Source organism: Pseudomonas sp. 8AS (assembly GCF_902506505.1).
Taxonomy (GTDB): domain Bacteria; phylum Pseudomonadota; class Gammaproteobacteria; order Pseudomonadales; family Pseudomonadaceae; genus Aquipseudomonas.
This window is the reverse complement of the sequence record NZ_LR733406.1, coordinates 1,817,788-1,874,905: the sequence shown is the minus strand read 5'-3', so window position 1 is coordinate 1,874,905 and position 57,118 is coordinate 1,817,788. Positions and strand designations below refer to the sequence as shown.

47 protein-coding genes, 1 tRNA gene, 1 pseudogene and 2 riboswitches (1 of these 51 cut by a window edge) are annotated in these 57,118 nt (G+C 66.0%); of the genes and pseudogenes, 27 read left to right on the top strand and 22 right to left on the bottom strand.

The features are described from left to right. Positions 1 to 414 carry the 5' portion of a hypothetical protein gene (locus tag GV001_RS08765; protein WP_160079249.1) on the bottom strand. Its footprint begins 99 nt before the window's first position, so the window shows 414 of its 513 coding nt (coding positions 1-414); it begins with the start codon at positions 412 to 414; its stop codon lies beyond the left edge, outside the window. A gap of 308 nt (positions 415 to 722) precedes the next feature. Next, positions 723 to 837, top strand: a riboswitch (guanidine-I (ykkC/yxkD leader). Positions 838 to 893: 56 nt separating this feature from the next. Between GV001_RS08765 and GV001_RS08760 the strand changes: the two genes are divergently transcribed. The 15 genes from GV001_RS08760 to GV001_RS08690 all read left to right on the top strand — a co-directional run bounded on the left by GV001_RS08760 (position 894) and on the right by GV001_RS08690 (position 18,278). After that, complete coding sequence (locus tag GV001_RS08760) at positions 894 to 1,970, top strand: putative urea ABC transporter substrate-binding protein (RefSeq protein WP_160079248.1); 1,077 nt, start codon at positions 894 to 896, stop codon at positions 1,968 to 1,970. 238 nt (positions 1,971 to 2,208) lie between these two features. Further along, positions 2,209 to 2,322, top strand: a riboswitch (guanidine-I (ykkC/yxkD leader). Positions 2,323 to 2,393: 71 nt separating this feature from the next. Continuing rightward, positions 2,394 to 3,461, top strand: a complete 1,068-nt coding sequence (locus GV001_RS08755) for a putative urea ABC transporter substrate-binding protein (RefSeq protein WP_160079247.1) — start codon at positions 2,394 to 2,396, stop codon at positions 3,459 to 3,461. Positions 3,462 to 3,552: 91 nt separating this feature from the next. After that, entirely contained in the window at positions 3,553 to 4,368 is an 816-nt protein-coding gene (locus GV001_RS08750) for an ABC transporter permease (RefSeq protein WP_160079246.1), read from the top strand. Continuing rightward, positions 4,365 to 5,159: an ABC transporter ATP-binding protein gene (locus tag GV001_RS08745; protein WP_160079245.1), complete on the top strand. Its 795-nt coding sequence runs from the start codon at positions 4,365 to 4,367 to the stop codon at positions 5,157 to 5,159. Before GV001_RS08750 ends, GV001_RS08745 begins: the two co-directional genes overlap by 4 nt. Before the next feature lie 10 nt (positions 5,160 to 5,169). Beyond that, positions 5,170 to 5,898, top strand: coding sequence for an urea amidolyase associated protein UAAP1 (locus GV001_RS08740; protein WP_160079244.1), 729 nt, complete (start codon positions 5,170 to 5,172; stop codon positions 5,896 to 5,898). 11 nt (positions 5,899 to 5,909) lie between these two features. Next, on the top strand, positions 5,910 to 6,545 hold the full coding sequence (locus tag GV001_RS08735; RefSeq protein ID WP_160079243.1) for an urea amidolyase associated protein UAAP2: 636 nt from the start codon (positions 5,910 to 5,912) through the stop codon (positions 6,543 to 6,545). 248 nt (positions 6,546 to 6,793) lie between these two features. Beyond that, positions 6,794 to 10,393, top strand: coding sequence for an urea carboxylase (gene uca, locus GV001_RS08730; RefSeq protein ID WP_160079242.1), 3,600 nt, complete (start codon positions 6,794 to 6,796; stop codon positions 10,391 to 10,393). Positions 10,394 to 10,534: 141 nt separating this feature from the next. After that, a complete protein-coding gene (atzF, locus tag GV001_RS08725; protein ID WP_160079241.1) occupies positions 10,535 to 12,340 on the top strand; it encodes an allophanate hydrolase in 1,806 nt (601 codons plus the stop codon). 123 nt (positions 12,341 to 12,463) lie between these two features. Further along, positions 12,464 to 13,531 carry a DUF2157 domain-containing protein gene (locus GV001_RS08720; protein WP_160079240.1) on the top strand — a complete coding sequence of 356 codons (1,068 nt, stop codon included), beginning with the start codon at positions 12,464 to 12,466 and terminating at the stop codon, positions 13,529 to 13,531. Further along, positions 13,528 to 14,352 (top strand): DUF4824 family protein, encoded by an 825-nt coding sequence (locus GV001_RS08715; protein WP_160079239.1) that lies wholly within the window; start codon positions 13,528 to 13,530, stop codon positions 14,350 to 14,352. The genes GV001_RS08720 and GV001_RS08715 overlap by 4 nt, the downstream gene beginning before the upstream one ends. 70 nt (positions 14,353 to 14,422) lie before the next feature. Next, entirely contained in the window at positions 14,423 to 15,907 is a 1,485-nt protein-coding gene (locus GV001_RS08710) for a sensor domain-containing diguanylate cyclase (protein ID WP_160079238.1), read from the top strand. Next, positions 15,904 to 16,113, top strand: a complete 210-nt coding sequence (locus GV001_RS08705; protein WP_160079237.1) for a cysteine-rich CWC family protein — start codon at positions 15,904 to 15,906, stop codon at positions 16,111 to 16,113. Before GV001_RS08710 ends, GV001_RS08705 begins: the two co-directional genes overlap by 4 nt. 3 nt (positions 16,114 to 16,116) lie before the next feature. Next, on the top strand, positions 16,117 to 16,809 hold the full coding sequence (locus GV001_RS08700; RefSeq protein WP_160079236.1) for a pseudouridine synthase: 693 nt from the start codon (positions 16,117 to 16,119) through the stop codon (positions 16,807 to 16,809). Between the two features lie 379 nt (positions 16,810 to 17,188). Next, positions 17,189 to 18,070 carry an alpha/beta fold hydrolase gene (locus GV001_RS08695; protein WP_160079235.1) on the top strand — a complete coding sequence of 294 codons (882 nt, stop codon included), beginning with the start codon at positions 17,189 to 17,191 and terminating at the stop codon, positions 18,068 to 18,070. Positions 18,071 to 18,204: 134 nt separating this feature from the next. Continuing rightward, positions 18,205 to 18,278 (top strand) — tRNA-Gly (locus tag GV001_RS08690). 686 nt (positions 18,279 to 18,964) lie between these two features. Here the strand turns inward: GV001_RS08690 and GV001_RS08685 are convergent. From GV001_RS08685 to fadD2, 7 genes are all read right to left on the bottom strand, one after another. Then, on the bottom strand, positions 18,965 to 20,425 hold the full coding sequence (locus GV001_RS08685) for a sodium-dependent transporter (RefSeq protein WP_160079234.1): 1,461 nt from the start codon (positions 20,423 to 20,425) through the stop codon (positions 18,965 to 18,967). A gap of 82 nt (positions 20,426 to 20,507) precedes the next feature. Continuing rightward, complete coding sequence (maiA, locus tag GV001_RS08680) at positions 20,508 to 21,158, bottom strand: maleylacetoacetate isomerase (RefSeq protein WP_160079233.1); 651 nt, start codon at positions 21,156 to 21,158, stop codon at positions 20,508 to 20,510. Positions 21,159 to 21,248: 90 nt separating this feature from the next. After that, on the bottom strand, positions 21,249 to 22,232 hold the full coding sequence (locus GV001_RS08675; RefSeq protein ID WP_160079232.1) for a fumarylacetoacetate hydrolase family protein: 984 nt from the start codon (positions 22,230 to 22,232) through the stop codon (positions 21,249 to 21,251). Then, positions 22,232 to 23,371 (bottom strand): homogentisate 1,2-dioxygenase, encoded by a 1,140-nt coding sequence (locus GV001_RS08670; RefSeq protein WP_160079231.1) that lies wholly within the window; start codon positions 23,369 to 23,371, stop codon positions 22,232 to 22,234. The genes GV001_RS08675 and GV001_RS08670 overlap by 1 nt, the downstream gene beginning before the upstream one ends. 196 nt (positions 23,372 to 23,567) lie before the next feature. Then, on the bottom strand, positions 23,568 to 24,650 hold the full coding sequence (gene hppD, locus GV001_RS08665) for a 4-hydroxyphenylpyruvate dioxygenase (RefSeq protein ID WP_160079230.1): 1,083 nt from the start codon (positions 24,648 to 24,650) through the stop codon (positions 23,568 to 23,570). Positions 24,651 to 25,102: 452 nt separating this feature from the next. Beyond that, complete coding sequence (fadD1, locus tag GV001_RS08660) at positions 25,103 to 26,794, bottom strand: long-chain-fatty-acid--CoA ligase FadD1 (protein ID WP_160079229.1); 1,692 nt, start codon at positions 26,792 to 26,794, stop codon at positions 25,103 to 25,105. A gap of 238 nt (positions 26,795 to 27,032) precedes the next feature. After that, entirely contained in the window at positions 27,033 to 28,715 is a 1,683-nt protein-coding gene (fadD2, locus tag GV001_RS08655) for a long-chain-fatty-acid--CoA ligase FadD2 (RefSeq protein WP_160079228.1), read from the bottom strand. 196 nt (positions 28,716 to 28,911) lie between these two features. Here fadD2 and GV001_RS08650 point away from each other — a divergent pair, with 196 nt between their 5' ends. The 3 genes from GV001_RS08650 to GV001_RS08640 all read left to right on the top strand — a co-directional run bounded on the left by GV001_RS08650 (position 28,912) and on the right by GV001_RS08640 (position 31,140). Next, entirely contained in the window at positions 28,912 to 29,646 is a 735-nt protein-coding gene (locus GV001_RS08650) for a transporter substrate-binding domain-containing protein (RefSeq protein WP_160079227.1), read from the top strand. A 67-nt stretch (positions 29,647 to 29,713) separates the two neighbouring features. Next, complete coding sequence (locus GV001_RS08645) at positions 29,714 to 30,673, top strand: alpha/beta hydrolase (RefSeq protein ID WP_160079226.1); 960 nt, start codon at positions 29,714 to 29,716, stop codon at positions 30,671 to 30,673. Beyond that, a complete protein-coding gene (locus tag GV001_RS08640) occupies positions 30,670 to 31,140 on the top strand; it encodes a MaoC family dehydratase (RefSeq protein ID WP_160079225.1) in 471 nt (156 codons plus the stop codon). The genes GV001_RS08645 and GV001_RS08640 overlap by 4 nt, the downstream gene beginning before the upstream one ends. 52 nt (positions 31,141 to 31,192) lie before the next feature. Here the strand turns inward: GV001_RS08640 and GV001_RS08635 are convergent. The 5 genes and pseudogenes from GV001_RS08635 to GV001_RS08625 form a co-directional block, all read right to left on the bottom strand. Beyond that, a pseudogene (locus GV001_RS08635) lies at positions 31,193 to 31,375 on the bottom strand (FUSC family protein); the annotation flags it as partial. A 154-nt stretch (positions 31,376 to 31,529) separates the two neighbouring features. After that, entirely contained in the window at positions 31,530 to 31,649 is a 120-nt protein-coding gene (ccoM, locus tag GV001_RS20250; protein WP_305984780.1) for a cytochrome c oxidase subunit CcoM, read from the bottom strand. Positions 31,650 to 31,815: 166 nt separating this feature from the next. After that, the gene (locus GV001_RS20005; RefSeq protein WP_178091813.1) at positions 31,816 to 31,977 is read right to left on the bottom strand and encodes a hypothetical protein; all 162 of its coding nucleotides are present in this window, start codon (positions 31,975 to 31,977) and stop codon (positions 31,816 to 31,818) included. Then, positions 31,974 to 32,576: an alpha-ketoglutarate-dependent dioxygenase AlkB gene (locus tag GV001_RS08630; protein WP_160079224.1), complete on the bottom strand. Its 603-nt coding sequence runs from the start codon at positions 32,574 to 32,576 to the stop codon at positions 31,974 to 31,976. Before GV001_RS08630 ends, GV001_RS20005 begins: the two co-directional genes overlap by 4 nt. A gap of 33 nt (positions 32,577 to 32,609) precedes the next feature. Further along, on the bottom strand, positions 32,610 to 32,915 hold the full coding sequence (locus tag GV001_RS08625; RefSeq protein WP_160079223.1) for an aspartate-semialdehyde dehydrogenase: 306 nt from the start codon (positions 32,913 to 32,915) through the stop codon (positions 32,610 to 32,612). A gap of 197 nt (positions 32,916 to 33,112) precedes the next feature. On the opposite strand from GV001_RS08625, the gene rapA reads away from it, so the two are divergent. Then, positions 33,113 to 35,956 (top strand): RNA polymerase-associated protein RapA, encoded by a 2,844-nt coding sequence (gene rapA / locus GV001_RS08620; RefSeq protein ID WP_256664890.1) that lies wholly within the window; start codon positions 33,113 to 33,115, stop codon positions 35,954 to 35,956. 164 nt (positions 35,957 to 36,120) lie between these two features. Here rapA and GV001_RS08615 read toward each other — a convergent pair whose 3' ends face one another. Then, complete coding sequence (locus tag GV001_RS08615) at positions 36,121 to 36,930, bottom strand: SDR family oxidoreductase (RefSeq protein ID WP_160079221.1); 810 nt, start codon at positions 36,928 to 36,930, stop codon at positions 36,121 to 36,123. Positions 36,931 to 37,225: 295 nt separating this feature from the next. Continuing rightward, positions 37,226 to 37,594 (bottom strand): DUF2784 domain-containing protein, encoded by a 369-nt coding sequence (locus tag GV001_RS08610; protein ID WP_160079220.1) that lies wholly within the window; start codon positions 37,592 to 37,594, stop codon positions 37,226 to 37,228. 316 nt (positions 37,595 to 37,910) lie between these two features. On the opposite strand from GV001_RS08610, the gene bfr reads away from it, so the two are divergent. Further along, complete coding sequence (gene bfr / locus GV001_RS08605) at positions 37,911 to 38,381, top strand: bacterioferritin (protein ID WP_160079219.1); 471 nt, start codon at positions 37,911 to 37,913, stop codon at positions 38,379 to 38,381. A gap of 56 nt (positions 38,382 to 38,437) precedes the next feature. Here the strand turns inward: bfr and grxD are convergent, their stop codons facing one another. The 3 genes from grxD to GV001_RS08590 form a co-directional block, all read right to left on the bottom strand. Beyond that, entirely contained in the window at positions 38,438 to 38,767 is a 330-nt protein-coding gene (gene grxD, locus GV001_RS08600; RefSeq protein ID WP_160079218.1) for a Grx4 family monothiol glutaredoxin, read from the bottom strand. Positions 38,768 to 38,906: 139 nt separating this feature from the next. Next, the gene (locus GV001_RS08595; RefSeq protein WP_160079217.1) at positions 38,907 to 41,015 is read right to left on the bottom strand and encodes a molybdopterin oxidoreductase family protein; all 2,109 of its coding nucleotides are present in this window, start codon (positions 41,013 to 41,015) and stop codon (positions 38,907 to 38,909) included. A gap of 184 nt (positions 41,016 to 41,199) precedes the next feature. Then, positions 41,200 to 41,631 carry a hypothetical protein gene (locus tag GV001_RS08590; protein ID WP_160079216.1) on the bottom strand — a complete coding sequence of 144 codons (432 nt, stop codon included), beginning with the start codon at positions 41,629 to 41,631 and terminating at the stop codon, positions 41,200 to 41,202. A 323-nt stretch (positions 41,632 to 41,954) separates the two neighbouring features. On the opposite strand from GV001_RS08590, the gene argF reads away from it, so the two are divergent. Both argF and GV001_RS08580 read left to right on the top strand, forming a co-directional pair. Beyond that, entirely contained in the window at positions 41,955 to 42,875 is a 921-nt protein-coding gene (gene argF / locus GV001_RS08585) for an ornithine carbamoyltransferase (RefSeq protein WP_160079215.1), read from the top strand. Then, positions 42,872 to 43,978 carry an ABC transporter ATP-binding protein gene (locus tag GV001_RS08580; protein WP_160079214.1) on the top strand — a complete coding sequence of 369 codons (1,107 nt, stop codon included), beginning with the start codon at positions 42,872 to 42,874 and terminating at the stop codon, positions 43,976 to 43,978. Before argF ends, GV001_RS08580 begins: the two co-directional genes overlap by 4 nt. A 129-nt stretch (positions 43,979 to 44,107) precedes the next feature. On the opposite strand, the gene GV001_RS08575 is transcribed toward GV001_RS08580, so the two are convergent. Beyond that, entirely contained in the window at positions 44,108 to 44,887 is a 780-nt protein-coding gene (locus GV001_RS08575) for a PhzF family phenazine biosynthesis protein (protein WP_160079213.1), read from the bottom strand. Positions 44,888 to 45,224: 337 nt separating this feature from the next. Between GV001_RS08575 and GV001_RS08570 the strand changes: the two genes are divergently transcribed. Continuing rightward, entirely contained in the window at positions 45,225 to 46,472 is a 1,248-nt protein-coding gene (locus tag GV001_RS08570; protein ID WP_160079212.1) for an alginate export family protein, read from the top strand. Positions 46,473 to 46,546: 74 nt separating this feature from the next. Continuing rightward, on the top strand, positions 46,547 to 47,344 hold the full coding sequence (locus tag GV001_RS08565; RefSeq protein ID WP_160079211.1) for a type IV pili methyl-accepting chemotaxis transducer N-terminal domain-containing protein: 798 nt from the start codon (positions 46,547 to 46,549) through the stop codon (positions 47,342 to 47,344). A 16-nt stretch (positions 47,345 to 47,360) separates the two neighbouring features. On the opposite strand, the gene GV001_RS08560 is transcribed toward GV001_RS08565, so the two are convergent. The 3 genes from GV001_RS08560 to GV001_RS08550 form a co-directional block, all read right to left on the bottom strand. Next, positions 47,361 to 49,811 carry an EAL domain-containing protein gene (locus GV001_RS08560; RefSeq protein WP_160079210.1) on the bottom strand — a complete coding sequence of 817 codons (2,451 nt, stop codon included), beginning with the start codon at positions 49,809 to 49,811 and terminating at the stop codon, positions 47,361 to 47,363. Positions 49,812 to 50,083: 272 nt separating this feature from the next. Continuing rightward, positions 50,084 to 50,566 (bottom strand): DUF934 domain-containing protein, encoded by a 483-nt coding sequence (locus tag GV001_RS08555; protein ID WP_160079209.1) that lies wholly within the window; start codon positions 50,564 to 50,566, stop codon positions 50,084 to 50,086. Then, positions 50,563 to 52,230, bottom strand: coding sequence for a nitrite/sulfite reductase (locus tag GV001_RS08550; RefSeq protein WP_160079208.1), 1,668 nt, complete (start codon positions 52,228 to 52,230; stop codon positions 50,563 to 50,565). Before GV001_RS08550 ends, GV001_RS08555 begins: the two co-directional genes overlap by 4 nt. Positions 52,231 to 52,539: 309 nt before the next feature. Here GV001_RS08550 and GV001_RS08545 point away from each other — a divergent pair, with 309 nt between their 5' ends. The 3 genes from GV001_RS08545 (at position 52,540) to mapR (ending at position 57,068) form a co-directional block, all read left to right on the top strand. Continuing rightward, positions 52,540 to 54,024 (top strand): diguanylate cyclase, encoded by a 1,485-nt coding sequence (locus GV001_RS08545; RefSeq protein WP_160079207.1) that lies wholly within the window; start codon positions 52,540 to 52,542, stop codon positions 54,022 to 54,024. Positions 54,025 to 54,180: 156 nt separating this feature from the next. Further along, entirely contained in the window at positions 54,181 to 55,596 is a 1,416-nt protein-coding gene (gene ccoG / locus GV001_RS08540) for a cytochrome c oxidase accessory protein CcoG (protein WP_160079206.1), read from the top strand. Between the two features lie 62 nt (positions 55,597 to 55,658). After that, positions 55,659 to 57,068 (top strand): GntR family transcriptional regulator MpaR, encoded by a 1,410-nt coding sequence (gene mapR, locus GV001_RS08535; RefSeq protein WP_160079205.1) that lies wholly within the window; start codon positions 55,659 to 55,661, stop codon positions 57,066 to 57,068. The last annotated feature ends 50 nt before the right edge of the window (positions 57,069 to 57,118 follow it).

Below are 57,118 nucleotides of genomic sequence, written 5' to 3'. Positions count from 1 at the left end.
GCGGTCGCTCGGCCGCAGCCAGGAGCCCTGGCGTCGCTCATCCTTGCCCTCGCGACGATCCCAGCCATAGCGCGGCTGCTCGCTGTGCCGACGCTGCTCGTGGTAGCGCGGCTGCTCGCCATAACGCTGCCGCTCACCGGAGCGATGGCGGTCGTTGCGCCAGTCATAACGGCCGTCATAACCGGGGGCATAGTGGGAGTGGCGGCGCTCCTGGTAGCGGTCATGGTGGCCGCTGTAACGCCGGTCATCGTCGTAATAGCGGTAGACCCGATAGCTCGGGTACGTCTCGTAGTACTGCACGTGGTAACCGCTGTAGGGGGCGTACTGACGGTAGTGGGGGCGGTCATCGCCATAGGCGACGCAACCGCCGAGACTCAAGCCGAGAACTGCACACAAGACTGCTCGAATGAACATGGGCGGCCTCCTTCGACCGCTGGGATGGTGCCGACGAATATCGGCGCCCGGGATCACTCCCACAGCCTTTGACCCTTGCCCCCCGAATGAAGTGCCGAGCCGGCCCCGCGCATAAGTTGTATCGGCGCATTACCGGTGCACCGGCACGGCGCAAACGGCTCGCTGTTGGTGCAAAGGCGCATGCTAGAGTGCTCCGTACCTGCCGCGCAGGCCGCGCAATGGCGCCCGAACAGGCGCTTTGGCACGCCATTCGCTAGGCAGGGCGGACACAGGATTGCCGCCACGCGCAATCGCACCAGCACATCATCGCAATGGTCGACTAGGGTTCCGGCTTGCCCGCTCCGCAACGAGACGGGCAAGCGACTGGTCCGAGAGTGGACAACCTCGGCAGAGGTCACACGGCGGGACAAAAGCCCGGGAGAACGCGCAGCGCTTGGCTGCCGCCATCCTGTGCCCGTTTCTTCTGCCCGAGGTCAACCATGCCCTGTCGTTCCCTGTTCGCCCGTCTGCTTCCCGCCTGCCTGCTGGCCCTGCTGTTTGTGCAAGCGCCCGGCGCCAGCGCGGAAACACCCAAGTTCAAGGTCTGCTGGTCGATCTACGCCGGCTGGATGCTCTGGGGGCAGATGGCCGAACAGGGCATCATCGACAAGTGGGCGAAGAAGTACGGCATCCAGATCGAGGTCGAGCAGGTACCGGACTACGTCGCCTCCATCGAGCAATACACCGCCGGCGACTACGCCGCCTGCGCCATGACCAATATGGACGCCCTGACCATCCCGGCCGCTGCCGGGGTCGACTCCACCGCACTGATCGTCGGCGACTTTTCCGCCGGCGCCGACGGCATCCTGATCCGCGGCGCGGATCGCGACATCAAGGACCTCAAGGGCAAGACCATCCTGCTGGTGGAAAACTCGGTATCCCACTACCTGCTCGGCCGCGCACTGGAATGGGCGCACCTGGACGAGAGCGAGGTGAAGATCGAGAACGTCTCGGACAAGGACCTGGCCCAGGCCTGGCGCAGCGGCAAGGGTGATGCGCTGGTGACCTGGAACCCGATCCTCGCCGACCTGCGCCAGGACGGCGACAGCACCCTGGTGTTCAGCTCGCACCATATCCCCGGGGAAATCCTCGACCTGCTGGTGATCAACAGCGCCACCCTCGCCGCCCACCCGGAACTGGGCAAGGCACTGACCGGCGCCTGGTACGAAGGCATGCGCCTGATGGGCATGCCGACCGCCGAAGGCAAGGCCGCCCGCACGCAGATGGCAACCGCCGCCGGCACCACCCTGGAAGACTTCGAGCTGCAACTGAAGACCATCCGCTCCTTCTATGCGCCGCGCTCGGCCTATGCCTTCGCCAGCAGCGAGAAGATGCCCCTGCTGATGCAGCGCGTGGCCGGCTTCGCCGATGCGCACCAGCTACTCGGCAACCAGGGCAACGGCCTGCAGCAGCTGGGCATTTCCTTCAGCGGCAACCGCGTGCTGGGCAACCCGGCGCAGATCAAGCTGCGTTTCGACCCCAGCTATATGCAGCAGGCCGCCGAAGCCAAGCTTTAACGCTTTTGTAGCGTGCGGACTTATCCGCACCTGGCGACAAGGGGTTGCGCGCATGATCAGGCACAACCCATGCACCAACAACGAACACCGCGCACCAGCATGGCACAACCACTCACCCCAGCCGCAACCAGGCTCACAGCGCAAAGCCCCAGGCCAAGGGGTTTGCTTCAGCTGGCACGATGTTCGCTTTAGCTCAAACATGCAGAAGCACCCCGCAAGGGGCGCGGCACGACAATTTGCAATGGCTGACTAGGGTTCCGGCTCGCCGTTCTCCACAGAGTGCGGCAAGTGACTGGTCCGAGAGTTGGCGACCTCGTTCGGGGTTACACGGCGGGATAAAAGCCCGGGAGAACGCGCCACCTGGTCAGCCAGGCACGTGCCGCGCCGCTCCTGCCCGCATTCCCTGGAACTGGAGGTCTACCCATGCGCAAGTCCCTGCTGTCCTCGCTGATCGCTACCGGCCTGTCCGCCGCCCTGAGTTTCCCCGCCCTCGCCGCCCCGAAGACCGATTTCAGCGTCTGCTGGACCATCTATGCCGGCTGGATGCCGTGGGAATACGGGCAGGCCGAAGGCATCGTCGCCAAGTGGGCGAAGAAGTACGACATCAGCATCGATGTGGTGCAGCTCAATGACTACGTCGAGTCGATCAACCAGTACAGTGCCGGCCAGTTCGACGGCTGCACCATGACCAACATGGATGCCCTGACCATCCCGGCGGCCGGCGGCGTGGACAGCACCGCGCTGATCATCGGCGACTTCTCCAACGGCAACGACGGCATCGTGCTCAAGGGCGAGAAGAAGACCCTCGGCGACCTCAAGGGCCAGGACGTCAACCTGGTGGAACTGTCCGTCTCCCACTACCTGCTGGCCCGCGGCCTGGAGCGCGCCGGCCTGGCGGAGAAAGACCTCAAGGTGGTCAACACTTCCGACGCCGACCTGGTCGCCGCCTTCGCCACCGATGACGTCACCGCGGTCGCCACCTGGAACCCGCTGCTGGCCGAAATCGAAGCCACCCCGAGCGTGACCAAGGTGTTCGACTCCAGCCAGATCCCCGGCGAGATCATCGACCTGATGGTGGTCAACAGCGACACCCTGAAAGACAACCCGGCCCTTGGCAAAGCCCTGACCGGCGCCTGGTACGAAATCATGGCCACCATGAGCGCCAGCACCCCGGCCGGCATCGCTGCGCGCGAGCATATGGCCAAGGCCTCCGGCACCGACCTGGCCGGCTACGACGCGCAACTGGCGGCGACCAAGATGTTCTACAGCGCCAAGGATGCCGTGGCCTTCGCCAACAGCCCGAAACTGCCGGCGACCATGAGCAAGGTGGCCGCGTTCTCCTTCAGCCACGGCCTGCTCGGTGAAGGCGCGCAAAGCGCCGAAGCGGTCGGCATGAGCTTCGCCAAGGGCATCACCACCGGCGACAAGGGCAACGTCAAGCTGCGCTTCGATCCTGCGTACATGCAGATGGCGGCCGACGGCACGCTCTGAGGTGCCTGATCGTTCCCACGCTCCGCGTGGGAACGCAGCCCGAGACGCTGCGCGTCTCAGCCTTGTGGACGCGGCAACCTTGAGGAGCGCCATGCGCCTGATCAACCGACACCCGGACCGCGGCGGTCGCCTGCTGCTGATCCTGTTGCCCTTCGCCCTGCTGCTGTTCGCCTACTTCATGGGCTCGGCCGCGCGGCTGACGGACAACCCCAACGACAAGCTGCTGCCCAGCGCCAGCCAGATGGTCAGTGCCATCGACCGCCTGGCCTTTACCGAGGACAAGCGCAGCGGCGAGTACCTGTTCTGGCAGGACAGCGCCGCCAGCCTGTCGCGCCTCGGCATGGGCATCGCCATCGCGGCCCTGGCCGGCCTGTGCCTGGGGATAGCCGCCGGCATACTGCCGCTGTTCCGCGCGCCGCTGTCACCACTGCTGACCGTGCTGTCGATGGTGCCGCCGCTGGCGATACTGCCGATCCTGTTTATCGTCTTCGGCCTGGGCGAGCTGTCCAAGGTGATGCTGATCGTTATCGGCATCACCCCGGTGCTGGCCCGTGATCTGGAGCAGCGCGCCCGCGAGATTCCGGCGGAAATCCTGATCAAGGCGCAGACCCTCGGCGCCAGCACCTGGACGCTGATCCTGCGCGTGGTACTGCCGCAACTGCTGCCGCGCCTGCTGATCGCCCTGCGCCTGGTGCTCGGCTCGGCCTGGCTGTTCCTGATCGCCGCCGAGGCCATCGCCAGTACCGACGGCCTCGGCTACCGAATTTTCCTCGTGCGCCGTTACATGGCCATGGACGTGATCCTGCCGTACGTGGTGTGGATCACCCTGCTCGCCTGGCTGATGGACCTGGGCCTGCGCCAGACCACCCGGCTGCTCTTCCCCTGGTATGAAGGAGCAAAAGCATGAGCGCCTTCATCGAAGTCAAAAACGTCTGGCAGGAGTACGGTGACCAGGTCGTACTTGAGCACTTGAACCTCAGCATCAACGAAGGCGAGTTCTGCACCCTGGTTGGCGCCTCCGGCTGCGGCAAGTCGACCTTCCTGCGCCTGCTGCTGGGCCAGGAACGGCCGAGCAAGGGTGAAATTCTGTTGGCCGGCCAACCGCTGCCCGGCGAGCCGGATAGCAGCCGCGGCGTGGTATTCCAGCGCTACTCGGTGTTCCCGCACCTGTCGGTGCTGGACAACGTGGCCATCGGCCTGGAGCTGCCACGCTCGCCACTGCTCGGCCGCCTGTTCGGCGCCGCCAAGCGCGACGCCCGCGCCCAGGCCGAAGCCATTCTGCGCAAGGTCGGCCTCGGCCATGCCCTGGACAAGTACCCCAGCGCGCTGTCCGGCGGCATGCAGCAACGTCTGGCCATCGCCCAGGCGCTGATCATGAAACCGCGCGTGCTGCTGCTCGACGAGCCCTTCGGCGCGCTGGACCCGGGCATCCGCAAGGACATGCACGCCCTGCTGCTGGAGCTGTGGCACGAGACCGGACTGACCGTGTTTATGGTCACCCATGATCTGAGTGAGGGTTTCAGCCTCGGCACCCGCCTGCTGGTGTTCGACAAGCCCCGCATCGATCCGCATGCGCCGAACGCCTTCGGCGCGCGCATCACCTACGACATCCCCCTGAACAGCGACCGCCGCGCCCAGCGCGCCGCCGTCGCGGCGTTGCCGGCGCACATCACCGGCGACCTGCAACCGGCCCTGTAAGGAGCATCCCATGACCGCTGCACTCACCCTGCGCCCCACGCTGTACGAGGAACTCGTGCCCGGTGGCGGCCACACCTCCTTCGTCCTCAAGCGCGGCCAGCTGCTGCGCATTACCGATATCGAAGGTGGAGCCAACGTCAGCCTGCTGCTGCTCAATGCCCACGAGAAGAGCGAACGCCTGAACCTGCCGGACACCCTCAAGTGCCAACACACCGCCAGGCTCACCGCCGGCCACTGCCTGTACTCGGATATGGGCAGAATCCTCGCAGCCATCACCGCCGATACCTGCGGCTGGCATGACAGCATTGGCGGCCTGCTCAACGCGGCGGAAGTGGCCGAGAAGTACGGCGCCGGGCGCTATCAGGAGCTGCGCAACGGCTTCTTCCGCAATGGCATGGACAACCTGCTGGTGGAACTGGGCAAGTGGGACCTTGGCCTCGCGGACCTGCTGATGAACCTCAACCTGTTCAGCAAGGTCACGGTCGATAGCGACGGCTGCTTCCACTTCGAAGCCGGCAACTCCAAAGCCGGCGACTACCTCGAGCTCTATGCGCCGATGGACTGCCTGGTGGTGCTCACCGCCCTGCAGCACCCCATGGACCCGAATCCTGCGTACGCGCCCAAGCCGGTGCAGCTCAGCTGGCAGCAGGTGCAGAGCGATGGCATCAGCGTGCTCTGCCGCACCTCGCGCCCGGAAAACGGCCGCGGCTTCCACAACACCGAACGGCTTTACCTGTAAGGAGCGGCGCCATGAGCCTGATCGAAAGCACCCTGCACCCCGAAGCCGCCGTGTTCCGCCAGGTGATCCCGGCCGGCGAGCCCTACCTGTTCGAGGTCAAGGCCGGGCAGACCCTGCGCCTGCTCGACCTGGAAGGCAACCAGGCGGTCGACACCCTGTTCTTCAGCGCGAAGAATCCGCGCGAGCGCTACGACCCGCAGCGCACCCTGCGCAAGCAGAACAGCCTGTACCTGACCACCGGCACCGTGCTCTGGTCCAACCTGGGCAACCCGCTGCTGACCATCACCTTTGATACCTGCGGCCGTCACGACACCCTCGGCGGCGCCTGCGCCCAGGAGAGCAACACCGTTCGGTATGCCTTAGAGAAGCGCTATATGCACAGCTGCCGCGACAACTTCCTGCGCGGCGCGCTGCACGACGGCCGGCTGAGCAAGCGCGACCTCGGCGCCAACATCAACTTTTTCATGAACGTGCCGGTCACCCCGGAAGGCGGCCTGACCTTCGAGGACGGCCTCTCGGCCCCGGGCAAGTACGTCGAGCTGGTCGCACATATGGACGTCATCGTGCTGATCTCCAACTGCCCGCAGCTAAACAACCCGTGCAACGCCTACAACCCGACCCCGGCCGAGGTGCTGGTATGGGACTGAAGCAACTTCGCGAATGGCTGTTCCGGCTGTGCCAGAGCCGCTCGGGCCAGTGCCTGGAGCAAAAGGACCAGCCGGACGCAAAACGTAGGATGGGTTGAGCTTGCGATACCCATCGGCGCACTTGATGGGTATCGCTTCGCTCAACCCATCCTACGACGTCGCATAACACCGCATTTCCCACCCCGGACGACCGTGGTGCAGACCGAATAGCGGCGGGACGGCCCGCCAACCCTTTCGAGGGCAAGCAGATGTTCGACAAACTCCTGATCGCCAACCGCGGTGCCATCGCCTGCCGCATCCTGCGCACCCTGCGTCAGCTCGACGTCAAGGGCGTGGCCGTCTACTCCGAGGCCGATGCCGCCAGCCTGCATATCCAGCAGGCCGATGAAGCGCACAGCCTCGGCGAAGGCCCGGCGGCCAACACCTACCTGGTGGTCGACAAGATTCTGCAGATCGCCAAACGCAGCGGCGCACAAGCCATCCACCCCGGCTACGGCTTCCTCTCCGAAAACGCCGCTTTCGCCGAGGCCTGTGAGGCCGCCGGTATTGCCTTTGTCGGCCCCACGCCCGAGCAGCTGCGCGTTTTCGGCCTCAAGCACACCGCCAGGGCACTGGCGAAACAGCATGGCGTGCCGATGCTGGAAGGCACCGAGCTGCTGGAAAACCTCGACGCCGCGCTCAGGGCCGGCGAGGCCGTCGGCTACCCGGTGATGCTGAAAAGCACCGCCGGCGGTGGCGGCATCGGCATGCGCGTGTGCAACAGCGCCGCCGAGCTGAGCGATGCCTTCGAGGCGGTCAAGCGCCTGGGTCAGAACAACTTCAGCGACAGCGGCGTCTTTATTGAGAAGTACATCCAGCGTGCTCGCCACCTGGAAGTGCAAGTGTTCGGCGACGGTAATGGTGACGTGCTTGCCCTCGGCGTGCGCGACTGCTCGGTGCAACGCCGCAACCAGAAGGTGCTGGAAGAAACCCCAGCGCCCAACCTGCCGGCCGGCATGGCCGACGAGCTGTGTGCGGCGGCGATCAAGCTGGCCAAGGCCGTGAATTACCGCAGCGCCGGCACCGTGGAATTCGTCTACGACAGCGAGGCCGAGCGCTTCTACTTCCTGGAGGTCAACACCCGTCTGCAGGTCGAGCACGGCGTCACCGAGCAGGTGTGGGGCGTGGACCTGGTGCGCTGGATGATCGAACTGGCGGCCGGCGACCTGCCGCCGCTGAGCCAGCTGGCGAAAAACCTAAAGCCCAGCGGCCACGCCATCCAGGCGCGCCTGTACGCCGAAGACCCGGGCCGCGACTTCCAGCCCAGCCCCGGCCTGCTCACGGCTGTGGACTTCCCCAAGGCCGATGGCAAAAGCCTGCGCATCGACACCTGGGTCGAAGCCGGCTGCGAGATTCCGCCCTACTTCGACCCGATGGTCGCCAAGCTCATCACCTGGAAACCAACCCGCGAGCAGGCCAGCGCCGCGCTGAGTCAGGCCCTGGCCGATACCCTGCTGTACGGCGTGGAGACCAACCGCCAGTACCTGCGCCAGATCATCAGTGACGCGCCCTTCGCCGAAGGCAATCCCTGGACCCGCTGCCTGGAAGGCCTGACCTACCAGGCGCATACCTTCGAGGTACTGTCCGCCGGCACCCAGACCACGGTGCAGGACTTCCCCGGCCGCCTCGGCTACTGGGCCGTCGGCGTGCCGCCGTCCGGGCCGATGGACGACCGCGCCCTGCGCCTGGGCAATCGCCTGCTGGGTAATGACGAAGGCGCCGCCGGCCTGGAAATCACCATGAGCGGCCCCGCCCTGCGCTTCAACACCGATGCAGTGGTGGCGGTGACCGGCGCGGAAATCCCCGTCATGCTCGATAGTGTTGCGCAGCCGATAAATACCGCCCTGCTGATCAAGGCCGGCAGCACCCTCAGCCTCGGCACCATCGCCGGTTCAGGCGCGCGCTCATATCTGACTCTGCGCGGCGGCCTGCAGGTACCCGAATACCTGGGCAGCAAAAGCACCTTCACCCTCGGCCAGTTCGGCGGCCACGGCGGCCGCGCCCTGCGTGCCGGTGACGTGCTGCATATCCCGGTTCTGAGCGACAAGGACAGCGGCGCGCAGTTGCCGGCAGCACTGTGTACTGCTCTGCCCGCCGTGCGCGAGCTGCGGGTGATCTACGGCCCGCACGGCGCACCGGAATACTTCACCCCGGCCTATATCGACACCTTCCTTGCCACCGACTGGGAAGTGCACTTCAATTCCAGCCGCACCGGCGTGCGCCTGATCGGTCCGAAACCGGAGTGGGTGCGCGACAGCGGCGGCGAAGCCGGCCTGCACCCCTCCAACATCCACGACAACCCCTATGCCATCGGCGCGGTGGACTTTACCGGCGATATGCCGGTGATCCTCGGCCCGGACGGCCCGAGCCTGGGTGGCTTTGTCTGCCCGGTGACCATCATCGAGGCCGACCTGTGGCAGCTCGGCCAACTCAAGGCCGGCGACAAGGTGCGCTTCGTGCCGGTGAATATCGACACCGCCCGCCAGCTGGCCAGGGCCCGTCAGGCGGAAGTGGCCGGGTTGCAAGCCGTACCCGTCGACTGGCAGCCGATCCCGCTGGAGCCGCCAGTAGTGCTGGATATCGGCAGCCTCGACAAGCGCCTGGTCGCCCGCCTCTCCGGCGATACCCACCTGCTGCTGGAAATCGGCCAGCCGGAACTGGACCTCGTCCTGCGTTTCCGCGGCCACGCGCTGATGCAGGCACTGGAAGCCAAGCAGCTGGATGGCGTCATCGACCTGACCCCGGGTATTCGCTCGCTGCAGGTGCACTACCAACCAGAAACCCTATCGCTGGCGCGCCTGCTGGCGGCGGTAATTGGCGAGTGGGATGCGGTGTGCAACGCCACCGACCTGCGCGTGCCGTCGCGCATCGTCCACCTGCCGCTGTCCTGGGACGACCCGGCCTGCCAACTGGCGATCGAAAAGTACATGACCACGGTGCGCAAGGACGCACCCTGGTGCCCGAGCAACCTGGAATTTATCCGCCGCATCAACGACCTGCCCAACCTGGATGAGGTCTATCGCACGGTGTTCGATGCCAGCTACCTGGTCATGGGCCTGGGCGACGTCTACCTCGGTGCGCCGGTGGCCACACCGCTGGACCCGCGCCACCGCCTGGTCACCACCAAGTACAACCCGGCGCGCACCTGGACCGCCGAGAACTCGGTGGGCATCGGCGGCGCCTACATGTGCGTGTACGGCATGGAAGGCCCCGGCGGCTACCAGTTCGTCGGCCGCACCCTGCAGATGTGGAACCGCTACCGCGAAGTCACCGCCTTCCACGGCAAGCCCTGGCTGCTGCGCTTCTTCGACCAGATCCGCTTCTACCCGGTGGGGGCCGAAGAGCTGCAGCAGATCCGCCGCGACTTCCCGCTCGGCCGCTTCGAGCTGCGCATCGAAGACAGCGAACTGGCCCTGGCCGACTATCAGGACTTCCTGGCCGAGGAAGCCGAGGGCATCGACGCCTTCCGCAGCCAGCAGCGCGCGGCGTTTTCCGCCGAACGCCAGCGCTGGATCAACTCCGGCCAGGCGCACTTCGAGGTCGAGGAAGTCGGCCCGGATATGGGCGAAAACAGCCCGCTCGGTGCCGGCCAGCACGGTATCGACAGCCATATCGCCGGCAACCTCTGGCAGGTGCAGGTCGAGGCCGGCAGCGCGGTGAAAGCCGGCGATGTGCTGGTGATCCTCGAGTCGATGAAGATGGAAATCCCCCTCACCGCCCCGCGTGATGGCGTGGTGCGTGAAGTTCGCGTGCAGCCCGGATCCCCGGTGCGCGCCGGGCAGCGCGTGGTGGTGCTCGAAGAAGTCTGAGGCAGGTTCATCCGTAGGGTGGGTTAGGCCGCAGGCCGTGACCCACCAACCGGCTGCGAGGCCGGCCCATGTGAAATACCCCGGTATCGATGGTGGGTTACGCCGCGTTGCGGCTAACCCACCCTACAAAGGAAGCCGACCATGCAACACGAATTCGATCTGCGCCTCGGCGCCCTGAAAGCCGCCTACACCAGCGGCAGCCTGACCCCGCGCCAGCTTATTCTCGCCCTGCGCGAACAAGCCGCTGCGCTCAACCCGGAGTTCCATCTGTTTATCCACTTGTTGAGCCTGGCCGAACTGGAGCCCTACCTGGCTGCGCTGGACGGCAAGTCAACCGCCGAGCTGCCGCTGTTCGGCGTGCCCTTCGCCATCAAGGACAATATCGACCTGGCCGGCGTGCCGACCACCGCTGCCTGCCCGGCCTTCGCCTATGTGCCCGAGACCAGCGCCACTCTGGTCGCCCAGCTGATTGCCCTCGGCGCCGTGCCCATGGGCAAGACCAACCTCGACCAGTTCGCCACCGGCCTCAACGGCACCCGCTCGCCCTATGGCGAATGCCGCAACAGCCTGCACCCGGCCTACCCGTCCGGCGGCTCCAGCGCCGGCTCGGCCCTGGCCGTGGCGCTCGGCGTGGCCAGCTTCGCCCTCGGCACCGACACCGCAGGCAGCGGCCGCGTGCCGGCCGCGCTGAACAATCTGGTTGGCCTCAAGGCGACCAAGGGCCTGATTTCCACCGCTGGCGTGGTTCCGGCCTGCCGCACGCTGGACTGCGTCACCTATTTCACCGCCACCGCGGCCGAGGCCAGCCAGTTGCTGGCGCTGACCGCCAGGTTGGATGCGCGTGACGAATACAGCCGCGCCAACCCGCTGTGGAACGATGCCAGCGCCTTCGGCAAACCCCGCGCGGGCTTTCGCTTCGGCGTACCTACGCAGCTGGAATTTCTCGGCTGCGCGGAAAGCCCGGCGCTGTTCGCCCGCACCATCGAACAACTGAAAGCCCTGGGCGGCGAAGCGGTGGAAATCGACTTCGCGCCCTTCCTCGAAGCCGCGCGCCTGCTCTATGAAGGCCCCTGGGTCGCCGAGCGCTACAGCGTCGCCAGCGCACTGATCGAGCAGCAGCCGGACGCCGTGCTGCCGGTGATCAAGGCCGTGCTGGAGAAAGCGCCCAGCGTCAGCGGCGTCGATACCTTCCGCGCCCAGTACCGCCTGCAGGCGCTCAAGGCCACCTGCGACCGCATCCTCGCCGAGGTCGATTGCGTGCTGACCCCGGCCTACCCACGCCCAGTGACCCTGGACGAACTGCACGCCGAACCGGTCAAGCGCAATTCGGACCTGGGCTACTACACCAACTTCATGAACATGCTCGACTACGCCGCCGTCGCGGTGCCGGCCGGGTTCATGCAAAACGGCCTGCCGTGGGGCGTGACGCTGTTCGGCCGCGCCTTCACCGACCAGTACCTGCTCGGCCTGGCCGACGGCCTGCAGCGCCAGCATGGTCTGCCGCTGTCCGGTGAACGCAGCCTAAACGCGCAAGTACCGGCCACAGTCGCCCGCAACGACCGTGCCCGCGTGGTGGTGTGCGGCGCGCACCTGGACGGCCTGCCGCTGAACTGGCAGCTCAGGCAGCGCGGCGGCCGCCTGCTGCAGGCCACCCAGAGTTCACCGGACTACCGGCTGTACGCCCTGGCCGGCGGCCCGGTGCAGCGCCCTGGCATGGTGCGGGTCGCCGAAGGCGGCGTGGCCATTGCCGTGGAAGTCTGGGAACTGCCGAGCGCCGAGCTGGGCTCGTTCCTCACCGGCATCCCCGCGCCGCTGGGCCTGGGCAAGGTGCAGCTGGCCGACGGCAGCTGGGAGACCGGCTTTATCTGCGAGCCCTACGGCCTGGCCGGCGCGGTCGACATCAGCCACTTCGGCGGCTGGAAGGCCTATCTGCAGAACCAGGCCTGAGGCTGACTCATGCGTTCTGCGTAGGGTATGCCGGGCAGCTGGCGGGGCCTGCGCTTCGGGTTTAGAGTGCTGACATTGAGGGAGTCGCCCGCTTGCCGGGGCACAGCACGCACAGGGAACCGTATGCCGTCACTCACCCGCGATCAGGCCCAGCACCGCGCCGACGATATCCAGGCGTTCTACCGCGAGGTGGAGCGCCTGCACGAGGAGCAGGCGCTGGCGCTCGGCGACCAGCAGCTGCAGCGCCTGCAACTGCATCACCAGGACTTGCTGGCGCAGTACCGCAGCAGTTTCGACATCGACCACACGCGGCAGAGCAAGCGCCTGTCGCTGAGCATGCGCATCGTCTCGCTGCTCGGCGCCCTGGCCTTGGCCGCCAGCCTGCTGTTCTTCTTCTACCAGTTCTGGGGGCTGTTCAGCGAGGCGGCGCAGGTCGCCATCCTGATCGGCTTCTCCCTCGGCAGCCTGCTGCTGACCTTCGCCATCCGCCGGCGCGACCCGTCCGGCTATTTCAGCAAGCTGGCCGCCCTGCTCGCCTTCGCCTGTTTCGTGCTGAACATCAGCATGCTCGGGCAGATCTTCAATATCACCCCCTCGGACAAGGCCCTGCTGCCCTGGGCCGCCCTCGCCCTGCTGCTGGCCTACGGCTGCAACGCGCGCCTGCTGCTGGTCGCCGGCCTGGCCTGCCTGCTGGCCTATAGCGGCACGCGGCTGTGCGCATGGAGCGGGTTGTTCTGGCTGGAAGCGGGCGAGCATCCGGAAAACTTCCTGCCCGGCGGGCTGCTGGCGTTCCTCCTGCCGCTGTTCGTCAGCCAGGCACGCTTCAGCGGTTTCGCCGCCACCTACCGGATCATGGGGCTGCTCGCCCTGTTCGTGCCCATGCTGGTGCTGGCCAACTGGGGGCATGGCAGCTACCTGCCGTTCTCCGCCGCCAGCATCGAGAACGGCTACCAGCTGCTCGGCTTTGTCGCCTCGGCCCTGGCCATCTGGCTCGGCACCCGCCGCGACTGGACGGACGTGGCGCTGACCGGCCAGCTGTTCTTCATCGTCTTTCTCGGCATCAAGATGGTCGACTGGTGGTGGGACGTGCTGCCCAAGTACCTGTTCTTCCTCCTGCTCGGCCTGGTTGCCGTGCTGACCCTGCTGGTCCTCGGGCGCTTGCGCCGCAGCCACAAGGAGGCCCGCGCATGATCACGCTCACCCCCCGGCACGGCCTGCTGGCCGGCCTCGCCCTGATCCTGCTGAGCAATGCCGTGGCCCTGGCCGGCGTCTGGTACAACCGCCAGGGCCAGGCGGAAAGCAGCCTGCTGCTCTCCGAGCGCGAGCTGCTGCGCGACCACGAGGGGCCCAGCCGGGAAAACAGCGGCCTGGCCCTGCGCCTGGACTGGCGCAGCCCAAGCCCGGCCGCCCCCAGCAACCGCTACGAACGCCGCCCCCTGCAGCAGGAGCAACTGCTGGCCCTGGGCTTCGCCCCGCTCGACGAACGCGACCCCGACTACCGGCAGCGCCATGGCAAGCGCCAGGTGCTGGTGGTACTGGAGCTCGATGGCCCGGCCTACCAGGCCGAACTGCGGCGCGCGGAGGCCGAGTTGCAGCAGGCCAGCCAGGCACTCGCCCAGCTACCGGACGATGAACAACTGCAGATTCGCGAGAAACTGGCGCGCGAGGACCTCGCCAGCGAACGCCAGCACGCCAGCCGCCTGTTCGCCATCGATGTCGGCCTGGATGCCGCCAGCCTGCGCCAGCGCTATCCGGACCGCAGCCGCTACGCCCTGGTCCCCGGCACGGTGAGCGCCTGGTGCGACTGCAGCGGCGACGTGCGCCAGCTGACCGGGCAGATCAGCCAGCTGCACAACAGCAGCCTCAACGTGCCGCATGCCTGGCGCAGCCTGCTGGCCGAGCGCCTGCCCGCCAGCTACTCCGACGAGCAGCGCCCCCGCTTCCAGGCCCGGGTCAACTATGGTCAGCGTCTGGAGCCATGGATCAGCGCCATCCACGGCCTCGCCGAATAACCCGCCAGGGCCGGTGACGCCGGCCCGGCCGGCGCGCTAGCATGGGGCCACCATTCCAGGGCCCCTATCCATGCCACTCAGTCACTCGCGCAAAGCCCAGACCCTGCTGCTCCTGCTGCTGCTCGCCCTGCTGCTCAGCGGCTTCACCGCCACGGCCCTGGTCAGCTACTACACCTCGCGCGACAGCATCCGCCACAGCATCGTCAACACCGAACTGCCGCTGACCTCCGACAACATCTATTCGGAGATCCAGAAGGACCTGGTGCGCCCGGTGGTGATCTCCTCGATGATGGCCCGCGACACCTTCGTCCGCGACTGGGTGATGGGCGGCGAGCAGGATCCCGCACAGATGACCCGCTACCTGCGCGAAGTGCAGGAACACTACGGCGCCTTCACCAGCTTCTTCATCTCCGAGAAGACCCACACCTACTACCAGGCCAAGGGCGTGCTCAAGCAGGTCAGCGCGAGCGAGCCGCGCGACGTCTGGTATTTCCGCGTGCGCGAGATGCAGGAGCCCTACGAGATCAACGTCGATGTCGACATGGCCAACCAGGACCGGCTGACCTTCTTCATCAACTACAAGGTCTTCGACTATGCCGGCAACTTCATCGGCGCCACCGGCGTCGGCCTCACCGTCGATGCCGTGGTCAAGCTGATCGACGACTACCAGCAGCGCTACGAGCGCAGCGTGTATTTCGTCGACAGCAGCGGGCGCATCGCCCTCACCGGGGCCAGCGGCGGGCCGCTGGGCGCCCGGGCCGGGCAGGCGCTCGGCAGCGTGGCCGGTCTGGAAGCACTGCTGGCCAAGCTGCCGCAGCCGCAAAGCGGCCACTACGACTATCAGGAGCACGGCCGCGGCCACTTCCTCAACGTGCGTTTCATCCCCGAACTGGACTGGTACCTGTTCGTCGACAAGCACGAGGAAGGCGCCCTGGCCGGCATCCGCCACAGCCTCTACCTCAACCTGCTGATCTGCGCACTGATCAGCGCCATGGTGCTGTTCCTGGTGTACCTGGCCATGCGCCGCTACCAGCGCCACATCGCCACCCTGGCCACCATCGACGTGCTCACCGGCCTGCCCAACCGCCGCGGCTTCAACCTGCTGGCCAGCCAGGCTTTGAACGAGGCCCAGCGCAGCCAGAGCCCGCTCTGCGCCCTGCTGATCGACCTCGACCATTTCAAGCAGCTCAACGACAGCTACGGCCACCTGGCCGGTGACGAAGTGCTGCGCGGCTTCGCCCAGACCCTGCAGGGCAACCTGCGCCAGTCCGACATCATCTGCCGCTGGGGCGGCGAGGAATTCATCCTCCTGCTCAAGGACACCGACAGCGCCACGGCGCGCCTGCTGGCCGAGAAGCTCCGCGAGCAGAGCGCCGCCAGCAGCGTCCCCTTCAATGGCGTCAACCTGCAGGTGAGCACCAGCATCGGCCTCACCGAACTGCACGACCAAGACACCCTCGACCGCCTGATCGCCCGTGCCGACCGGGCGCTGTACCGGGCCAAGCAGTCCGGACGCAATCGCGTCTGTGAAGAAACCTTCGAGCCGCAGGCATGACCGACAGCAGCCGTTGCCCGCGCTGCGGCCAGCTCAACCGTTGCGCCCAGGCCGGCAAGGCCGAGGCGGTGGAGGACTGCTGGTGCTTCCACAGCCCGGTCGATGCGGCCGTGCTCGACAGCCTGCCGGCCGAACAGCGCGACCGGGCCTGCCTGTGCCCGCGCTGCGCCCAAGGCCTGCCCGTCGAGCCGCAAGGCGCGGACTGAGCCGTGCGTCTCGACCGTTTCCTCAGCAACCTGGCGCAGTTCAGCCGTGCCGATGCCCGCCTGCTGCTGGCCGGCGGGCGCATCCGGGTGGATGGCGCCGCAGTGCGCGACGGCCGCTGCGAAGTGCGCGAATTCAGCCGCATCGAGCTGGACGACCAGCTGCTGCAGGCCGGCAAGCCGGCGCGCTTCTTCATGCTGCACAAGCCGCTCGGCGTGGTCAGCGCCACCTGCCACCCCGAACACCGCACCGTGCTCGATCTGCTCGACGAACCGGACAAACACGAGCTGCATATCGCCGGGCGCCTCGACCTGGGCACCAGCGGCCTGCTGCTGCTCACCAACGACGGCCTGTGGTCGCGTCGCCTGACCGAACCGCGCAGCCGCCTGGGCAAGGTCTACCGGGTCACGACCGAGCAGCCGATCACCGCCGAGTACATCGAGGTGTTCGCCCACGGCCTGTACTTCGCCTACGAGAACCTCACCACATTGCCCGCCGAGCTGCAGATCCTCGACAGCCACAGCGCCCTGCTGACCCTGCACGAAGGCCGCTATCACCAGGTCAAACGCATGTTCGGCCACTTCCAGAACAAGGTCATCGGCCTGCACCGCGAGCGCATGGGCCCGCTGCAACTCGACCCGGGCCTGGCGCCTGGCGAATACCGGGCGCTGAGTGCCGCGGAAGCGGCCCTGGTCTGAGCGCTACCGTCCGGCAGAAGTTGCAGAATCAGCCATACGAGTGACTTGCTTCGGTCACACAAGCCTGCTTGAATCAAATCCAAGGTCCGTAAGTGACCAGCAAGTCATAAGCAGCATCTAAGAACACTTTTTTGGTTGAGGGTGCCACGGCACCTGAAACGGGACTGCCCCCGATCGTACCGAAGCGCAGTGATGCCACTGCTCCTTGGTCGATTCCCGGACCGAAAAATCGCCCGCCAATAACAAGACCTGTCGGCAGACCGTACCCGTCGACAAGGGCCCCCACTTTTCCAGGCGCATGCCTACCTGTCCTGAAGCTCGTGCAGCTCGCGTTCCTGCGGCTGCGCGTCCGTAATACTGCACGTCAGGGGCATGCATCATGAAACCAGAAACCGCTGTGCTGGATATCCAGGGGCAATACCGGGTTTACACGGAGTTCTACCGCGCCGACAACGCCGAGCACACCATCATTCTGGTCAACGGTTCACTGTCGACAACGGCGTCCTTCGCCCAGACCGTCCGCTATCTCTACCCGCATTTCAACGTGGTGCTGTTCGACCTGCCCTACGCCGGCCAGTCGCGCGAGCACAACGAGCACACGCGCCTGATGACCCGTGAAGAGGAAGCCGACATCCTCCTCGAACTGGTCGAGCAGTTCGCCTGCGACCACGTGCTGTCCTTCTCCTGGGGCGGCATCGCCACCCTGCAGGCCCTGGCACGCCGGCCACGGCGCATCGTGCGGGCGGTGATCAACTCGTTCTCGCCGGTCACCAACCAGGCCATGCTCGGCTACCTGGAGCGCGGCGTGACAGTGATGAAGGCGTGCGACCGCGAGAGCGCCGGCCTGCTGCTCAACGGCACCATCGGCAAACACCTGCCGTCGCTGTACAAGCGCTACAACCATCGCCACCTGACCAGCCTGGAAAGCTACGAATACCAGCAGATGTGCTTCCACGTGGAGAACGTGCTGAACATGGAAGGGCGTTCCTGCACCAGCTTCGCCGCGGAAATCGAGATTCCCACGTTGTTCGTCAACGGCGAGTGGGACGAGTACACCACGGTCGAAGATGCCCGCCTGTTCGCCCAGTACGTGCGCCACAGCGAGTTCCGCAGCATCGACAAGGCCGGCCACTTCCTCGACATGGAGCACAAGGGCGCCTGGCTGCAGACCCGCGACACCCTGCTGGGCTACCTGCAACAACCGCTGGGCCAGCGCCCGCGCAGTGTGGCCATGGGCGAGAGTGCCGCCCTCGCCGGCTGAACCCCGTTGCCGCCGGCAGCCCGGCAAGGCCCCGCCGCGGCTGCCAGCGGCAACGCCGTGCCCCGCGACGCAGGTATTTCTTGCGCCGTGGCTTCACCTCGGCAAGTGATTCTGGTACAAAGTCACCCGCTCAAGCGGGCGTCGTATAATGGCATTACCTGAGCTTCCCAAGCTCATGACGAGGGTTCGATTCCCTTCGCCCGCTCCAGAACAAGCGCTGCCCTACAGGCCGTGTGTAAACATCCTGATTGCAGACCACAGCAACGCCCCGACTGGTTTGGGGCGTTGCTGTTTCTGGGTAGTGGAAAACGAGGGGCAGCCCATCAGCTCGAGGTGACCGACCGGCGCTTGGCTTTGCTGCACCGCACCTGCAACAGGCGGGCGCCGCAAGCTGTGCGGGCAGCATGGATACGCTGCGTATCGCCACTCCGATTGCGACGGGTCGCCTGGAAGACCGCACATTACTTTTACGGAAGCCGGCAATGTTGTTGAAGTCCGATGCCAACCGGCCGGCCGAGCAGCCATGTCACCTCGACATTGCACCACCGCCCGGCTTCCAGTCGGCGCCAGGAGCGAATGAGCTGAAACTAACCTGAGCTGGTCCGCCGGATCGCAGGCTGGGCGAGCGGCCTTCTGCGGTTGCGCCTTGCAGAAGCTCAGCACCGGCAGGGCCGCCGAAGCACCTAGGCCTCGATCACCCGCACCAGGTGATCCTCGGGAGCCGGTTCGTCCAGCATCGGTGGAAACAGGCTGCTCTGCGGACGCTCTTGTCCCTGGAGGCAGCCCATAAACGACAATGCCCGTATCGGCCGATACGGGCATTGCCTGCAACCCGGCCGCACGGCCAGGTTTTCACACAGCCCGTCTAACAGGGCCTTCATCCATCACAGGGTCTTAGCGCAGCGCCAGCTCATGGCGCACGCGCGGCGCCAGCAGTTCGCCGAGCAGGGCCAGGGCGCCAATCGCGCCGGCGATCCAGTACCACTGGGCGATCGGGTCGAAGCCCAGCCAGCCGAGGGCGTGCAGGAACACCATGAGGATCAGCACCGGGCTGACGTAGCGCACCATGAACAGCCACAGGGCATAGCCGGCCGGAGCCAGACCCAGTTCGTCACGCATGATCTCGCTGCGCAGGCAGTAGCCGGCGAGGATCACCATGCAGATACCGCCCAGCGGCATCATCCAGCGCGAGGTCAGGTAGTCCAGGCCATCGAACAGGGTAAAGCCGAACAGCTTCCACTCGGCACCGAGGTTGAACGAGAGCATCGCCAGCAGGCTGATCACCAGCAGCAGCGCACCGGAACCGGCGGCCGCCTTGACCCGGCTGATGCCGTGCTTCTCGTTGAGGTAGGCGACCAGCGCCTCGATCATCGAGATAGCCGAGGTCAGCGCGGCGACCGAGACCATGGCGAAGAACAGCACGCCGAATACGGTGCCGAATGGCATCTGCTGGAAGGCCAGCGGCAGGCTCATGAAGATCAGGCCAGGGCCGGCGCTGGGGTCCATGCCATTGGCGAAGATCACCGGGAAGATCGCCAGCCCCGCCAGCAGCGCCACGCAGGTGTCGGCGATGGCGACGATGAAGGTGGTGCGGGCGATGGACTGGCCGTCCGGGATATAGGAGCCATAGGTGAGGATGGCGCCGGAAGCCAGGCTGAGGGTGAAGAAGGCATGGCCGAGGGCCGCCAGCAGCGCTTCGCCGGTGATCTTCGAGGCATCGAAGGTGAACAGGAAGGCAAAACCCTGGCTAAAGCTGCCGCTGGTCCAGGCATAGCCGACCAGCACGATCAGCATCAGCGCCAGCCCCGGCATCATCCAGCGGAAGGCCTTCTCCACCCCGGCCTGCACGCCCTTGCCGACGATCCACAGGGTCAGCAGCGCCACCAGCACGCTCCAGCCACCGAGTTGCCAGGGGCTGGCGTTGTGCGTTTCGAATACCTTGGCCAGGGCATCCACGCTGGGCGCGGCCAGGGCCCCGGAGGCCATCTTCCACGTGTAGGCGAAGGCCCAGCCGGCCACCACCACGTAGAAACACAGGATCATGAAGCCGGCGAGCATGGCCATCAGGCCGACGCTCTTCCACAGCGGGTTACTGTTGTTCTCGCGCACCACGCGGGCGATGGCGTCGATCGGGCTGCCGCGGCCACGCCGGCCGAGGGCGATCTCGGTCATCATCACCGGAATGCCGATGGCCAGGATGCAGGCCAGGTACATCAGGACGAAGGCACCACCGCCGTATTCGCCGGTGATGTAGGGGAATTTCCAGATATTGCCCAGGCCCACGGCGGAGCCGGTTGCAGCGAGGATAAAGCCCCAGCGCGAGAGCCAGAGGTTCTTCGGTTTTTCACGGGTCATGCGTCACCTGTTGTTTTTATCGTGACGGGGATCGAACCCGCCGCGCTTGTGGCACGGCGGAGCTAGGCAAGGTGGGTGTTCCTTATTGCGCGTCGGGCTGCACCTCCGGAGCCGCCAGTTTGAAGGCTTCGAGGGTTTCGCAACGCGTCGCGATAGCAAGGATGCGCGGATAGCCACTGAGGTCACAGGCGAAGCGCCGCGCGTTGTACAGCTGCGGGATCAGGCAGGCTTCCAGGTAGCCGGGGCGCTCGCCCAGCGACAGGCGCTCGTCGAACACGGCCAGGCCCTGCTCCACCGCCGCCAGGCCCTGGTCGACCCAGTGGCGGTACCAGGCGTTCTTCGCCTCGTCGCTGGCGCCCAGCTCAGTGGACAGGTACTGCAGCACGCGCAGGTTGTTCAGCGGGTGGATGTCGCAGGCGATATGCAAAGCCAGGGCGCGCACCTGGGCGCGCAGGGCCGGGTCGGCCGGCAGCAGCGCCGGCACCGGGAACACCTCGTCGAGGTATTCGAGGATGGCCAGCGACTGGGCAATGCGCACCCCGCCATTACCGGCATCCACCAGCAGCGGCACCAGTCCCTGCGGGTTGAGCGCCCGATAGTCGGGCGCATGCTGCTGGCCGCCATCCTTGACCAGGTGCACCGGCACCTGCTGGTAGGCCAGGCCCTTGAGGCCCAAGGCGATGCGTACCCGGTAGGCGGCGCTGGAGCGCCAGTAGGAATAGAGCGTCAGCATGGCAAACGTCCCTGTAGGAGCCAGCTTGCTGGCGATATTCTTGCTAGCGCCGGATCGCCAGCAAGCTGGCTCCTACGCATGCGGCAGCAATCAGCGCGCATAGCGCTCCACCGCCTGGTCGATGGCGCCGAAGATGCTGTGGCCGCTGGCGTCGAACATCTCGATGCGCACGCGGTCGCCGAACTTGAGGAACGGCGTTTTCGCCTCGCCGCTCTCGACGATCTCCAGCATGCGTTTCTCTGCCAGGCAGGACGAGCCGGCGCTGCGGTCGTAATTGGACACGGTGCCCGAGCCGATGATGCTGCCGCTGCCCAGCGGGCGGGTCTTGGCGGCGTGGGCAACCAGGGTCGGGAAGTTGAAGGTCATGTCCACGCCGGCATCCGGCTGGCCGAACAGCGCGTCGTTGATGTGCGAGACCAGCGGGCGATGCACCTTGCCGTCTTTCCAGGCGTCGCCCAGCTCGTCCGGGGTCACCGCCACTGGAGAGAAGCTCGACGACGGCTTGCTCTGATAGAAGCCAAAGCCCTTGGCCAGCTCGCCGGGAATCAGGTTGCGCAGCGACACGTCGTTGACCAGCATCAGCAGCTGGATATGCCCGGCCGCCTCGGCCGCGCTGGCGCCCATCGGCACGTCGTCGGTGATCACCGCCAGCTCGGCTTCCAGGTCGATTCCCCAGGCCTCGTCGGCCATCAGGATCGGGCTATGCGGCGGGATAAAGCTGTCGGCGCCGCCCTGGTACATCAGCGGGTCGTGCCAGAAGGATTCCGGCATCTCGGCGCCACGGGCCTTGCGCACCAGCTCGACGTGGTTGACGTAGGCACTGCCATCGGCCCAGTGATAGGCACGCGGCAGCGGGCTGTGGCAGGCGGCCTGGTCGAAGCAGAAAGCGTCCGGCTCCAGGCCATCGTTGAGGCGCTGGTAGGTCGCCTCCAGCTGCGGGCGCTTGATCGCCCAGTCGTCCAGGGCGACCTGCAGGGTGGCGGCGATCTGCGGCACCTTGACCGCGCGGTTCAGGTCGCGGGATACGACGACGAGTACGCCGTCGCGGCCTTGATTGAGAGAAGCGAGTTTCATCAGGATTCCTTGCCCGGCGCACGCCAGGAGTTCACGTATTCGGGGACGTCCACGCCAGCGGCGGCTTCGGCCACCTCCAGGGCGCGGCGGGTGTCGATCATCACCGCCACTTCCTCGGCGAAGGTCGCCGGGTCGTCCTGGGCCTTTTTCAGCGCCTTCGGATGCGGGCCGTGGGGGAAGCCGCAGGGGTGGAAGGTGACCATCCCGGCCTCGATGTTGTCGCGGCTGAAGAAGTTGCCGCGGTGGTAGAACAGCACCTCGTCGTAGTCGTCGTTGTTGTGGAAGAACGGCACCTTCAGCGCGCCCGGATCGGACTCGATCGGCCGCGGGGTGAAGGTGCAGACGACGAAGCCATTGGCGACGAAGGTGGTGTGCGCCGACGGCGGCAGGTGGTAGCGGTGGCTCATCAGCGGGCGGATGTCGCGCCAGTTCAGACGCACCACCGTGTTGTCGCCGTGCCAGCCGACCACATCCAGCGGGTTGTACGGATAGGTCACCGTGCTGATCTGGCCACGGCGCTTGATCCGGACCTGCCAGGGGTTTTCGTCCTGCTGGGCCTTGAAGGCGGCGTCGATGCGCGGATGATCGAGCACCGCCGGGTCGAAGATCGCCTGCGGGCCGAGCAGGCCCTTGTCCGGCAGCTGGTAGGCGCCATCGGTGTTCTCGATCAGCAGGAAGTGGCTGGGTGCCGTCGGCTCGATGCGCCAGGCGGTGCCGCGCGGGATCACCAGGTAGTCGCCGTCGCGGTATTCCAGGTGGCCGAAGTCGCAGTAGAAGTGCCCGGCGCCGTCATGCACGAACAGCAGCTCGTCGCCGTCGCTGTTGCGCGCCAGGTGGCGCATGGCGCCGTGGGTCTTCCACACGCGCAGCTTCACATCGGCGTTGTGCAGGCACAGCGGCGCCTCCAGCGGACAGTCGCGCTCGCTGGCGATGCGGTTGAAGTTGAACGCGTGCGGGCGCAGCGGGCCCTGCCAGTCGATCCAGCCGGTCGGCGGATGCTTGTGGTGCAGCTGGGTTACCGGGCCGAAGAAGCCCTCGCGGCCCATCTCGCGCTCGTAGGTGCCCTGCGGGAAATCGCAGTGCGCCTGGCGCGAACACTCGCCTTCACGCAGGGGAAAGCTGATCCAGTTACGGCTCATGGCCGGTGTCTCCTCGATTCGACGTTTGCCCGTAGGGTGGGTTAGGCGCAAGCACGATGATCGGGATCGTGCGTAGTAGCCGGTGCGACGTAACCCACCATTGCTGCGCCGGATCGGTGGGTTACGCGGCGCCCATGCATCGCAATATCCGACTCTTCAATGGTTAGCGCCGCTAACCCACCCTACGGTTTTTTGCTCATTCGGCCTTGATCACGCCGCGCTTGATCTGGTCTTCCTCGATGGACTCGAACAACGCCTTGAAGTTGCCTTCGCCGAAGCCCTGGTTGCCCTTGCGCTGGATGATCTCGAAGAAGATCGGGCCGATCACCGTGTGGGTGAAGATCTGCAGCAGGATGCCGTCGTCGCCCGGGGCGCCGTCGATCAGGATGTTCAGCTCGCGCAGCACCTCGGTCGGCTCGCCATGCCCGGCCACGCGGCTGTCGACCTTGGCGTAGTAAGTGTCCGGGGTGCTGAGGAACTCCACGCCGTTGGCGCGCAGCTGGCGCACGGTGGCGTAGATGTCGTCGGTGCTCAGGGCAATGTGCTGGATGCCTTCGCCGTGGTACTCGCGGATGAATTCCTCGATCTGCGACTTGTCGTCGGCCGACTCGTTGATCGGGATGCGGATCTTGCCGCACGGCGCGGTCATGGCCCGCGACAGCAGGCCGGTGAGCTTGCCTTCGATGTCGAAGTAGCGGATCTCGCGGAAGTTGGCGATGCGCTCGTAGAAGCTCGACCAGACGTCCATCTGCCCGCGCTTGACGTTGTGGGTCAGGTGGTCGATGGCCTGCAGGCCGACCGCGTGGTCGTTCGGCGTGCGGCCTTCGATGTACTCGAAGTCGACGTCGTAGATGGTCTTGTCGCCATAGCGGTCGACCAGGTACAGCAGGGAGCCGCCGATGCCCTCGACGCAGGGGATGTTCAGCTCGCCGAAGTTGGCGTGGCTGCCGACCAGGGTGGCGCCCTGGGACTCGACATAGGCGGCGGCCTGGGCCGCGTTCTTCACCCGGAAGGCCATGGCGCAGGCACTCGGGCCGTGCTTCAGGCCGAACTCGCGCACATGGCCGGTGGGGCTGCCGTTGAGGACGAAGTTGATGCCGTTCTGCTGGAACAGCCAGACTTGCTTGGAGCGGTGCTTGGCGGTTTCGGTGAAGCCCATGGCGGTGAACAGCTGGCGCAGCTGCTCGATGCCTTCCGGGGTCGGGGCGGTGTATTCGACGAACTCGAAACCGTCGGTACCGATGGGATTGTGCTGCTCGATCTTGGCCACGGCGTTCATCCGGCCTCCTCGTTGTTGTTGTAGGCATGCGCCCTGCCCTGGCGGCAGCGCGCTGTGGATAGCCCCATGACAACCCGCGGCAGGGGTGCGGACAAGCCGCCCGGGGCGCGCAGTACGGCCGGCCGGCCGCCCGATCTGGCAAGTATTCCTGACAGCCGCCCAAAAGCCGGCCGATGGCCTGTTCCCAATCCATCCGCGTAATGATTTGTTTACAGGGTGGTACGCCAGCCTGCCAGCGCTGCTGTCGCAGGGGGCAGGCCGGAGAGGAATCGCAGCCTGGCGGTCGGCCAGAAGTCCCGATCTACTCGCAGCAGCTCGGCGCGCCGCGGACTCCCCTTAGGCCCTCAGCACCCTAGCTGTCTGCTGGGGGTGGCGCACCGGTAGCGGCAAAAGCACTACGCAGAAACGACAAAGCCCCGCCGAAGCGGGGCTTTATCTTTGCAGCGCAGGCGTCAGGCCTTGGCGGCGATCTTCTTCAGCTCCTCGTCACGCAGCTCGCGACGCAGGATCTTGCCGACGTTGGTGGTCGGCAGGCTGTCGCGGAACTCCACGGCGCGCGGTACCTTGTAGCCGGTGAGGTTGGCACGCATGTGCTCCATCACCTGCTCCTTGGTCAGGCTTTCGCCCGGCTTGACCACCACGAAGACCTTGATCGCCTCACCGGACTTCTCGTCCGGCACGCCGATGGCGGCGCACAGCAGCACGCCCGGCAGGGTCACCAGCACGTCTTCCAGCTCGTTCGGGTAGACGTTGAAGCCGGACACCAGAATCATGTCCTTCTTGCGGTCGACGATGCGCATGTAGCCGTCGGCCTGGATCACCGCGATATCGCCGGTCTTCAGCCAGCCATCCTTGTCGAGCATCTCGTCGGTGGCGTCCTGGCGCTGCCAGTAGCCCTTCATCACCTGCGGGCCCTTGACGCACAGCTCGCCACGCTCGCCCACCGGCAGGTCGTTGCCGGCGTCGTCGATGACCTTGCACAGGGTCGACGGCACCGGAATGCCGATGGTGCCGATCTGGATGTTCTGGAACGGGTTGACCGAGACCACCGGGCTGGTTTCGGTCATGCCGTAACCTTCACAGATGGCGCAGCCGGTGACTTCCTTCCAGCGCTCGGCTGCGGCCAGCTGCAGGGCCATGCCGCCGGACAGGGTCAGCTTCAGCGCGGAGAAGTCCAGCTTGCGGAAGTCTTCGCTGTTGCACAGGGCGACGAACAGGGTGTTGAGGCCGACGAAGGCGCTGAACTTCCAGTTGCCCAGTTCCTTCACGGTGCCCGGCAGGTCGCGCGGGTTGGTGATCAGGATGTTGTGGTTGCCGGTCAGCATCATCGCCATGCAATGGAAGGTGAAGGCGTAGATGTGGTACAGCGGCAGCGGGCAGATGACGATCTCGCAACCCTCGTTGAGGTTGGAGCCCATCAGCGCCTTGGCCTGCAGCATGTTGGCGATCAGGTTGCGGTGGGTCAGCATCGCGCCCTTGGCCACGCCGGTGGTACCACCGGTGTACTGCAGCACGGCGACGTCGCCATTGCTCGGGCTGGCTTCCTTGACCGGCTTGCCGCGGCCCTTGGCCAGGGCCTCGTTGATCTTCACCGCCTGCGGCAGGTTGTAGGCCGGCACCATCTTCTTCACGTGCTTGACCACGAAGTTGACCAAGGTGCGCTTGAGCAGCGGCAGCAGGTCGGCGACTTCGGTGACTACCACATGCTTGATGCCGGTCTTGGGCAGCACTTCCTCGGCCAGGTGGGCCATGTTGGCCAGGCACACCAGGGCCTTGGCGCCGGAGTCGTTGAACTGGTGTTCCATCTCCCGCGCGGTGTACAGCGGGTTGGTGTTGACCACCACCAGGCCTGCACGCAGCGCGCCGAATACCACCACCGGGTATTGCAGGACGTTGGGCAGCTGCACGGCGATGCGGTCGCCAGGCTGAAGGTCGGTGTGATTCTGCAGATAGGCGGCGAACGCGCCGGACAACTCGTACAGCTCACCGTAGGTGAGTGTCTTGCCCAGGTTGCTGAACGCAGGCTTGTCGGCAAAGCGTTGGCAGGACTGTTTCAGTACCGCCTGAATATTGGGGTACTGATCGGCATCGATCTCGGCAGCGATCCCGACTGGGTACTTGTCCTTCCAGAAGTTCTCGGTCATGGAAGCCTACTCCTGAGCAACAGCTTATTTACACCACGCAAGGGCGGTTAATTATTGTGTTTGGCGGGCCGATCCAGAGCCGGATCGACGAAAAAACCGCGCCGAGAGTAGCAGCTTTGCCAAACAGCGACTAGCACCAAACCTGCCCTGATCGGTCACAAAAATGACCGCTCATTGTTTAACGGTCATTTTCTTGACTGCTTGGAAAAACCCAGCGAACTCAGGCAAGCCGTGGCTTTCAGGCGATATCGCGGAGTTCGCGACGGAGAATCTTGCCGACCGGGGTCATCGGCAAGGCGTCCTTGAAGACGATGTGCTTGGGCACCTTGTAGCCGGTGAAGTTCTCCCGACAGTAGGCCTTCAGCTCGTCCAGGCTAACCCCGCCCTCGCGCGGCACGACGAACAGCTTGACCGCCTCGCCGGACTTCTCGTCCGGCACGCCGATGGCCGCGCAGCTGGCGACTTTCGGGTGGGCCATGACCACGTCCTCGATCTCGTTGGGGTACACGTTGAAGCCGGAGACGATGATCATGTCCTTCTTGCGGTCGACGATGCGCACGTAGCCGTCCGGGTCGATCACCGCCACGTCGCCGGTCTTGAACCAGCCTTCGTCATCCAGCACCTCGGCGGTCGCCTCGGGGCGCTGCCAGTAGCCCTTCATCACCTGCGGGCCCTTGATGCACAGCTCACCGCGCTCGCCGATCGGCTGCTCGACGCCATCGTCGTCGATCACCTTGAGCGTGGTGCCGGCCACCGGGATGCCCACGGTGCCCAGGCGCGCCAGCTTGCCGTAGCAGTTGGTGGTGGCCACCGGCGAGGTCTCGGTGAGGCCGTAGCCCTCGACGATCGGGCAACCGGTCATCTGCTGCCAGCGCTCGGCGGTGGCCTTGACCAGCGCGGTGCCGCCGGAGTTGGTCAGCTTGAGGCGGGAGAAGTCCAGGTTCTTGAACTCGGGGTGGTCCATCAGCGCGACGAACAGGGTGTTGAGGCCGAGCAGCGCGGAGAACTGCCACTTGCCCAGCTCCTTGATGAAACCGGCGATGTCGCGCGGGTTGGTGATCAGCACGTTGTGGTTGCCGCTGACCATCATGCACATGCAGTTCGCGGTGAAGGCATAGATATGGTACAGCGGCAGCGGCGCGATCATGATCTCGCCGCCTTCGCGCATCAGCGGCAGGCCGTCCTCGCCGGTCTGCTGCAGGCAGTTGTGCACCTGCTGCATGTTGGCCACCAGGTTGCCGTGGGTGAGCATGGCGCCCTTGGCCACCCCGGTGGTGCCGCCGGTGTACTGCAGCACGGCGATGTCGTCGAAGCCGACCTTGACCGGCTTCAGGCCATGGCCCTGACCCAGCACGTCCTTGAAGCGAACGGCCTGCGGCAGGTGGAAGTCCGGCACCAGCTTCTTCACCTTCTTCACCAGGGTGTTGACCAGCCAGCCCTTGAGGCTCGGCATCAGGTCGCCCATGCGCGCCTCGATCAGGTACTCGATGTCGCTGTCGGGCAGCACTTCCTGCACCGACTTGCCGAAGGTGTTGAGGTACACCAGGGCACGCACGCCGGCATCCTTGAACTGGTGGCGCATCTCGCGCACGGTGTACAGCGGATTGGTGTTGACCACGATCAGCCCGGCGCGCATGGCGCCGAACACGGCGATCGGGTACTGCAGGATATTGGGCATCTGCACGGCGATGCGGTCGCCGGGCACCAGGTCGGTGTTCTTCTGCAGCCAGGCGGCGAAGGCCGCGGAATGGCGCTCCAGCTCGGCATAGCTGAGCGTCACCCCGAGGTTGCTGAAGGCCGGGCGATCGGCGAATTTCTTGCAGGAGCGTTCGAACACTTCGACTACCGAACGGTAGCTGGAGAGATCGAGCTGGCTGGATACCCCGGCCGGACGTTTGTCGTCCCAGAAGTCAGGTTGCATTGTTGTTATTCCCCTTGACCTGAAAAGGCTAACCGGCCGCCTGTGACGCAGCCGGGCTGCCACGGAACTTAGCAGCTCCGCCGGCGCCGGCAAATAGCCGGAGCCGGTCATTGACCCCATGAATCTTGCGCAGTGCAGCAGAACGATCATCATCCCGTTAAGCTATTGCCACCCATGATCCTGCCGCGTCGTTCACATGCTCCTACGCTGCTGCACCGCGTTTCTCTCCTTCTGGCTGTGCCTTGCGGCAGCAGCGGGTGAAGTACGCCTGGCCACCCTCGAGTATCCCCCCTACAGCTCCCAGCACCTGCCGGCCGGCGGCAGCATCGTCGAGCTGACCCAGCGCGCCTTCGCCACCCAGGGCCACACGGCCCGGATGGACTTCCTGCCCTGGGCGCGGGTCCGAGCCGAGTTGCGCAACGGCCTGTACCAGGGGGCCCTGGCGCTCTGGCCGCAAGAGATCATCGAGGAGCATCTGGTCGCTTCGCGGCCGCTGTTCTACAGCCAGCTGGGATTCTTCGTGCGCCAGGACAGCCCGGTGCCTTTCGCCACCCTGGCCGAGCTGCGCGGCCAACGGGTCGGTGTGGTACGCGGCTACGGTTATCCGCCCCGTCTGCTGCGCTCGGGCCTGATTGCCGAGGAAGCCGTGGACGACATCAGCAACCTGCGCAAACTGGCGGCGCGGCGGTTCGACCTGGTATTGCTGGAGCGCATCGTCGGCCAGCACCTGATCGAGGCTGATCCAGCCTTGCGCGGCCGCCTGACCTGGCAGGAACCGGCAGTGGCGCGCGTTCCGCTGTTCGTCGGTTTCATCCCGGCGCAAGCCGGCCAGCCCGACTGGGCGCAGATTTTCGCCCGCGGCCTGGCCGAGCTGCACAGCAACGGCGAATACACCCGCATTCTCCAGCGCCACGCCGGCGCCGCGCCCTGAACAAGCGCTTTGCCTGCCCCGCCAAGGCATGCACAATGCCGTGATACCCAGGGCACAAGGACCCGCCATGCAACACGCAGAGTTCTGGTTGAGCACACCCGACGGCAGCCAGCTGTTCGTCAACCACTGGCATGCCGACAGCCCGCCCAAGGCCGTGGTGATGATCGCCCACGGCATGGCCGAACACAGCGCCCGCTATGCCCGCCTGGCCGCTGCCCTGGTAGCCGATGGCTTTGCCGTGTACGCCCACGACCAGCGCGGCCACGGCCGCACCGCCGAACGCGGTGTACTCGGCCATTACGCCGACGAAGGCGGCTGGCACAAGGTGGTTGGCGACCTGGCCTGCCTCAATCACCATATCCGCCAGCAGCATCCGCGGGTGCCGATCTTCCTGCTGGCGCACAGCATGGGCAGCTACATCGCCCAGGCCTACCTGATGCAGCACAGCTGCAGCCTGCAGGGCGCCATCCTGTCCGGCTCGAACTACCAGCCGCTGGCCCTGTACCGCGCGGCCAGCCTGATCGCCCGCTTCGAGCGTTGGCGCCAGGGCCCGCTGGGGCACAGCAAGCTGATCGACTTCCTTTCGTTCGGCTCGTTCAACAAGGCCTTCAAGCCCAACCGCACCGCCTTCGACTGGCTCAGCCGCGACCCGGCCGAAGTCGACAAGTACATTGCCGACCCACTGTGCGGTTTTCTCTGCAGCAACCAGCTGTGGGTCGACCTGATCGGCGGCTTCCAGCAGATCACCCCGGTCAAGCACCTGGCGCAGATCGACAGCGACCTGCCGCTGCTGGTGGTCGGCGGCTCGCGTGACCCGGTCAGCCAGGGCAAGCGTCTTGCTGATCTGGCCGGTGCCCTGCGCACCGCCGGCATCCGCGATGTGCAGCTGCAGATTTACCCCGACGCCCGTCACGAGATCCTCAACGAGAGCAATCGCGACCAAGTCACCGACCACCTGCGCACCTGGCTGAACGCGGCCCTGAGCCGTCGCCGGGAGTGCCCCGACCCCACCAAGGAGCCCCTATGACCCAGGTCAGCAACATCCCCTACGACGCCCTCGAAGTCGGCCAGCAGGCCAGTTTCGAGAAGACCGTGGAAGAGCGCGACATCCAGCTGTTCGCCGCCGTTTCCGGCGACAACAACCCGGTACACCTGGACGCCGCCTTCGCCGCCGAGACGCTGTTCAAGGAACGCATCGCCCACGGCATGTTCAGCGGTGCGCTGATCAGCGCGGCGATCGCCTGCCGCCTGCCCGGCCCGGGCACCATCTACCTGGGCCAGAGCCTGAAGTTCACCCGCCCGGTGAAGCTCGGCGACACCCTCACGGTCAAGCTGGAAGTCCTCGAGAAGCTGCCCAAGGGCCGCGTCAAGCTGGCCACCCGCGTGTTCAACCAGAACGACGAGCAGGTGGTCGACGGCGAAGCCGAAGTGCTCGCCCCACGCGCCGCGCAGACCCTGACCATGCCGGCCATGCCGCAGGTGACCATCGGCTGACCAGTCAGGCTGCCGTCCGCTGCACCACGCGCAGCGGACGCACGGGCCCGGCGCCTGGCAGGCGCACCAGGCCCTTCTGCACCGCCATGCCGACCAGCGGCTGGGCGACGATGAAAGCCGTCATCAGCGCCACTGCGCTTGCTCCGGGCCGAAACGCAGCGCGCACCAGAACGCCAGGCCGCCGGCCAGGGGGGGGCTTGGTGGCGAACTGGATGGTCTGCGGCGCAGGCGCCACGAAAGCCTGAGCCTAGGCGGAACTCTGAAACGCCAGCCAATTGCTAGCCGGCCAACTACAAATCCGGAAGGATTCCTGCCACCTTTTCGACAGACAAAAAAATGGGCGACCGAAGTCGCCCTAAATTGCCTTGCGTGCTCTGTACCGGGAAGGATTAATTCGACTTGGTCTTCTTGTGCGCATCCTTCCAGATGAAGTAACCGACGCCACCGAAGAAGGCGACCATCAACAAAACTGTACCGATACCGGCGAGTACCACTGTATCGACGAACATGGCTGCCTCCTTGTGCAATCCCCTGTTGGATGGCTTCAAGGTAGCGCAGGCACGGGGATGGAAATTGACCGGGGTCAATGTCCGTGCGGGGCAGTGAGCGGGAGGTGGTGCGGGCGTTGATCTGGGTCAAGTTTGCCGAGGGGCTGGCGCCCTGCCCGGCCGGTTGTCAGCGTTTCTTCGGCTTGGCCTTGGCCTTCTTCCTGGCCTTGGGCAATGGCAGCGCCTGCTCGAAGGCCTGGCGCATCTCGTCGAGTTTCTTGTCGTGCAGGTCGTGGATGCGCTTGCCGCGTTCAGCGCTGAAGTCGATCAGTTTGTCGTCGTTGCTCATGACTGCGTCCGGATCAGGCGAAAAGTGAGGTTGAGGCGTGGCGCCACCGGCTGGGCGGTTTTCGCCACCTGATGCTGCCAATGATGCTGGGTTGCGCCGCGCATGACCAGCAGCGTGCCATGCTCGAGCGGCAGCGAGTGCTCGATGCGGCTGTGGCCCTTGCGGCGCAGGTCGAAGCGCCGGCTGCCGCCCAGGCTGAGCGAGGCCACCAGCGGCTCAGCCCCCAGCTCGGGCTCGTCGTCGCTGTGCCAGCCCATGGAATCCTGGCCGTCGCGGTAATAGTTGAGCAGCACGCCGTTGAGCGCCTGCCCCGCCACCGCCTCGACCCGGGCGCGAATCTCGGCCAGCAGCGGCGTCCACGGCAGCGGCTGGTGAACCAGTCCGGAATAGCGGTAGCTGGCCTCGGCATCGCCATACCAGGCGACCAGACGCGGCACCGGGTAGAGACGGCCATGCAGGCACACCTGCGGCTGGGTCCAGGGCGTCTGCGCCAGCAACTGTTGCAGCCAGCGATCGGCACAGGCGGGCGCCAGCCAGTGCCGGCGCAGATCCAGGTCGGCATCGGCCAGTTGCAAGGGCAGGTCGTCGAACAGCTCCATGGGCTCAGCCAGCGCCCGGGCTTAGGCGCCGCATCATACTTCCACGTCCACCCACAGGCCCTGGCGCGGCAGCTCCTCGAGGTTCTGCTGCTCGGCCTGGGAGGCCTGCGCCTCAGCTTCGAGCAGGTCCTCCGGGCTGCTGTAGCCACGCCGCTGGCGCCGGCGCTGCTCCTCGCGCAGGAGCATCTCGCTTTCCTGGGGATGGCGCTTGTCCAGCTCCACCGCGCTTTCCTTGGCACTCTCGCTGACCGGAGTCACCGGGGGAATCTCCGGACGCGGCTTGGGCACGTCCTGCTGGACGGTCACCGGCTGCAGGCTGTGCGGAATGGGCGGCAGCATAATTGTTCCTCCCGAGTTCTATTGCTGCTGTCGGCTGGACGGCGCTCAACTTGAGCGCACGCTCGCTACACTTTGGACTCGGGCCTGGCCGATTGATTCAGGGCAAAGGCGCAAGTAGCGTCGCTCTGCGCGCGGCGTTCCGTTACCATACGCGGCTTTTTTCGCAGCTGGGGCAATTCATGGCAAGTAGTGGCACTGTGCAGCAGTATCAACCGGGGCAGCGCTGGATCAGCGACAGCGAAGCCGAACTGGGCCTGGGCACCATCCTCACCTCGGACGGGCGCCTGCTCACCGTGCTCTACCCGGCCACCGGGGAGACCCGCCAGTATTCCCTGCGCAACGCCCCGCTGACACGCGTGCGCTTCGCCCCGGGTGACGAGATCACCCACTTCGAAGGCTGGAAGATGACCGTGCAGGAAGTCGAGGACGTCGACGGCCTGCTGGTCTACCACGGTTTCGATGCCCAGCACGCGCCCTACAGCCTGCCGGAAACCCAGCTGTCCAACTTCATCCAGTTCCGCCTGGCCAGCGACCGCCTGTTCGCCGGGCAGATCGACCCGCTGAGCTGGTTTTCCCTGCGCTACCACAGCCTCGAACACCAGAGCCGCCTGCTCCAGTCCAACCTCTGGGGCCTGGGTGGCGCGCGCGCCCAGCCGATTGCCCACCAGCTGCATATCGCCCGCGAAGTGGCCGACCGAGTCGCCCCGCGCGTGCTGCTGGCCGACGAAGTGGGCCTGGGCAAGACCATCGAGGCCGGCCTGGTGATCCACCGCCAGCTGCTCAGCGGCCGCGCCTCGCGGGTGCTGATCCTGGTGCCGGAGAACCTGCAGCACCAGTGGTTGGTGGAAATGCGCCGACGCTTCAACCTGGAAGTAGCGCTGTTCGACGCCGAACGCTTCGTCGAAAGCGACGCCGACAACCCCTTCGAAGACACCCAGCTGGCGCTGGTCTCGCTGGAATGGCTGAAGCGCAGCGACAAGGCACAGGACGCCGCCTTCGCCGCCGGCTGGGACCTGCTGGTGGTCGACGAGGCCCACCACCTGGTCTGGCACCCGGAAAAGGCCAGCGACGAATACCGCCTGGTCGAGCAACTGGCCGAGCTGATCCCCGGCGTGCTGCTGCTCACCGCCACCCCGGAACAGCTGGGCCTGGAAAGCCACTTTGCGCGCCTGCGCCTGCTCGACCCCAACCGCTTCCATGACCTCGACGCCTTCCGCGCCGAGAGCGCCAACTACCGCCCGGTCGCCGAAGCGGTGCAGGAACTGCTCGACGAAGGTCGTCTGTCGGAGCAGGCCCACGCCACCATCCACGGCTTCCTCGGCGCCGAGGGCGAAGCTTTGCTGGCCGCGGTCAACGATGGCGACACCGAAGCCGCGGCACGCCTGATCCGCGAGCTGCTCGATCGCCACGGTACCGGCCGCCTGCTGTTCCGCAACACCCGCGCCGCGGTGCAGGGTTTCCCCCAGCGCGAGCTGCACGCCTACCCGCTGGCCAATCCGATGGAGTACATGGAGCTGCCGCTCGGCGAGCATGCCGACCTGTACCCGGAAGTCAGCTACCAGGCCCAGCAGGAAGGTGGCGAGGACGAGCGCTGGTGGAAGTTCGATCCGCGCGTCGACTGGCTGATCGACACCCTGAAGATGCTCAAGAAGTTCAAGGTGCTGGTGATCTGCGCCCACGCCGAGACCGCCCTGGACCTGGCCGACGGCCTGCGCGTGCGTTCCGGCATCCCGGCTACGGTGTTCCACGAGGGCATGAACATCCTCGAGCGCGACCGCGCCGCCGCCTACTTCGCCGACGAGGAATTCGGCGCCCAGGTGCTGATCTGCTCCGAGATCGGCTCCGAAGGCCGCAACTTCCAGTTCAGCCACCATCTGGTGCTGTTCGACCTGCCGGCCCACCCGGATCTGCTCGAACAGCGCATCGGCCGCCTCGACCGCATCGGCCAGAAGCATGTGATCCAGCTGCACGTGCCGTACCTGGAGAACAGCCCGCAGGAACGCCTGTTCCAGTGGTACCACCAGGCGCTGAACGCCTTCCTCGCCACCTGCCCGACCGGCAACGCCCTGCAGCACCAGTTCGGCCCGCGCCTGCTGCCGCTGCTGGAAGAAAGCGATGGCGGCGACTGGCAGGGCCTGCTGGACGAGGCCACGGCCGAGCGCAAACGCCTGGAAGGCGAGCTGCACAGCGGCCGCGACCGCCTGCTGGAGCTCAACTCCGGCGGCTCCGGCGAAGGCCAGCAACTGGTCGAGGACATCCTCGAGCAGGACGACCAGTTCGCCCTGCCGATCTACATGGAAGAGCTGTTCGACGCCTATGGCATCGACAGCGAAGATCACTCGGAAAACGCCCTGGTGTTGCGCCCCAGCGAGAAGATGCTGGACGCCAGCTTCCCGCTTGGCGACGACGAGGCGGTCACCGTCACCTACGACCGCAACCAGGCCCTGGCCCGCGAAGACATGCAGTTCCTCACCTGGGAACACCCCATGGTCCAGGGCGGCATGGACCTGGTGCTGTCCGGCTCGATGGGCAACACCGCAGTGGCGCTGATCAAGAACAAGGCGCTGAAACCCGGCACCGTGCTGCTCGAACTGCTCTATGTTAGCGAAGTGGTCGCCCCGCGTTCGCTGCAGCTCGGCCGCTACCTGCCGCCGGTGGCCCTGCGCTGCCTGCTCGACGGCAACGGCAACGACCTGGCCGCGCGCGTGGCCTTCGAGACCCTCAACGACCAGCTGGAAAGCGTGCCACGGGCCAGTGCCAACAAGTTCGTGCAGGCCCAGCGCGAAGTGCTGAGCAAGCAGATCAACACCGCCGAGGCGAAGATCCTGCCGCGCCACACCCAGCGCGTAGATGAAGCGCGCCAGCGTTTCAGCGCCGGCCTGGACGAGGAAATCGCCCGTTTGACTGCCCTGCAGGCGGTCAACCCGAGCGTGCGCGACAGCGAGATCGAAGCCCTGCGCAAGCAGCGCAGCAGCGGTCTGAGCTTCTTCGAGAAAGCCGCCATGCGCCTGGAGGCGATCCGCGTACTGGTCGCCGGCTGACCTAGTAGACAGCCCGCAGGATGGGTTGAGGCGCTTGGCGCCGATACCCATCTTCTGCTCGATGGGTATCGCTGCGCTCAACCCATCCTACGGATTCCGCCTTGCAAGACGTCTGAAAACGAATAGGGGCAGCCTTGGCTGCCCCTTTTTCATGCCCGCCGAAATCAGGCGGCGCCCATCTTGCTGCGCATCTTCTCGCACATCACAGTCATTTCGTTATAGATCGCCTGCGGGTTCTGCCGCTTGATCTGCCAGGCCATGCGCCCCTGCTCGTGCGGCAGGATCATGAACTCGCCCTTGGCCACTTCCTGATAGATGTAGTCGGCGATATCCGCGGCGCTGATCGGGCTCTGCTCCAGCAGCTTGCCGACCTGCTGCTTCATCGCCGGGGTCGGGCCACGGAAGGAATCGAGCAGGTTGGTCTGGAAGAACGACGGGCAGACCACGTGCACACTGACGCCTTGCGGCTTGAGTTCGGGCAGCAGGCTCTCGGACAAGGCCACCACGCCGGCCTTGGCCACGTTGTAGTTGCTCATCGCCGGACCCTGCATCAACGCGGCCATGGAGGCGATGTTGATGATGCGCCCCTTGCTCTGCAGCAGCAGCGGCAGGAAGGCCTTGCAGCCTTTGACCACGCCCATCAGGTTGATCGCCAGCTGCCAGTCCCAGTCTTCCAGGCTGAGGTCGCCGAAGAAGCCGCCGGCCGACACTCCGGCATTGTTGACCAGTACATCGAGGCCGCCGAAACGCTCCTCGCAGGCCTGGGCCACGGCGGTCAGCTGGCTGTAGTCGCGCACGTCGCAACGCAGGGTGAAGCCATCGCCACCGGCCGCGCGCACCAGCTGCAGGGTTTCCGCCAAACCGCTCTCGTTGACGTCGGCCAGGGCCAGTTGCCAGCCTTCGCGCGCCCAGCGCAGGGCTATTTCACGTCCCAGGCCGGAACCGGCCCCGGTAATCATCATGCGCTTTTGCATTGTCTACAGCCTTGTTGTCTGGTGAGGATGCCCAGAGTGTAACCAAGGCTGGCGCGGCGGCCCTGCTGCATCAAGCCGCTGAATGACGGGCAAGAAAGCGCCCCCAGCTCTGGCAGGCCTCCGCTTGCGCCTCTCAGCGCCCGTTCACTATCTAAGAATCTGTTTAGGGTCTTTTGAGCTAGAGCCAGGTAAGGCGAAATTGGGCGAGGACGCGGAGTTTACGAGGTGTAAATGAGCAGTCCGAGCCCAATTTCAACGCAGCATGGCCGACGATCAAGAGATCCGAGACAGGTTCTCAGCGCCTGCGCCGCGCGCGCCACAGCAGCCACAGATAGATCGGCAGATTGACCAGCAGCACCAGCACGCCCAGCCACACCTGGCTCTGCGCCGTGAGGCCGGCCGGGTAGATCAGCGGAATCAGGTAGTGCTCGATGAAACCGTCGCTGTAGCCCACCTGCCCCGCCGCCTGGCGCAACTGGTTCTCCAGGGGCGTCAACGGGCAGTACAGCTGCAACAGCTCCACAGTCGCCGCCCAGGCCACCGCCGGCACATGCAGCAGGGCGAGCCAGCGCCAGCGCAACAGCAGCAGCGCGCCGAACAGCACGAACAGGATGAAACCCAGGTGCACCAGCACCACGGCATCGGCCGCCAGACGCGCCATCATCAGCACCAGCCTCCTTTACGCCACCCGCCGCCAGTAACCAGCCAGCCTACGGCGTTGCCAAATATCATGCCCTGCATTCCCGCTTTTCCCTGCACAGTTCGTCGCGCCATCCGGCGACCGCCCGGAAGGCAGGCCCGCCACTGTTCTTGAGACCCTGCACTTATCCACCGGTTTCAATGGCTTAGCGTCCGGATGCGGAACTTAAGCATTCTTACTTTTATTAAATATCGTATGTTTTTCAGATACTTAGATTTGACGAAGAACAACTCCCGGAGCAGACTCAAACGTTATTCAAACCCGCTCAGCGAGGCCAGCCATGAAAGGCGACAAGAAAGTCATCCAACATCTGAACAAGATCCTTGGCAACGAGCTGGTGGCCATCAACCAATACTTCCTGCACGCGCGCATGTATGAGGACTGGGGCCTGAAAAAACTCGGCGAGCACGAGTATCACGAATCGATCGACGAGATGAAGCATGCGGACAAGCTGATCAAGCGCATCCTCTTCCTCGAAGGCCTGCCCAACCTGCAGGACCTAGGCAAGCTGATGATCGGCGAGAACACCAAGGAGATGCTGGCCAGCGACCTCAAGCTGGAACACCAGGCCATTCCCGACCTGAAAGCCGCCATCGCCTACTGCGAGAGCGTCGGCGACTACGGCACCCGCGAGCTGCTGGAAGACATCCTCGAATCCGAGGAAGAGCACATCGACTGGCTGGAGACCCAGATCGGCCTGATCGACAAGATCGGCCTGGAAAACTACCTGCAATCGCAGATGGACGAATAAACCGGCGCGTATGAAAAAGCCCCGCAGATGCGGGGCTTTTTCATTGCAGCGGCGAATTACTCGGCGCTGGCTTTCTGTGCGGCTTCCTTGATCAGGGTCTGCAGCTCACCCTTCTCGAACATCTCGGTCATGATGTCGCTGCCGCCGACCAGCTCACCGGCCACCCACAGCTGCGGGAAGGTCGGCCAGTTGGCGTACTTCGGCAGGTTGGCGCGGATTTCCGGGTTCTGCAGGATGTCCACATAGGCGAACTTCTCGCCACAGGCCATCACCACCTGCGCGGCCTTCGACGAAAAACCGCACTGCGGCGCATTCGGCGAGCCTTTCATGTACAGCAGGATGGTGTTGTTGGCGATCTGCTCTTTGATGGTATCGATAATATCCACGACTCACCTCGTCTGAACTTTCCCGGACTGCACCGGACTGGATGGGGCGATTGTAACCGAAAATCCCAGTTGCGGGCTCGGGTTAAGCCGGCACATTCGCCCCCTCGCCCGCCAGCCATGGCCACGCCTGCCAGCCGGCTCAGGCCGCCGCCACGCGCACCGGCACCCCGTTCAGCGCGGCGTTACCGGAGACGGCATCGAGCTGCCGCTCGTCGGTCAGGTCGTTGGCACTGGCGCCGGGCTGGGCGCTGGCGATGGCCATCTGCACGCCCGGGCGGGCATGACCCCAGCCGTGCGGCAGGCTGACCACGCCGGGCATCATCTCCTCGCTGCCCAGCACCTCGACCTCGATGGCCCCCACCCGCGACTCGATGCGCACGCGCTGGCCATCGCTGAGGCTGCGCCCGGCCATGTCCTGCGGGTGCATCAGCAACTGGTGGCGCGGCTTGCCCTTCACCAGGCGCTGGTAGTTGTGCATCCAGGAATTGTTGCTGCGCACGTGGCGGCGGCCGATCAGCAGCAGCTCGCCCTCGCCGGCCTGCGGTTGCGCAGCGAAGCGTGCCAGGTCGGCGACCAGCAGCGCCGGAGCGGCCTCGACGGCCTTGGATTCGGTCTTCAGGCGCCCGCCCAGGTTCGGCTGCAGCGGCCCCAGGTCGATGCCATGGGGCTGCTCGCGGATGGCCGCCAGGCTGAGTTTGTGCGGCGACTGGTCGCCGTAAGGACCGAAGCGCAGGCCCAGGTCAATCATCTGCTGTGGCGTCTTGCTCGGTTTCAGCTCGTTGCCGACCTTGGCGGCGAAGGCCCGGGCCAAGCCGACGAAGATTTCCCAGTCGTCCAGCGCCCCCGCCGGCTTGTCCAGCACCGCCTCGTTGAAGCGGGTGACGTTGCGCACGGCGAAGGCATTGAAGGTGCTGTCGTAGTGATCGTGCTCCAGCGGCGCGGTGGGCGGCAGGATCAGGTCGGCGTAGCGGGTGGTTTCATTGATATAGAGGTCGATGCTGAGCATGAACTCCAGCCCCTCCAGCGCCTGCTCCAGCTGGCGGCCGTTGGGGGTGGACAGCACCGGGTTGCCGGCCACCGTGACCAGCGCGCGCACCTGGCCCTCGCCGGGGGTGAGCATCTCCTCGGCCAGCGCCGCCACCGGCAGCTCGCCGCCGTACTCGGGCAGGCCGGAAACCCGGCTCTGCCAGACATTGAAGTGGCCGCCGGCGGTGCTCGCCACCAGGTCCAGCGCCGGCGTGGTGCACAGCGCCCCGCCCGGCTGGTCGAGGTTGCCGGTGACCAGATTGATCAGCTGGATCAGCCAGTGGCACAGGCTGCCGAAGGCCTGGGTGGACACGCCCATGCGCCCGTAGCACACCGCCGACTCGGCGCCGGCAAAATCACGGGCCAACTGGCGGATACTCGCCGCCGGCACGCCGCAACGAGCGCTCACGGCCTCGGCGGTGAACCCGGCGATTGCCGCGCGCACCTGCTCCAGGCCGTTGACCGGCAGGTGGCTGGCGCGGGTCAGGCCCTCGTCGAACAGGGTGTTGAGCAGGCCCAGCAGCAGGGCCGCATCGTTGCCGGGGCGGACGAACACATGCTGGTCGGCCATGGCCGCCGTCTCGCTGCGCCGCGGGTCGACCACCACCAGCTTGCCGCCACGAGCCTTGAGCGCCTTCAGGCGTTTCTCCACGTCCGGCACGGTCATCAGGCTGCCGTTGGAGGCCAGCGGGTTGCCACCGAGGATCAGCATGAATTGGGTGTGGTCGATGTCCGGAATCGGCAGTAGGAAGCCGTGGCCGTACATCAGGTAGCTGGTCAGGTGGTGCGGCAGCTGGTCCACCGAGGTGGCGGAGTAGCGGTTGCGCGTCTTCAGCTGGCCGAGGAAGTAGTTGCTGTGGGTCATCAGACCGTAGTTGTGCACGCTGGGATTGCCCTGGTACACGGCCACGGCGTTCTTGCCGTGGCGTTCCTGGATCGTCGCCAGGCGCTCGGCGACCAGGGCGAAGGCTTCGTCCCAGCCAATCGGCTGCCACTCGTTGCCAATCCGGCGCATGGGCTGGCGCAGACGGTCGGGGTCGTGCTGGATGTCCTGCAGGGCCACGGCCTTGGGGCAGATATGGCCGCGACTGAAGCTGTCCTGGGCATCGCCCTTGATCGACAGGATCTGCTGGCTGCCGTCGGCCAGGCGCTCGGTTTCGATGGTCAGGCCGCAGATGGCCTCGCACAGATGGCAGGCACGGTGGTGGAGGGTCTTGCTCATGACTGGCCTCGCATTCTTGTTCGAGACGACCGGTCGGGTCGTGGAAACAGGACTATGGAGGCTAGGGGAAGGCTTGGCCAGTGGCCTAAGTTTCATGAATCGGCGGGCATCATGCCCGCCGATTCAACAGCGCATCAATGGATCAGACCGGACCCGACTGCAGGCAGCCGAGTTGCCAGGCGGATCAACGAATGGTGCTGATGGTGCCCTTGTTGCCGGTCACTTTGACGTTGACGGCCTTGAACACCATGTAATCCTGCACGCTCACTTCGTAGCGCGGCGCGACGATCAGGTCGGCACCGGAGGATTTGACTGCCTTGAAGGCAGCCGCGGATTTGGCGGCAGCTACCGGGTCCAGACCCAGAGCGAAACCACCTTCGCCACCACCATAGGTTACGCCGTCAGCGAACTGGGTATCGCCACCCAGCTTGAACATGCCGAACAGGATGTTCACCGAAGACTCGCCCGTGATGGACTCGCCGACTTTCACGTCCGCTTTCAGGTTGGTTTGCACTTCACCATTGAGCGGCGCACTCGGCTGGCTGTAGTTCTGGCTGGCACAGCCAGTCAGCAGGGCGAGAGCGGAAAAAGCGGCGGCATAGGCTACGTGTTTCATGCAAGACTCCTTTGCATAGAAAATCCATTGATGCCCAGTTGCTGGACATGTCTGCCTGGTCAGGCGGGGCGCATGGTAGGAGCCGGCCGGAGCCACCAGCAACCCGACATGTCACTTTTGTGACGCCGGCCGCAGGCAGAAAAATCTCCCGGCTCAAGGTGTTGCAGTGGCCGGCAACGCCGCTCATTTGCCCCCGTGCGGCATTTGCTTATAAGATCGCGCCTTCCCCATTTGTCGCCCCCACGCGGCTCCAGCCGCTGCCCGGTCTGCTTTTCCCCGGAAAAACCGCGCAGCGACAGTTGTAGAAATTAAGGTAGTGAATGATGAGCGCCAGGCACTTTCTCTCGTTGATGGATTGCACCCCTCAGGAACTGAGTGGGCTGATCCGTCGCGCCATCGAGCTGAAGGACCTGCGCCGGCGCGGCGTACTGTTCGAGCCGCTGAAGAACCGCGTGCTGGGCATGATCTTCGAGAAGGCCTCGACCCGTACCCGCCTGTCGTTCGAGGCCGGCATGATCCAGCTCGGCGGCCAGGCCATCTTCCTCTCCCCGCGCGACACCCAGCTGGGCCGCGGCGAGCCAATCGGCGACAGCGCCATCGTCATGTCGAGCATGCTCGATGCGGTGATGATCCGTACCTACGCCCACAGCACCCTCACCGAGTTCGCCGCCCACTCGCGGGTGCCGGTGATCAATGGCCTGTCCGATGACCTGCACCCCTGCCAGCTGCTGGCCGACATGCAGACCTTCGTCGAACAGCGCGGCTCGATCCAGGGCAAGACCGTGGCCTGGATCGGCGACGGCAACAATATGTGCAACAGCTATATCGAGGCCGCCCTGCAGTTCGACTTCCAGCTGCGCGTGGCCTGCCCGCAAGGCTACGAGCCGAATGCCGAGCTGCTCGAGGCCGCTGGCGAGCGCGTGCAGATCGTCCGCGAGCCGCTGGCCGCAGTGGCCGGCGCGCACCTGGTGAGCACCGACGTGTGGACCTCCATGGGCCAGGAAGAGGAAGCCGCCGAGCGCCTCAAGCTGTTCGCCCCCTACCAGGTCAACCGCGCCCTGCTCGATGCCGCCGATCCCTCGGTGATCTTCCTGCACTGCCTGCCCGCCCACCGCGGCGAGGAGATCAGCATGGATCTGCTCGACGACCCGCGCTCGCAGGCCTGGGAGCAGGCGGAAAACCGCCTGCATGCGCAGAAGGCGCTGCTCGAATTCCTCGTCGAACCGGCTTACCACCACGCATGAGCCAGCCCCTGCTGCTCAATCTGCGCGAGCTGGCCTGCGGCTACCAGGAGCATCCGGTGGTGCAGCAGCTCAACCTGCACCTGAATGCCGGCGACATCGGCTGCCTGCTCGGCCCCTCCGGCTGCGGCAAGACCACCACCCTGCGTGCGATTGCCGGCTTCGAGCCGGTGCTGGCCGGCGAGATATCCCTGGGCGGCAACGTGATCTCGCGTGCCGGCTTCACCCTGGCCCCGGAGAAGCGCCGCATCGGCATGGTGTTCCAGGACTACGCCCTGTTCCCGCACCTGAGCGTGGCGGAAAATATCGCCTTCGGCATCCGCAAGCACCCCGAGCGCGAACGCATCACCGAGGAGCTGCTGGAGCTGGTCAAGCTGGCCCAGCTGGGCAGGCGCTACCCCCACGAGCTGTCCGGTGGCCAGCAGCAACGCGTGGCCCTGGCCCGCGCCCTGGCGCCGGAGCCGCAGCTGCTGCTGCTCGACGAACCCTTTTCCAACCTCGATGGCGAACTGCGTCGGCGCCTCAGCCATGAGGTGCGCGACATCCTCAAGGCGCGCGGCACCAGCGCCATCCTGGTGACCCACGACCAGGAAGAAGCCTTCGCCGTCAGCGACCACGTCGGCGTGTTCAAGGAAGGCCGGCTGGAGCAGTGGGATACCCCGTTCAACCTCTACCACGAGCCGCTGACGCCCTTCGTCGCCAGCTTCGTCGGCCAGGGCTACTTCATCCGCGGCCAGCTGCTGACCCCGGACACGGTGCAGACCGAGCTCGGCGTGATCCGCGGCAACCGCGCCTACACCTGGGCGCCCGGCAGTTCGGTGGACGTGCTGCTGCGCCCGGACGACATCGTCTACGACCCGGACAGCGAGCAGAAGGCGCGGATAGTCGGCAAGACCTTCCTCGGCGCGGCCACCCTGTACCGCCTGCAACTGGCGACCGGCACCCAGCTGGAAGCGATCTTCCCCAGCCATGCCGACCACCTGCCGGGCCAGCAGGTGGGCATCCGCGTGGCGGCCGACCACCTGGTGGTGTTCCCCGCCCAGGGCAGCATCGCCGCCCAGGTCAACCTGGGTGAGTCCGGCGTGCGCCGCGCCAGCAGCAACTGATAGCCCCCGCACAGGGGCTCCGGCCTGGCAACCCGCCCGCCTGAATCGCCTCGACTTCCCGGAGGGTGCGCCATGCGCACCAGCAGCCCGTGCATGCCTCTGGTGCGCAGCGCACCCTACACGCCGCGCCTACAAGAACAGCGTGCCGCCCGTCACCAGCACCGCCTGGCCGGCGATCTTCACCCGCTCTCCGTCGAGCCGGCAGTGCAACTCGCCACCACGGGCCGAACACTGAAATGCGCTGAGTTCGTTCTTGCCCAGACGCGCGGCCCAGTATGGCGTCAGCAGGCAATGGGTGGAGCCGGTCACCGGGTCTTCGTCGATGCCGATGCCCGGGGCGAAGTAGCGCGAAACGAAGTCGTGCTTGAGCCCCGGCGCGGTGACGATCACCCCCAGCCCCGGCAGCTTGGCCAGGGCCTTCATGTCCGGCTGGCAAGCGCGCACCGCCTGCTCCGACTCCAGCACCGCGAGCAATTCGTTGCCCTGCAGCGCCGCCAGCACCGGCTGGCCCAGCGCCTGCTCCAGCTCGATGCTGACCACCGTCTCGCTGGCCTGCGCCAGCGGGAAGTCCAGGATCAGCCGGCCGTTGTCGCGGCTGACGCTGAGCGCCCCGGACAGGCAGCTGAAGTCCAGGCGCTCGCCGGGCTCGTCGTACAGCTCGAACAGGGCGTAGGCGCTGGCCAGGGTGGCATGGCCGCACAAGGGCATTTCCACCGTCGGGGTGAACCAGCGGATATGCCAGCCGGCGCCCTCGCGCACCACGAAAGCCGTCTCGGCCTGGTTGTGCTCAGCGGCGATCTGCTGCATCAGGCCGTCGGCCAGCCAGGCATCCAGGCGGTAGACCACCGCCGGATTGCCGCTGAAGGGACGGTCGGTAAAAGCGTCGATCTGATGAAACTCGAGGTGCATGGTTGCGCTCCTTGGGGTAATGGCCAGCATGCCGCGTCCGCACGGGCGGCGCCCGCTACAGTCGCGGCCTATTACGGCACTACAGCTGCACTGTATCAATGCGCGGCGAACGAGTGCAGTGCATCAATCAATCGCAAAAAGTTCTTAAAAATTCATTAATCCACAATAAATCAGTTACTTATGAAATCTGGCACGCCGCCTGCTATGGCCACCCCCGGTCAGCACAACGGCGTGTCTGCCACTCAACCGACAACGACGTCATAGCATCCCCTCCCTCGTGGAGCCGTGGACGCTGTGGCGTTTTTTTTTGCGTTTTTTGGCCTACAGGAAGACCGCTATGCGCATGATGAAACTGTCCCTGCTGTCGCTGGCCGTTGCCAGCAGCACCCTCAGCCACGCCGCCTTCGCCGCAGAAGACTTCAGCAACCTGTTCACCCAGGGCAAGCCGATCCTCGACGCCCGCTACCGCTACGAGCACGTCGACCAGGACAACGCCCTCAAGCACGCCAACGCCCAGACCCTGCGTACCCGCCTCGGCTTCCAGAGCGGCAAGTGGTACGGCCTCTCCGCCCTGGTCGAGGCCGACAACGTCAGCCGCATCGGCGACGCCGCCTACAACGACACCCGCAACGGCCAGACCGAGTACTCGGCGGTGCCCGACCCCGACGGCAGCGAAATCAACCAGGCCCTGCTGCGCTACGACCACCAGTACGGCAGCGCCGTGCTCGGCCGCCAGCGCATCAACCTGGACAACCAGCGCTTCGTCGGCGGCGTGGCCTGGCGCCAGAACGAGCAGACCTACGACGGCGCCCTGGCCCAGCTCAAGCCGCTCGACGGCCTGACCCTGACCTACGCCTACATCGACCAGGTCAACACCATCTTCGGCCCGGACAACGGCCGCTACGACAGCGCCGCCAACCCGGCCAACATCGAGGGCCACAGCCACCTGATCAACGCCCAGTACGTGTTCATGCCGGAACTGACCGCCACCGCCTACAGCTACCTGCTGGACCTCGACAACCTGGCCATCACCCCCACCGGCGCCGAGGGCGCGCTGTCCAGCCAGACCACCGGCCTGCGCCTGAACGGCGCGATCCAGGGCTTCAGCTACGTCCTGGAATACGCCCAGCAGCAGGACTACGACAGCAACCCGCAGGAGCTGGACAGCGACTACTACCTGGCCGAACTCGGCTACACCCTCAAGGGCGTGGCGCTGAAGGCCGGCTACGAAGTGCTGGGCGGCGACGAGGGCCCGGGCAACCGCGCCTTCCAGACTCCGCTGGCGACCAAGCACGCCTTCCAGGGCTGGGCCGACCAGTTCCTCATCACCCCCGCCGACGGGGTCGAGGATGCCTACGCCGGGGTCACCGTGCCGCTGCTCGGCGGCAGCCTGCAGGCCTGGTACCACGATTTTCGCGCCGAGCAGGGCAGCAGCCAGTACGGCGAGGAGATCGACCTGTCCTATGCCCACCCGATCCCGGGCGTGAAGGGCCTGGTCGGTCTGGTCAAGTACGCCAGCTACGACGCCGACGACTTCGCCGTCGACGCCGACAAGGCCTGGCTGCAGCTGCAGTACAGCTACTGATACGCCGGCCCCGTAACGGGGCCTCGCCCGACCGGCGTGCGGCGGCCTGCCGCCGCACGCCTCTGGAGATGCACATGTTCAGTCGACTGCTTAACCCTCACCTGCTTGGCCCCTTTTTGCTCAGCCTCGCCCTGCTCTGCCCGCCCGCCTGGGCGGCGATCGGCGACGCCGAGGCGATGAACCTGGCCGGCATGCAGCGCATGCTCAGCCAGCGCATCGCCAAGAGTTACCTGATGATCGGCGCCGAAGTGCGCAGCGACCTGGCGCTGCAGCAGCTCGACCAGAGCGTGGCGCGCTTTGAAAGCAACTTCCTCGCCTTGAGCGAATACGCGCCCAACACCGAGATCCGCACCGCCCTGGAACAGGCCGGCAACACCTGGCAGGCCTACCGCGAGCTGGCCCTGTCGCGGCCGAATCGCGAACAGGCCGTGCACCTGCTGCAGCTCAGCGACCAGTTGCTGGCGCAGAGCGAGCAGGTGGTGCTGCTGATCGAACGCCACACCGGCAGCCAGAACGCCCGCCTGGTCAACCGCAGCGGCCGCCAGCGCATGCTCAGCCAGCGCATCGCCAAGCTCTACCTGGCCGTCAGCTGGCGCCTGCCGGTCGACGGCCTGGAAGCGGAACTGCACAAGGCCACCGAGGAATTCGAAACCGCCCAGCAGGAACTGCTCGGCGCCCGGCAGAACACCCCGCAGATCAGCCAGGCCCTGCAGAAGGTCGAGGCCCAGTGGCGCTTCGCCCGCGCCGGCTTCCGCCTGTCGGCCGACTCGCAGTACGTACCGACGGTGATCACCACCACCACCGAGACCCTGCTCTGGCAGATGAACGACCTGACCAGCGCCTATGAGCAGGTGATGCAGCAGGACTCCTGAATGATCTCCACCGGGCCTAGCCGGCTGGAGCCGGCACCGCCTGCTCCTGCGCCAGCGACGCAGCCAGCACGGCGAAGGGCTGCGGCCGGGTGACCACGTAACCCTGGGCGTAGTCGACGCCGATTTCGCGCAGGGCCTGGAGGATTTCCGCCGACTCGACGAACTCGGCGATGGTCAGCTTGCCCATGACATGACCGATATGGTTGATCACCTCGACCATGGCCCGGTCGATGGGGTCTTCCAGCAGGTCGCGGACGAAGCTGCCGTCGATCTTCAGGTAGTCCACCGGCAGGTGCTTGAGGTACATGAAGGACGACATGCCGGCGCAGAAGTCGTCCAGCGAGAAGCGGCAACCCAGGCCCTTGAGCTCGCCGATGAAGCGGGTGGCCTCGGCCAGGTTGGTGATCGCCGTGGTTTCGGTGATCTCGAAGCAGATCATCCGCGGCGGTACCGGCTGGCTGGCGAACTGCTCGCGGATGAAGTCGAGGAACTCGGCATCGCCGATGCTCGCCCCCGACAGGTTGATGGCGCAGGTGGCGTTGTCCTGCAGGGTGCCGCAGGCCAGCTGCTCGGCCAGGGCCTGCAGGGTGCTGCGCAGCACCCAGCGATCGATCCGGTGCATCAGGCCGTAGCGCTCGGCGGCCGGGATGAAGCTACCGGGGTCGATGAGCTGGCCGTCCTCGTCCTCCAGGCGCAGGAGGATCTCCATGTGCACGCCACCCGGCTCCTCGCCCAGGGCGAGGATGCGCTGGGCATAGAGGCGGAAGCGGTCTTCCTGCAGGGCCGTGTGAATGCGCTGCACCCAGCTCATCTCGCCGACCCGCTGGGACAGCTCGGAGTCGTCCGGCTGGTAGGCGTGCACGCGGTTGCGGCCTTTTTCCTTGGCTGAGTAGCAGGCCATGTCGGCGGTGCGCAGCAGCGACTCCAGGCTGCTGTGACCTTCGCTGATCTGCACCAGGCCGATGCTGACGCTGATCGCGAAGGGCCGCCCGGCCCAGACGAAGCGCAGGTCCTGCACCGACTTGCGCAGGGCCTCGGCAATCCGTTCGCTGGCCTGCGCCGGGCAGTTTTCCAGGATGATGCCGAACTCGTCGCCGCCCAGGCGGGCCAGGGTGTCGCCCTCGCGCAGGTGCTGCTGCAGCTCGCCGCAGACCTGGCGCAGCAGCTCGTCGCCGGCGGCGTGGCCGCTGGTGTCGTTGACCAGCTTGAACTGGTCCAGGTCGAGGAACATCAGCGCATGGCGGCGCTGCTCGTGCTGCAGGCGCTCCAGCAGCTGGGCCAGGCGGTATTCGAACTCGCGGCGGTTGACCAGGCCGGTCAGCGCATCGTGGCTGGCCTGCCAGGACAGGCTGGCGACGAACTGGCGCTCGCGGGTCATGTCGTGCAGCACCATCACCGCGCCGCTGACCCGGCCCTCGCTGAGGATCGGCGTGCCGACCAGGTTGATCGCCACCGCACTGCCGTCCGGGCGCACGATCAGCTTGCTGTGGTCGCAGATGCTGCGGCTGTTGCCAGCCAGCAGCGCCTGCAGCAGCGGCTCGCTGGCGGCGCCGGGCTGCTCGTCGACGATCGAGAACAGCGCATCGAAGGCCTGGCCGCGGGCCTGCTCGGCCCGGCAGCCGGTGAGCTGCTCGGCGGTGGGGTTCATGTAGGCGATCAGGCCCTGGCGATCGAGGCTGATCACCGCATCGCCGATCGCCGCCAGGGTCACCTGGGCGCGCAGCTTCTCGCGCTCCAGAGCGTGGTCGGCCCGTTCGCGCTGGTTCAGCAGCTTGCGCGTGCGCAGCAGCACCAGGCCGATCAGCAGGATGGCGACGAGCAGATTGAGGCCGATCAGCAGCCGCAGTACCACCCGCGAGGCCTCGCCGAGAATGCTGGAGAAGGCCTCGGCCGCCGGCGTGGCGCCGTTGTTGATCAGTTCGATGCGCGCCTGCCAGTCGATCACCTGGCGCGAGCTCGGCTGGCCGCGGACGACGCTGGCGTGCACCTCGGCGGCCAGCGCGGTCAGCTCGCCGATATAGCGGTCGCCCAGGGTCCACTGCTCGATGGCTTGGCGCAGGTAGCTGACGCCCTGGAAGTGGCGGAACAGCCAGATCATCGCCTCGACGTCGTCCGGGTGGTTCTTGCCCTGCAGGATGCCGGCCCGCGCCGCGGGCAGATCGGGCGGGACCCGGTTCATGGCCAGGCGAAAGGCATGATCACCCAGCGGCACGGCTACCGCCTCGCGGTAGGCCTGGAAATGCTCGGGAAACTGGGTCTGCGCGTAGAGATCGAGATGGTGGATGGCGTCCTTCAGGCCTTTCGACCACAGGCTCTCACCGCCCACGTAGCCGCGCACGGCGGACAGCAGGTAGAGGCTGCCACCGGCCAGCAACGACTGCAGCAGGACCACCACGACAAAAGGCCACACCAGCCGCAGCAGCTGGGAGGTGGCTCGCCTGCGCCTGCCCCGGGTCTTCGCACTCATCAAATCCCTTTCTCCTGACCGTACCGCGCGCAGTCATGGCCCAACTACACCGGTAAAAGCGTCAATCCCTTGCGCCAAGCTCGGGGTGAGAACAACAAGGCAGCCATGCCCCTGCCCCAAAGGGCATTGGCACATGGATGAGGTATAGATGGATTTCTTGCTGAGCGACAGGTCGGGAGCCATTCGCAGGCGCGAAAGACTCCTGACCGAGAGGCGCGCACAGCGCATTTGGGTGCGCCGTGCGCACCGCAAGCCATTCCCGCGACAAGCGCTCAGCGGCGGCGGAACAGCGGCCGCGGCTCGATCACCGAGCGGCCATAGAGCACGCTCATGCCGGCCAGGCCCTGGAGCGCATCCTCTGCCGACTTGTCGGCGCGCACGGCAAAGCTGTCGAAACCGCACTGGCGCATATGGCTGAGCTGGTCGCGCAGCACATCGCCCACCGCCCGCAACTCGCCGCCCCAGCCCAGGCGCGTACGCAGCAGGTAGGCCTGGCTGTAGCCGCGGCCGTCGCGGAAAGTCGGGAAGTCCACGGCGATCAGCGGCAGCTCCGCCAGCCACTCGCGCACGCTCTCGGCGTCATCGTCGGGCGCCAGCCACAGGCCCTGTGCCGGGTCGCGGTGCTGCCGCCACTGCGCCAGCGGCACAATCAGCGGCCCTGCCCCGGCCGGCTCCAGGCCCTCGCGCTGCAGCTGCCAGGGGTCGTCGTCAACCAGCCGCGCCACGCCATCCACCAGCCGGATCAGGTTGTTCATGCCGGCACCTCCTGCTGGCGGTAGACCCGCTGCCTGAACGGTTCCAGGCCGATGCGTGCCACGCAGTCGACAAAGGGCTCGCCCACGGCGCGCTGTTGCAGGTAGACCTGGATCAGGGCCTCGATCACCTGCGGCACCTCGCCGGCGCCGAACGCCGGGCCGATCACCTTGCCCAGCGCCGCGCCGTGGCCCTGGGCGCCGCCGAGGGTGATCTGGTACCACTCGCTGCCGTTCTTATCCACGCCGAGGATGCCGATGTTGCCGACATGGTGGTGGCCGCAGGCGTTCATGCAGCCGGAGATGTTCAGGCTCAGCTCGCCAATGTCGTGCAGGTAGTCGAGGTCCGCGAAGCGCTGCTGGATGGCCTGGGCGATGGGGATCGACTTGGCGTTGGCCAGCGCGCAGTAGTCGCCGCCCGGGCAGGCGATGATGTCGCTGAGCAGGCCGATATTCGGCGTGGCCAGGCCGGCCGCCGTGGCCAGTTGCCAGAGGGGGTACAGCTCGCTCTGGCGCACGTCCGGCAGCACCAGGTTCTGCTCGTGGGCCACGCGGATCTCGCCGAAGCCGAAGGTCTCGGCCCAGTCGGCCACCGCCTCCATCTGCGCGGCGGTGATATCGCCTGGCGGCAAGGCCGCGCCCGGCTTGCTCGACAGCACCACGCTGGCATAGCCAGGCACCTTGTGCAGGCGCACGTTGCGCGCCAGCCAGCGGGCGAAATGCGGGTCGTGCGGCTGTTCCAGCGGTTGCACGCCGCCATCGGCCAGCACGGCGTAGGCTGGCGCCTGGAAGTGCACGGCCACCCGCTGATACTCCTCGGCAGTGAGTTCGGCCGGGCCGTCCTTGATCGTCGCCCACTCCGCCTCCACCTCGCGGGCGAAGGCCTCGATACCCAGGGCCTTGACCAGGATCTTGATGCGCGCCTTGTACTTGTTGTCGCGCCGACCATGGCGGTTGTACACGCGCAGGATGGCCTCGACGTAACTGAGCGTATGGCGCCACGGCAAACCATCGCGGATCACTACACCGATGATCGGCGTACGCCCCAGACCGCCGCCGACCAGCACGCGCAACAGCAGTTCGCCGGTGGCGTCGCGGTACAGCTGCAGGCCGATATCGTGCACCTGCACCGCCGCGCGGTCCTCGGCCGCCGCACACAGGGCGATCTTGAACTTGCGCGGCAGGAACAGGAATTCCGGGTTGACCGTCGACCACTGGCGGAGGATTTCCGCCAGCGGCCGCGGGTCGAGCAGCTCATCGGCCGCCACCCCGGCGAAGGCCTCGGTGGTGACGTTGCGCACGCAGTTGCCGGAGGTCTGGATGGCGTGCATCTGCACCGCAGCCAGCTGTTCGAGGATGTCCGGCACCTGCTCCAGTTCGATCCAGTTGAACTGGATGTTCTGCCGCGTGGTCAGGTGGCCGTAGCCGCGGTCGTGCTCGCGGGCGATCCGCGCCAGGGCGCGCAGCTGCGCCGACGACAGGGTGCCGTAGGGAATCGCCACCCGAAGCATGTAGGCATGCTTCTGCAGGTACAGGCCGTTCTGCAGGCGCAGCGGCAGGAACTCCTCCTCGCTCAGCTCACCGCTCAGGCGCCGCTGCACCTGGTCGCGAAACTGGGCGACCCGCTCGCGCACCAGCGCCTGGTCGTATTCGTCGTACTGATACATCCCGCCACCTCATCCACCCGCCCTGCGGGTCCACATGGCGGCGACTATGGCCGGGAGGGGCGCGAACAGAACAGACTCAGATTGGCTGGGAAAATACGGAGCAGATGCCAAGAGGATGCTCTGCGGCCAAACAGAACGGGCTTGCGGATTGGCTGGAGTCGGCGCCAAGGCCAGGCCTGCGCTTGAGCGACCGGAAAACACAGGCCGGGCTGCCACATTGGCGGAGGCGATAACGTACCAGCATAATGCTGGCATCAGGTCGCACACCAACGAGAGGCAGCGATGGGGACAGAGCCCGAAGTCCGCCATGTGAAGAAGTTACGTCTACTCACAACCTATGCCCGGATGGTAGCGGTCACGGTGGCGGTGATTGGCTTGGTTGCACTGGCTGGTTGGTGGCTTGATGTGCCCCTGTTGAGGAGCGTGTTTCCTGGCTGGACTGCCATGGTGGTTAATACGGCCAGTATGCTGACCATCCTCGCGGTGGGGCTATGGTGCGCCACCCTCGGCGAGTCCCGCATCGGCAGCCTGGTCAGGCGCCTTGGCGCAAGCTTGGCGATGCTGATAGGAGGGCTCACCCTCATTGAATATGTCATGCAGGTTGATCTTGCCATTGATCTGCTATTGCCCTTCGAGCATCAGCGCAACCAGCCCGGGCTGTTTCCAGGGCGAATGGCGCCCGCGACAGCACTGTGCATCCTGCTCTCCGGCCTCAGCCTGCTATGGCTCAACAGCAGGACGTTGCTGCCGCAGACACTTGCCATCGCGACGCTGTGCATAAGCCTGACAGCGGTTATTGGCTACATGTTCAATGTCAGCGCGCTCTATAGAGTCGGCATCTACAGCTCTATGGCCATCCACACGGCTATCGCGCTGTTCCTGCTGAACAGCGGGATACTGGCGCTCCGGCAGCGCTCGCAACTGATCGAGTTGCTGATCAGCGATACGGCTGGCGGCAAGATGGCAAGAAGCCTGCTGACCAGTGTTCCGCTGGTGGTTCTGGGTATCGGAGCTGTCCTGCTGGTCGGAGAGCGACAGGGCTACTACGACAACCGCTTCAGCCTGGCGCTCATGGCGACCCTGAGCATCGTCACGCTTGTCGCGGTGATTCTGAGGACGGCCAACCATCTGCGCTGGGTCGATAAGTCGAGAGGGCGCGCCCAGGCAGAGCTGGCCTCCCTGAATGCAGCGCTTGAAACACGGGTGACCGAGCGAACCAGCGAACTCGAAGCGGCAAACGACAAGCTCCTGGCCGAAATAGCGCAGCGACAGAAGATCGAAGACGAGGCACGCCGGCTGTCGATGACGGATGAATTGACGGGCTTGCACAATCGCCGCAGCTTCTTTCTTTTGGCCGATCAACTACTGCGCACTGCGCGCCGGAATGATCAATCCTGCTTGCTTTTCTTCATTGATCTAGATGGCCTGAAAAAGATCAATGATATCCACGGTCACGAGGCTGGCGATTTGGCCATCACTGCCGCCGCGCAAGTACTCAAGGCAGCCTTCAGAGACAGCGATGTCGTGGCCAGGATCGGCGGCGATGAATTCGTGGTGCTGGCTGCCGATGTAGGGGAGCCTGCGGATGGCCTCACTGCCCGTGTGCAGGCACTGGTCGAGGAGTTCAACGCCAGTGACCGCTGTCGCTATCCCATTGCCCTAAGCATGGGCGCCGTCGGTTGTTCACCCAGGGAGCTGAAGCCCCTGGGTGAGTTGCTTGCTAGTGCCGATGCCCTGATGTACGCCAATAAGCTGCGTCGTCGTCAAGCAGGCTGTTTGTTTGATGGCGCCTGATGCAGTGAAGCATCCAATGCCCGGCCATCAGGAAACCAGGGTAAAACTGCGCCGCCCCATCTGATCCGCTTTTTATTGCTCGACCTGAATCTGTTATGTAACCGCTGACGCGCCGACCATAGCCCCATCTTGGAAAAGCTTGATGAGGCATCTGTCATGAGCGAGCGCATCCCCGCGCGGATCGTGGAATCCATCGACGTCAGCCAGCCGGTGCGGCTGACGCCGTCCCAGGCCGGCGGGCCGATCCATACCCGCAGTTTCAGCGGGCGTTTCCGCAATCTGCGCCTGTACGGCGCGGGCCTGCTGTTCCTGATCTTCTTCGGCACCGCCTGGCTCGACTGGGACGGCCGCCAGGCCGTACTGTGGAACCTCGCCGAGCACCGCTACTACATCTTCGGCGCGACCTTCTGGCCGCAGGATTTCATCCTGCTCTCGGCGCTGCTGATCATCGCCGCCTTCGGCCTGTTCACCGCCACGGTGGTGGCCGGGCGCATCTGGTGCGGCTACACCTGCCCGCAGAGCGTGTGGACCTGGGTGTTCATGTGGGCGGAGAAGATCACCGAGGGCGAGCGCCACCAGCGGGTCAAGCTGGACGCCGCGCCCTGGTCGCTTAACAAGCTGGCGCGGCGCAGCGCCAAGCACGCCATCTGGCTGGCGGTCAGCCTGCTCACCGCGCTGACCTTCATCGGCTACTTCACGCCGATCCGCGGCCTCAGCGCGGAGCTGTTTAGCCTGCAGATCGACAGCGCCACGCTGTTCTGGGTGCTGTTCTTCACCGCCGCCACCTACCTCAACGCCGGCTGGCTGCGCGAGAAGGTCTGCGTGCACATGTGCCCCTACTCGCGCTTCCAGGGCGCCATGTTCGACCAGGACACCCTGCTGGTGGCCTACGACGCCGGCCGCGGCGAAGGCCGCGGCCCGCGCCGGAAAGACAGCGACCATAAGGCCGAAGGCCTGGGCGACTGCATCGACTGCCAGATGTGCGTGCAGGTCTGCCCGACCGGCATCGACATCCGCGATGGCCTGCAGATCGACTGCATCGGCTGCGCCGCCTGCATCGACGCCTGCGATTCGATCATGGACAAGATGGGCTACGCCAGGGGGCTGGTCGGCTACCGCTCCGAGCGCGAACTGCAGGGCGGCCAGACCCACTGGCTGCGCCCGCGCCTGGTCGGCTACGGCGTAGCCCTGGCGCTGATGATCGGTGCCTTCGTCTGGGCCCTGGAGGCCCGCTCGCTGGTATCCATCGACGCCGCCAAGGACCGCAGCATGTACCGCGAGAACGCCGCCGGGCAGATCGAGAACACCTACCGCCTCAAGGTCATCAACAAGACCCAGCAGGCCCAGCGCTACCGCCTGGCCCTGGTCGACAGCCCCGGCCTGCGCCTGGACGCGCCCCGGCAGTTGCTGCTGGCCCCGGGGGAGATCCTCGACGTGCCGGTGACCCTGGTGCAGCTCGCCGGGCAGGCGACCGGCACCACCCAGGCGGTGAGCTTCGCCGTCAGCAACCTGGCCGACGAGGACGAGCGCGCACTGACGCAGAGCATGTTCATCGCCCCGAGCGGACGCTGACGAGCGTGCGCCGGCAACTCGCCGTAGACTGTGGCCACCCGCTGGCCGCCCCTACGGACACCATGAAGCGCTACGAGAAATTCGCCGACCAGATAGCCGAACTGATCCGCGCCGGCGTGCTCGCCCCCGGCGAGAAGGTGCCCTCGGTGCGCCATGCCAGCCGCACCTACGGGGTCAGCCCGTCCACCGTATTCCAGGCCTACTACCTGCTGGAAGACCGCGGGCTGATCCAGGCGCGGGCGCGCTCCGGCTACTTCGTCCGCGAGCTGGCGCGGCATTCCCTGGCCGAACCGGAAACCAGCGCGCCGGCGGCGCAGACCACCGAGGTCGACGTCAGCGAGCTGGTGTTCTCCGTGCTCGGCTCGCTGAAAGACCCGCACACCGTGCCGTTCGGCTCGGCCTTCCCCAGCCCGCAGCTGTTCCCTTTGCCGCGCCTGGCCCGCTCCATGGCCCACGCCCTGCGCGACATGCCGGCCCATGCGGTGATCGCCGACATGACCAGCGGCAACCCCGACCTGCGCCGGCAGATCGCCCTGCGCTACATGGTCGCCGGCGTGCGCCTGCCACTCGACGAGCTGGTGATCAGCAACGGCGCCCTGGAAGCGCTCAACCTCTGCCTGCAGACGGTGACCAGCCCCGGCGATCTGGTGGCCATCGAGGCACCGGCCTTCTACGCCACCCTGCAGGTGCTGGAGCGACTCAAGCTCAAGGCCGTGGAAATCCCCGTGCACCCGCGCGAAGGCATCGACCTGGACGTGCTGGCCGAGCGCCTGGCCAGCCTGCCGATCAAGGCCTGCTGGTTCATGAGCAGCCTGCAGAACCCGCTGGGCGCGAGCATGAGCGACGCCAAGAAGCAGGCGCTGTATGCGCTGCTGCAGCGGCACCAGGTGCCGCTGATCGAGGACGACGTGTACGCCGAGCTGTACTACGGCAGCCAGCCGCCCAAGCCGGTGAAGAGTTTCGACACGGACGGCCTGGTGATGCACTGCGGCTCGTTCTCCAAGAGCCTGGCGCCGGGCTACCGGGTCGGCTGGGTGGCCAGCGGCCGTTATGCCGAGCAGATCAGCCGGCTCAAGCTGATGACCACCATCTCGCCCTCGGTGCCGGCCCAGGCGGCGATCGCCGACTACCTGCAGCATGGCGGCTACGATCGCCACCTGCGCAAGCTGCGCCACGCCCTGGAAACCCAGCAGGACGCCATGCTCGCCTCCGCCGCCCGGCACTTCCCGGCCGGCACCCGGGTCACCCGCCCCAGCGGCGGCTACTTCCTGTGGTTCGAGTTCCCCGAGCCGGTGGACTCGCTGCAGCTGTTCCAGCTGGCCCTGGCCCAGGGCATCAGCCTGGCGCCGGGGCCGATCTTCTCCGCCACCCGGCGCTTTCGCAATTGCGCACGGCTCAACCACGGCCATCCCTGGGATGCCCAGAGCGAACAGGCGATGGAACTGCTGGGGCGAATCCTGGCCTCATTCTGAGCGCCGACTGGCTAGGGCGCGGCTAGTGTACAAATACGTGGTAAAGCTGA

Bases quoted from the DNA above. Each gene is read 5' to 3' on its own strand.
- GV001_RS08760 (WP_160079248.1), top strand. From the start codon at position 894: ATGCCCTGTCGTTCCCTGTTCGCCCGTCTGCTTCCCGCCTGCCTGCTG.
- GV001_RS08755 (WP_160079247.1), top strand. From the start codon at position 2,394: ATGCGCAAGTCCCTGCTGTCCTCGCTGATCGCTACCGGCCTGTCCGCC.
- GV001_RS08750 (WP_160079246.1), top strand. From the start codon at position 3,553: ATGCGCCTGATCAACCGACACCCGGACCGCGGCGGTCGCCTGCTGCTG.
- GV001_RS08745 (WP_160079245.1), top strand. From the start codon at position 4,365: ATGAGCGCCTTCATCGAAGTCAAAAACGTCTGGCAGGAGTACGGTGAC.
- GV001_RS08740 (WP_160079244.1), top strand. From the start codon at position 5,170: ATGACCGCTGCACTCACCCTGCGCCCCACGCTGTACGAGGAACTCGTG.
- GV001_RS08735 (WP_160079243.1), top strand. From the start codon at position 5,910: ATGAGCCTGATCGAAAGCACCCTGCACCCCGAAGCCGCCGTGTTCCGC.
- uca (WP_160079242.1), top strand. From the start codon at position 6,794: ATGTTCGACAAACTCCTGATCGCCAACCGCGGTGCCATCGCCTGCCGC.
- atzF (WP_160079241.1), top strand. From the start codon at position 10,535: ATGCAACACGAATTCGATCTGCGCCTCGGCGCCCTGAAAGCCGCCTAC.
- GV001_RS08720 (WP_160079240.1), top strand. From the start codon at position 12,464: ATGCCGTCACTCACCCGCGATCAGGCCCAGCACCGCGCCGACGATATC.
- GV001_RS08715 (WP_160079239.1), top strand. From the start codon at position 13,528: ATGATCACGCTCACCCCCCGGCACGGCCTGCTGGCCGGCCTCGCCCTG.
- GV001_RS08710 (WP_160079238.1), top strand. From the start codon at position 14,423: ATGCCACTCAGTCACTCGCGCAAAGCCCAGACCCTGCTGCTCCTGCTG.
- GV001_RS08705 (WP_160079237.1), top strand. From the start codon at position 15,904: ATGACCGACAGCAGCCGTTGCCCGCGCTGCGGCCAGCTCAACCGTTGC.
- GV001_RS08695 (WP_160079235.1), top strand. From the start codon at position 17,189: ATGAAACCAGAAACCGCTGTGCTGGATATCCAGGGGCAATACCGGGTT.
- GV001_RS08685 (WP_160079234.1), bottom strand. From the start codon at position 20,425: ATGACCCGTGAAAAACCGAAGAACCTCTGGCTCTCGCGCTGGGGCTTT.
- maiA (WP_160079233.1), bottom strand. From the start codon at position 21,158: ATGCTGACGCTCTATTCCTACTGGCGCTCCAGCGCCGCCTACCGGGTA.
- GV001_RS08675 (WP_160079232.1), bottom strand. From the start codon at position 22,232: ATGAAACTCGCTTCTCTCAATCAAGGCCGCGACGGCGTACTCGTCGTC.
- GV001_RS08670 (WP_160079231.1), bottom strand. From the start codon at position 23,371: ATGAGCCGTAACTGGATCAGCTTTCCCCTGCGTGAAGGCGAGTGTTCG.
- hppD (WP_160079230.1), bottom strand. From the start codon at position 24,650: ATGAACGCCGTGGCCAAGATCGAGCAGCACAATCCCATCGGTACCGAC.
- fadD1 (WP_160079229.1), bottom strand. From the start codon at position 26,794: ATGACCGAGAACTTCTGGAAGGACAAGTACCCAGTCGGGATCGCTGCC.
- fadD2 (WP_160079228.1), bottom strand. From the start codon at position 28,715: ATGCAACCTGACTTCTGGGACGACAAACGTCCGGCCGGGGTATCCAGC.
- GV001_RS08650 (WP_160079227.1), top strand. From the start codon at position 28,912: ATGCTCCTACGCTGCTGCACCGCGTTTCTCTCCTTCTGGCTGTGCCTT.
- GV001_RS08645 (WP_160079226.1), top strand. From the start codon at position 29,714: ATGCAACACGCAGAGTTCTGGTTGAGCACACCCGACGGCAGCCAGCTG.
- GV001_RS08640 (WP_160079225.1), top strand. From the start codon at position 30,670: ATGACCCAGGTCAGCAACATCCCCTACGACGCCCTCGAAGTCGGCCAG.
- ccoM (WP_305984780.1), bottom strand. From the start codon at position 31,649: ATGTTCGTCGATACAGTGGTACTCGCCGGTATCGGTACAGTTTTGTTG.
- GV001_RS20005 (WP_178091813.1), bottom strand. From the start codon at position 31,977: ATGAGCAACGACGACAAACTGATCGACTTCAGCGCTGAACGCGGCAAG.
- GV001_RS08630 (WP_160079224.1), bottom strand. From the start codon at position 32,576: ATGGAGCTGTTCGACGACCTGCCCTTGCAACTGGCCGATGCCGACCTG.
- GV001_RS08625 (WP_160079223.1), bottom strand. From the start codon at position 32,915: ATGCTGCCGCCCATTCCGCACAGCCTGCAGCCGGTGACCGTCCAGCAG.
- GV001_RS08615 (WP_160079221.1), bottom strand. From the start codon at position 36,930: ATGCAAAAGCGCATGATGATTACCGGGGCCGGTTCCGGCCTGGGACGT.
- GV001_RS08610 (WP_160079220.1), bottom strand. From the start codon at position 37,594: ATGATGGCGCGTCTGGCGGCCGATGCCGTGGTGCTGGTGCACCTGGGT.
- bfr (WP_160079219.1), top strand. From the start codon at position 37,911: ATGAAAGGCGACAAGAAAGTCATCCAACATCTGAACAAGATCCTTGGC.
- GV001_RS08595 (WP_160079217.1), bottom strand. From the start codon at position 41,015: ATGAGCAAGACCCTCCACCACCGTGCCTGCCATCTGTGCGAGGCCATC.
- GV001_RS08590 (WP_160079216.1), bottom strand. From the start codon at position 41,631: ATGAAACACGTAGCCTATGCCGCCGCTTTTTCCGCTCTCGCCCTGCTG.
- argF (WP_160079215.1), top strand. From the start codon at position 41,955: ATGAGCGCCAGGCACTTTCTCTCGTTGATGGATTGCACCCCTCAGGAA.
- GV001_RS08580 (WP_160079214.1), top strand. From the start codon at position 42,872: ATGAGCCAGCCCCTGCTGCTCAATCTGCGCGAGCTGGCCTGCGGCTAC.
- GV001_RS08575 (WP_160079213.1), bottom strand. From the start codon at position 44,887: ATGCACCTCGAGTTTCATCAGATCGACGCTTTTACCGACCGTCCCTTC.
- GV001_RS08570 (WP_160079212.1), top strand. From the start codon at position 45,225: ATGCGCATGATGAAACTGTCCCTGCTGTCGCTGGCCGTTGCCAGCAGC.
- GV001_RS08565 (WP_160079211.1), top strand. From the start codon at position 46,547: ATGTTCAGTCGACTGCTTAACCCTCACCTGCTTGGCCCCTTTTTGCTC.
- GV001_RS08560 (WP_160079210.1), bottom strand. From the start codon at position 49,811: ATGAGTGCGAAGACCCGGGGCAGGCGCAGGCGAGCCACCTCCCAGCTG.
- GV001_RS08555 (WP_160079209.1), bottom strand. From the start codon at position 50,566: ATGAACAACCTGATCCGGCTGGTGGATGGCGTGGCGCGGCTGGTTGAC.
- GV001_RS08550 (WP_160079208.1), bottom strand. From the start codon at position 52,230: ATGTATCAGTACGACGAATACGACCAGGCGCTGGTGCGCGAGCGGGTC.
- ccoG (WP_160079206.1), top strand. From the start codon at position 54,181: ATGAGCGAGCGCATCCCCGCGCGGATCGTGGAATCCATCGACGTCAGC.
- mapR (WP_160079205.1), top strand. From the start codon at position 55,659: ATGAAGCGCTACGAGAAATTCGCCGACCAGATAGCCGAACTGATCCGC.